The sequence below is a fragment of the Micromonospora sp. NPDC049240 genome (assembly GCF_040647835.1).
Taxonomy (GTDB): Bacteria; Actinomycetota; Actinomycetes; order Mycobacteriales; family Micromonosporaceae; genus Micromonospora.
Map to the genome: position 1 here is coordinate 1 of NZ_JBEZCX010000013.1, position 56,846 is coordinate 56,846.

Sequence of the window (56,846 nt, forward strand, 5' to 3'; positions counted from 1 at the left end):
CACACCACCGGTGAAAGCCAGACCAGCAATACCCAGCACGCTCTTACGCAGCATCGTGTTCATGGCGGGGGCTCCATTCGGGGGTCAACGCACCGGGGGGGGGTGCGGGCACCGTCAGGCGCACAACAAAGTTCTCGGGGGATCCGGCTGCTCGCGCGGCGGGGGGCGCTCGCCTTCCTCGGCCGTGCACCCGTCTACAACGCCGCCACCCCGTCGACGATTCCGCCGCCAGCGTGCCGCCCACCACCGCCGAACCGGACAAACCACCCAGTGAGGCACTGGAACGCTGTGGATGTCTCACGCGCGCCCACACCTCCACCGCGTTCCACTCGCCGTCCCACCACGTTTCACGTCCCGAGCCTGCAAACCTGATGGCGTGGATGGGTCAGGACGGCGACCCGTCCACGCCATCAGGTTTGTAGCGCTGCGAGCGCAAGCAACGCCCGGCATGCCCGACCCGTCGACACCGGACACCCCGCCCATCCCGGCACAGTCGGGGACACCCGAGGGCGAATCCTCGACACCCCGCTCGCAGTGCAGGGGGCGGGGACGGGACGGGGGCCGTCAGGCGGCGGGCCAGTCCTGGGAGGCCAGACGTGGCGAGGCCGCCCCCGGAGGGGCGGCCTCGAGCCAGGAGAGGAAGCCGGTCACCGTGGATCGCGCCATGGCGATCTCGACCGGAGCATGGTCGCTGGTACAGCGCAGGATCACCCAGTCGGCCGGCATGGAGAAGCGCTCCTGCCCCTCGGGCAGGCGGCGGCGCTCCACCGCCAGCCCCTTGCGGGAGAGCACCCGCTTCGGGCGGAGCGCGAAGCTGAACATGCGGTACCAGCGGAGCTGATCGCCGGCGAACCGGCCGAAGCCGGGTGACCAACCACGGCCGTCGAGCATCGTGGTGACCCGGACGCTCAGCCGGATGATTCCCCCGCTACGGGTGAACAGGGCCCGCCGGATGAAGAGGATCAGAAGCGCGACGACGACGACCGCGACGCCGATTCCGATCCCTTCCACGATCTCCATCGGCGGGTCGGCTCAGCGGGCCGGAGTGGCCGGGGTGGCGCTCTCGGCGAGGACGGTCACGCCCTCACCGGTGACCGACAGGAAACCGCCGGCGACGTCGTACGCGACCTGCTGGCCACCGGCCTGCTTGATGCGCACCTGGCTGGGCTCCGCGAGCTGGCCGAGCAGCGGCGCGTGCCCCGGCAGCACACCGAGCTCACCCTCGGTCGTCCGGGCGACGACCATCTCGGCCTCACCGGTCCAGACCTTCTCCTCGACGGCTACGAGCTCGACGTGAAGCTGCTGTGCCACGCTGTCTCCTTGCTGCGGCGGCGGATTGCCGAAAGTCTAGTCGCGCCCCCGAGCGCCACCCAACGCGGGTGGTGAGAGCCGGACCACGGTGCCCCGCACTCGTTCAGGCTACTGGCTCTTCTGCTTGAAGTCGGGGTGCTCCAGCAGGAACGCGTCCAACTGCTCGGCACGCAGGGCGGCGAAGAAGTCGTCGGACGGCGCGAGGAGCTCTTCGCCCCGGTAGGCGCTGCCGCTCCCGATCGGCCCGCCGGGCAGCTTGATCGTCTCGATGGCGTCGGGACGGATGTCCTTGAGCGCGAGGCCGAAGTCGACGACGCTGTTGCCCCGGCCGTTGAAGACAAGCGACTGCCCGGCGGCCCGCAGCACCCGGTCCAGCTTGACCGGGTTGGCCACCACGTCGGCGCTGAACGCCTGGCTCACCATCGCCTTGACGAACTGCTGCTGGTGCCGCTGCCGGCCGTAGTCCGCGTCCGGCACGCCGTTCTTGGGGTAGCGCTGCCGGACGTAGTCAAGCGCCTGCCAGCCCGTGAGGTGGGCGTTGCCCTTCTTGTAGCGGGCCTGCGGGCCGAGGTAGCCGCCCCCGCCGGGCTTGAGCTGGCGCGGCGTGCCGTCCGGCTGGAGGTGCTCGGACTTCACGTCGCGCTCGATGTACATGTCGACGCCGCCCATGGCGTCCACGATCTTCTTGAACCCGCTGAAGTTGATGATCGCGCCGGCGTCGAAGCGCTTGATGCCGGTGACCCCCTGCACGGTCTTGGCGAGCAGTTCGAAGCCCTGCGCGGCGCTCGGGTTCTTCCCCGGCACGTTGCTGCCGTGCGACATGGCCGCGTTGATCCGGTCGGTGCCGCCGGAGTAGTCGGCCTTCGGGAAGGCCGGGATGTCCACCCGCAGGTCGCGCGGGAGCGAGAAGAGATAGCCGCGGTCCATGCCGGCCGGCACGTGCAGGATCATGATCGAGTCGGAGAGCGGGCGGGCCGTCGAGGTGCGGGGGTCGATGCCGACGAGCAGGATGTTGAGCGGGCCCTTGATGTCGCTCTTCTTCTCGGTGGCGCCGGCGGCCTGGTCGCCGAAGAGGTCGCCCTTGCCGACCGCGCCCTCGTAGCGCGCGACGAGCGTGTGGTAGCCCACCAGCACCGAGCCGCTGAGCACCATCATGACGATGCCGAGGATGGTGCTGACCCGGGCCCACCGCGGCACGCCACGCCACATGGACCGCTTGCCCCGGTCCGTGCCGCCCTTACCCACGAGCATCTCCTATCGTCGCGCCCACGAAGAGGAGACGGGCGCAGGGGTCCGTTTCGTTGCAGAGATCAACGACGGTGACGCGAATTCGTGTCACGAACGGTACCGCGCGCTGCGGCGGACCGCTTGCCGGCCAACCGGGCGTCTGGTACGAGACCGGTCGTGAACGGGCGAAGGCCGCCCCGACGAGACGTCGGGACGGCCTTCGTGGTGTGAGCGGGCTCTCAGCCCTCCTCACCCATCAGCTCCTCGGCCTTGGCCTTGAGGTCCTCCAGGCCGCCGCACATGAAGAACGCCTGCTCCGGGAAGTGGTCGAACTCCCCCTCGCTGATCCGGCGGAAGGCGTCGATGGTCTCCGCGATCGGCACCGTCGAGCCCGGCACGCCGGTGAACTGCTCGGCGGCGTAGGTGTTCTGCGAGAGGAACCGCTCGATCCGGCGGGCGCGGCCGACGGTGAGCTTGTCCTCCTCGGAGAGCTCCTCGATGCCCAGGATGGCGATGATGTCCTGCAGGTCCTTGTAGCGCTGCAGGATCCGCTTCACCTCGGTGGCGACGGCGAAGTGGTCCTCGCCGACGAACTCCGGGGCGAGGATCCGGGACGAGGACGCCAGCGGGTCCACGGCCGGGTAGATGCCCTTGTCGGAGATCGACCGCTCCAGGTTGGTGGTCGCGTCGAGGTGGGCGAACGTGGTGGCCGGCGCCGGGTCGGTGTAGTCGTCGGCGGGCACGTAGATCGCCTGCATCGAGGTGATGGCCTGACCCCGGACGGAGGTGATCCGCTCCTGGAGCTCGCCCATCTCGTCGGCCAGCGTCGGCTGGTAACCCACGGCGCTCGGCATACGCCCGAGCAGCGTGGAGACCTCGGAACCGGCCTGGGTGAAGCGGAAGATGTTGTCGATGAAGAGCAGCACCTCCTGCTTCTTCACGTCGCGGAAGTACTCCGCCATGGTGAGCGCGGAGAGCGCGACCCGCAACCGGGTGCCCGGCGGCTCGTCCATCTGGCCGTAGACCAGCGCGGTCTTGTCGATGACGCCGGACTCGGTCATCTCGGCGATGAGGTCGTTGCCCTCGCGGGTGCGCTCACCCACGCCGGCGAAGACCGAGGTACCACCGAAGTTCCGGGCCACCCGGGTGATCATCTCCTGGATGAGCACCGTCTTGCCCACGCCGGCGCCGCCGAACAGGCCGATCTTGCCGCCCTTGACGTACGGGGCGAGCAGGTCGATGACCTTGATGCCGGTCTCCAGCATCTCGGTCTTGGGCTCCAGGTCCGCGAAGGCCGGAGCCTTGCGATGGATGCCCCAGTGGTCGTCGGCCTGGATGGTCTCGCCCTCGGTGAGGTTGAGGCACTCGCCGATCGCGTTGAACACGTGGCCCTTGACCGCGTCGCCCACCGGCACGCTGATCGGCGCGCCGGTGTCCCGGACGTCGGCGCCACGGACCAGGCCGTCGGTCGGCTGCATGGAGATGGCGCGGACCAGGTTGTCACCGAGGTGCTGGGCGACCTCCAGGGTCAGCGTCTTCTCACCGCCGGAGAGCGTCACGTCGACGTGCAGGGCGTTGAACAGACCCGGCATGGCGTCGCGCGGGAACTCGGCGTCGACGACCGGGCCGATGACCCGGACCACGCGACCCGTGGCCGTCTTGGTCTCCACTGCGGATACAGTCATCACACTTCACTTCCCGACGCGGCCAGCGCGTTCGCGCCGCCGACGATCTCACTGATCTCCTGGGTGATCCCGGCCTGACGGGCCGAGTTCATCTCACGCGTGTACTTCTCGATCATGTCTTCGGCGTTGTCGGTGGCGCTCTTCATCGCCCGCCGACGGGCGGCCGACTCACTCGCCGCCGACTCCAGCAACGCCGCGTAGATCCGCGTGTTGATGTACTTCGGCAGCAGCGCGTCGAGCAGCGACTCCGGCTCCGGCTCGAACTCGTACGCCGGAAGCAGGCCCTCGGACCGCGGCCGGTCCTCGACCTGCATCGGGCCGACGATCCGGGTCACCGGGTTCTGCGTCATCAGGGACTTGAACTCGGTGTAGACGATGTGCAGCTCGTCCACGCCGAGGATCCCGTCCGCCCCGGCGTGGCCGTCCGCGTCGTCCGCGCCGGCGGTGAACGCCTTGATCAGCGTGTCACCGACCTCGCGGGCGTCGTCGAACGACGGCTGCTCGGAGAAGCCCGTCCAGCTGCCGGCGATCTCCCGGTTGCGGAACCGGTAGAACGCCACGCCCTTGCGGCCGATGACGTAGAGCACCGGCTCCTTGCCGTCGGCGCGCAGCCGGGCGATCAGCGACTCGGCGGTCCGGATCGCGTTCGAGCTGTACCCGCCGGCCAGACCCCGGTCGGCGGTGACCAGCAGCACGCCCGCCCGCCGCACCCGCTCACGCGGGGTGAGCAGCGGGTGGTCGATCCGCGCGTTGGAGGCCAGCGCCGTCAGCACGCCGGTGATCGCCTCGGCGTACGGCAGCGAGGCCGCCACCTTGGCCTGGGCCTTGGCGATGCGGCTCGTCGCGACGAGCTCCATCGCCTTGGTGATCTTCTTCATCCCCTTGGCGGAACGGATCCGCTGTCGGAGAACGCGTACCTGGGCGGCCATCGGATCAGCTCTCGGCGGGGCGGTCGGTGGTGCCGTCGCGGAAGCGGGTCACCGTCTCGCGGGTCTGCTCACCCTCCAGCGGCTCGGCCGGGGCCTCGTTGACGCGGACCTCGTCCTCCTTGCCCAGGAAGACCTGCTTGAACTCGGCGATGGCCGAGTCCAGCGAGGCGATGATGTCGTCGCCCCACTTGTTGTCCGCGATCGAGGCCAGCACGCCCTCGTGCTTGTGCCGGAGGTACTGGAGGAACTCCGACTCGAAGCGGCGGACCTCGCCGACCGGGACGTCGTCCAGCTTGCCCTCGGTGCCGGCCCAGACGGAGACGACCTGCTCGTTGACCGGGTACGGCGAGTAGTTCGGCTGCTTGAGCAGCTCGACCAGGCGGGAACCACGGGCGAGCTGGTTCTGCGAGGCGCGGTCCAGGTCGGAGGCGAAGGCGGCGAACGCCTCCAGCTCACGGAACTGGGCCAGGTTGAGCCGCAGCGAGCCGGCGACCTTCTTCATCGGCTTCACCTGCGCGGCGCCGCCGACCCGGGAGACCGAGGTGCCGACGTTGATGGCCGGCCGGACACCCTGGTTGAACAGGTCGGTCTCGAGGAAGATCTGACCGTCGGTGATCGAGATGACGTTGGTCGGGATGAACGCCGAGATGTCGTTCGCCTTGGTCTCGATGATCGGCAGGCCGGTCATCGAGCCGCCGCCCAGCTCGTCGGAGAGCTTCGCGCAGCGCTCCAGCAGGCGGGAGTGCAGGTAGAAGACGTCACCCGGGTACGCCTCACGGCCCGGCGGGCGGCGCAGCAGCAGCGACACGGCGCGGTACGCCTCGGCCTGCTTGCTCAGGTCGTCGAAGACGATCAGGACGTGCTTGCCGCCGTACATCCAGTGCTGTCCGATGGACGAGCCGGTGTAGGGCGCGAGGTACTTGAAGCCGGCCGGGTCGGACGCCGGGGAGGCGACGATGGTGGTGTACTCCATCGCGCCCGCGTCCTCCAGCGTCCCCTTGATGGAGGCGATGGTGGAGGCCTTCTGGCCGATCGCGACGTAGATGCAGCGGACCTGCTTCGTCGGGTCGCCGGAGCGCCAGTTGTCCCGCTGGTTCAGGATGGCGTCCAGCGCGACGGTGGTCTTGCCGGTCTTCCGGTCACCGATGATCAGCTGACGCTGGCCACGGCCGACCGGGGTCATCGCGTCGATGGCCTTGATGCCGGTCTGCAGCGGCTCGAAGACGGACTGCCGGGCCATCACGTTCGGGGCCTGGAGCTCCAGCTCGCGGAAGCCCTCGTTGGCGATGTCGCCGATGGCGTCGATCGGCTCGCCGAGCGCGTTGACCACGCGGCCGAGGAACGCGTCACCGACCGGCACGGAGAGCACCCGGCCGGTGCGCTTGACGCGCTGACCCTCTTCGATCCCGCCGAAGTCGCCGAGGACGACGACACCGATCTCGCGCACGTCGAGGTTCAGCGCCACGCCGAGCGTGCCGTCCTCGAACTCCAGGAGCTCGTTGGTCATGGTCGAGGGCAGACCCTCGACGTGGGCGATGCCGTCGCCGGCATCGGCGACGGTGCCGACCTCCTCACGGGAGACGTCGGCCGTGTAGGAGGAGACGTAGCGCTCCAGGGCGCCGCGGATCTCCTCCGTCGAGATGGTCAGCTCGGCCATCCTCTGCTTCCTTAAAGTTCAGGGGCCCGGGATACCAGGTACCGACCGGTCCGATGGCGTCGAAATCAGGGCTGCAAGACGCTGGTCAGCGCTTCGCGAGCGCGTTGCGGGTCTCGTTGAGGCGGCGCAGGACGGTGCCGTCGTACAGGTCGGAGCCGACCCGTACCCGCACCCCGCCGAGCACGTCGGGGTCGACCGTCTGCTTGACGGACACCTCCCGACCGTACATGCCGGAGAGGCGGGCACCGAGGCGTCGCTCCTCCTCCTCGGTCAGCGGGGCCGCCACGGTCACGTACGCGACCTGACGGTCCCGCCGGTCCGCGGCCAGCTCGACCAGCCGGGTGAGCGCGCCGCCGAAGGAGCGGCCCCCGAAGCCCGCGAGCGCGACCTCGACGAGGCGGACGGTGACCGGCCGGGCCTTGCCGTCGAGCAGTTGACCGGCGAGGCCGGATCGCCGCTCGGCCGGGGCCATCGGGTCGGAGAGCGCGTTGGACAGCTCGGCGGAGCCGGAGACGACCTGCCCGAAGCGGAACAGCTCGTCCTCGACCTCGCCCAGCTCGCCGGCCGAGTCGGCGCTCGCCAGGAGCGCCTCCACACCCAGCCGCTCGACGCCGTCGAGCAGTTCCGACGGGGTCGACCAGCGACCGGCGACCAGCGCGGCGAGCAGGTCGATCGCCTCCGCGCCGACCTTGCCGCTGAGGATCCCGGTCAGCAGGGCCGTGCGGTCCGCACCGGAGCGGGCCGGGTCGGAGAGCGCCCGGCGCAGCCGCGGCTCGCGCCGTAGCAGGGCGGCGACGGAGAGGATGTCGTCGGCGGTGGAGGCCACCGCCGACGGCTCCGCGCCGCGGACGTACGCGTCGAGGCGTTCGACCCCGGCGGCGTACGACTCCCGGCTGGCGGCCTGCATCAGCGGGCCCCCGTGCTCTCGAGACCGCTCAGGAACCGGTCGACGGTGCCCTTGCGACGCGCCTCGTCGGCCAGCGACTCACCGACGATCTTGCTGGCCAGGTCCACCGCGATGGTGCCCATCTCGGTGCGCAGCTCGCGCACGATGGTGGCCCGCTCGGCCTGGAGCTGCTCCTTGCCGGCGGCGATGACCCGGTCGGACTCCTCGCGCGCCTTGGCGAGGATGTCCTGACGGATGCCCTCGGCGTCGGCCCGGGCGTCGTCCCGGATCCGGGCGGCGTCGGTACGCGCCTCGGCGAGCTGGGCGCGGTACTGCTCGAGCAGCTGGTTCGCCTCGGCCTGGGCGGCCTCGGCGCGCTTGATGCCGCCCTCGATCGCGTCCACCCGGGCCTGGAACGTCTGCTCCATGCGCGGGAAGACGAACTTCATCAGCACGAAGCAGAGGACACCGAAGGCGACCAGCCCGACCACGATCTCCTGCCAGACAGGGATGATCGGGTTGTGGGTCGTCTCACCACCCTCAGCGGCGAGGAAGAACATGGAAAACCTCCCGGTCAGAGGGGTTGGGTCAGCCGGCCCAGATGAAGCCGAACGCGATGCCCAGCAGCGCCAGGGCCTCGATGACGGCGAAGCCGATCCAGACGTACGGAAGGGTCATCCGGGACGACTCCGGCTGGCGGGCGGTCGACTGGATGTAGGCCGAGAAGACCAGGCCCACGCCGATGCCCGGGCCGATGGCCGCGAGACCGTAGCCGATGGCGGCGGTGCTGCCCTCTACCGCGGCGTAGATGTCCATTGGTTGGTTCCTCCTGGTTATCACGCGTGACTCTCACGCGGGACGACAACGGTTGGTGCGAAAGATCGGATCAGTGCTCGTCGGCGAGCGCGCCCTGCACGTAGCTGGCGGTCAGCACCGTGAAGACGTACGCCTGCAGACAGATCACCAGGAACTCGAGGAAGGTCAGCGCGATCGTCATCACCCAGGACAGCACCGAGACCGGCGCGAGCCAGACGTTGGCGCTGAGCATGGCGAAGCCGCCGAGCGTGAAGACCAGCAGGAGCATGTGGCCGGCGAACATGTTCGCGAAGAGACGGACGGCGAGCGAGAACGGCCGGACGAGGAAGGTCGAGAAGAACTCGATCGGGATCAGCAGCGGCAGGATGTACCACGGCGCCGGCGGGATCAGAGAGTTCTTGAAGTACTTCACGAAGCCGTGGTGCCGGATGCCGACGAAGTTGAACATCAGGTAGCTGATCACGGCGAGGATGGCCGGGAACGCGATGTGCGAGTTCGGCGAGATCTGGAAGAACGGCACGATCGCGAAGAAGTTCGTCAGCAGGATGAAGCAGAAGAGCGTGGTGAAGTACGGCGCGAACCGCACCCCCGCGTGCCCGATCATGTCCACCGCGATGTTGTTGCGGACGAAGCCGTAGATCGACTCGGCGAACCACTGCTTCTTGGTGGGGACGAGCTGCGGCTTCCGGTAGCTGACCAGGAAGAAGATGATCAAGATGCCGACGGCGACCCACACCATCGCCGTGATCTTGGTGAACCAGTACGAGTTCTCCGCACCCCAGGGCAGGATGCTGGGCAGGTAGAAGTCCCCCACGCTCGGTGGGAATTCCGCCTGGCCCTGAGCCAGGACGTTCGCCTGTCCGAACACCGCGTCCCTTCCTAAGTAGGCGTGCCCAGCCGGCGGACGACCAGGATGATGCCCCCGGCCATGCCGAGCACGACCCCGATGCCGGTGGCGACGCCGCCGGTATCGAGCCAACGGTCGACCAGCCAGCCGACGAAACCCCAGACGAGCATGCCCCCGATGAGGTATGAGAGCGCGGTCCAACCCTGACCGGCACCGGACGGAACGTCGCCCGAGCCGCCAGCGTTGGGGGGTTTCTGGTCACCGGCCATGACGGGGCGAACGATATCAGCAAGGCAGAAGAGGTTGTGCCTCACCCCCCGCACAACCTGGTTGTGTGGGACACGGGCGGGCGAAGTCGTCTGGAGGCACCGTACTCCTCCCGCGCCACTGAGAGAATGACCGATCGCGGACGCTGTGGCGCGTCGTCCGAAGGATGGGACGGCGTCAGCGCGCGACCCGTCGCGCGTGGACGGTGGCGAGCCACCAGATGTGCACGCCGGTCCAGATCACCACGCCCGCCGCGAGGCCCAGGCAGAACGGGATCAGCCCCGGCCAGCCGGTGGAGGCGACCAGCACCAGCACGCCGCCGAGCGCGGTCATCTTGGCCACGTAGAGGCCCAGCCCGAACGGCAGCACGAGCTGCGGGTCGCGGGCGTCGGCCCAGGCCAGCACCACGGTGGTGAGCGTGTAGCTGGCCGCCGTGACGGCCACCCCGCCGGCCGCACCGAGCGCGCCGTCCGCGCCGCGCCACGCCCCGCCGGCCACCGCCGCCACCGCCGCCAGCACGGCCACCGCGGCCAGCAGGACGGGCAGGTGGCGCAGTCGCCACCCACGGTCCGCGACCGCCTCCGCCGCGCGCGTCCCCGACTCAGCCACGGGGGTACGCCGGCAACACCGTGGTCATCTGCCGCTCCCTCGCGTTCTCCACAGCGAAGGAGTCTACGGAGCCGCACACTGGAACCCGTGAGATGCCTCGTCACCGGTGCCACCGGCTACATCGGCGGGCGCCTCGCGCCCCGCCTCCTGACCGACGGGCACACCGTGCGCTGCCTGGCCCGCAAGGCCGGGCGGCTGCGCGACGTGCCCTGGGCCGCCGAAGCGGAGATCGTCGAGGGCGACCTGCGCCGACCGGAGACGCTGCCGGCCGCGTTCGAGGGCGTGGACGTCGCGTACTACCTGGTCCACTCGCTCGGTCAGCGTGATTTCGAGGCGGCCGACCGGGAGGCGGCGACGAACTTCGCCGAGGCGGCGCGTGCGGCTGGCGTACGCCGGATCGTCTATCTCGGCGGGCCGGAGCCGGCGGAACGGGCGGAGGTGCCCTCGGCGCACCTGCGCTCCCGGGCGGAGGTGGCCCGCATCCTGCTCGACAGCGGCGTGCCGACCGCGGTGCTGCGGGCCGCGGTGATCATCGGCTCCGGTTCGGCCTCGTTCGAGATGCTGCGCTACCTGACCGAGCGGCTGCCGGCGATGGTCACCCCCCGCTGGGTACGCAACCGGATCCAGCCGATCGCGGTCCGGGACGTGCTGCGCTACCTGGCCGGCTGCGCGCACCTGCCGCCCGAGGTGAACCGTGGCTTCGACATCGCCGGCCCGGACGTGCTGACGTTCGCGCAGATGATGCAGCGCTACGCCCGGGTGGCCGGGCTGCGACCGCGGCTCATCGTGCCGGTGCGTCCGCTCACCCCGGGGCTCTCCTCCCACTGGGTCGGCCTGGTCACCCCGGTCCCGAACGCGATCGCCCGGCCGCTGGTGGAGAGCCTGATCCACGAGGCGGTGGCGCACGAGCACGACATCGCCAGGTACGTGCCCGACCCGCCCGACGGGCTGACCGGCTTCGACCAGGCGGTCGGTCTGGCGCTGGCCAAGGTGCGCGACGCGCAGGTGGAGACGCGCTGGTCGACCGCGAGCGGGCCGGACGCGCCGGCCGAGCCGCTGCCGTCGGACCCGGACTGGTCCGGCGGCACGGCCTACACCGACCTGCGGGAACAGGCGGTGAGCGCCCCACCGGCGGCGCTGTGGCGGGTCATCGAGGGCATCGGCGGCGAGCACGGCTGGTATTCCTTCCCGCTGGCCTGGTCCGTGCGCGGCTGGCTGGACCGGCTGGTCGGCGGCGTGGGGCTGCGCCGGGGCCGGCGCGACCCGCACCGGCTCCAGGTCGGCGAGGCGCTGGACTTCTGGCGGGTGGAGGAGATCGTCCCGGGTGAACTGCTGCGGCTGCGCGCCGAGATGCGGCTGCCCGGCCGGGCCTGGCTGGAGATGCGCGCCGAGCCGGCCGAGGGCGACCACAGCCGGTACGTCCAGCGTGCCGTCTTCCTCCCGCACGGCCTGCCCGGGCACCTCTACTGGGCCTCGGTCGCCCCGTTCCACGCCGTCGTCTTCGGCGGCATGGCCCGCAACATCGCCCGCAACGCCGAACACCCCACCGGTTAGGCGGGGCCCCTTGTTATCGCCAGGCGTTAACAAGGGGCCCCGCCTTACACGTCAGTTGCCGGTGCGGGGGGTGGTGTGCTGGAAGGCGACTGACTCGCCCGGGGGGACGAAGTCGCGGACGGGCTGGTCACGTAGGGCCCAGGCGAGGACGCGGCCGACGGCGGCGATCTGCCGCTTCTGCACGCCGCCGCCGACCGCGTCGCGCGGGTCGTCCGGGTTCGCGGCGATGGTGGCCACCGCGAGCTGCGGGGTGAACGCGACCACGGTCTCCGTGGCGTTCCGCTCCGAACTGCCGGTCTTGCCGGCCAGCGGGCGGCGCAGACCGGGAGCCAGTTCCTCGGCCGTGCCGCCGGCACACCTGCGGTACATCGACTGGTCGCCCACCGGGCAGCGGCTGGCGTCGGCCGCCGCGCGGGCCACCTCGGTGTCCAACACCTGCCGGCAGTCGGCGTCCCCGGCGGCCACCCGCCGGCCGGTCGCGTCCGTGATGGAGACGACCGGGGTGGGCCGGCACCAGGTCCCCTCGGCGGCCACCGTGGCGTACGCGTTGGCCAGGTCGAGCGGCGTGGTGGCGGAGACGCCGAGGGTGAACGGCCCCCAGTTCGCCGCCCCGTCCCGGGCCATCTTCGCGTCCTGCGGCGCGCGGAACACGATGCCCAGCCGCTGGGCCATCTCGACCACCCGGTCCGCGCCGACCCGCTCGGTCAACCAGGCGAAGTAGGTGTTCACCGAGCGACCGAACGCGTCCCACATGTCGCGGTCGCCGTCCATCCAGTACGTGTTGGCGTTCGCCGGGCACCACCGGCCGCCGCAACTGGCCGGGCCACCGGAGATCGGGTACTTCGTGACGTACACCCGGGGGGCGTCGAACTCGGTGTCCAGCGGCAGCCCGGACTCCAGCGCGGCCAGCAGCGCGAACAGCTTGAACGTGGAGCCGGCCTGGTAGCCGGTGATGTCGCCGCCCCCGGCCACGAGCTGGTTGACCGTGTTCGGGTAGTTCTGCTGCCCGGCCGGGTTGTCGCCCACGCCGTAGCCGCGGTTGACCGCCATGGCCAGCACCCGTCCGGTGCCGGGCTGCACCACCGCGGTCGGCGCGGCCCGCGCGATCGTCTCCGGGTAGATCGTCCGTACCTGCTCGCTCGCCTTGGCCTGCACGTCCGGGTCGAGCGAGGAGACGATCGACCAGCCGCCCCGGCGCAGCGTGCGCTGCCGTTCGTCGACGGTCTTGCCGAACGCCGGCTGGGCGTTCCACCACTGGGTGAACCAGTCGCAGAAGAAACCCCAGTCGTTGTGGCCGGCGGGCACCGCGGCGCAGTCGTTCGGGGTGGCGCTGGGCTTGAGGGCCAGTTCGGCGTCCTTGGCCGCGGTCGTCTCCGCCTCGCTCGCCCGACCGGTCTCCACCATCCGGTCCAGCACGTACGCCCGGCGGTCCAGCGCCGCCCCGGCGTCGCCGTTGATCGGGTCGTCGTGGTCCGGCGCCCGCACCAGCCCGGCGAGCAGCGCGGCCTGGGCGAGCGTGAGCCGGTCCGGCGTGGTGGAGAAGTAGCGCTTGCTGGCGGCGGCGATGCCGTACGCCCCGGCGCCGAAGTACGCGATGTTCAGGTAGCGCCCGAGGATCTCGTCCTTGCCGACCTGGCGTTCCAGCGTCAGCGCGTACCGCATCTCGCGGATCTTGCGGCCGGCGGTGATCTCGGTGGCCGCGGTCCGCTGCGCCTCGGTCAGCCGGGGGTCACCGGCCAGCGCGTTGCGCACGTACTGCATGGTCAGCGTGGATGCGCCCTGCCGGGTGCCCTCCGTGCGGTTGGCCGTCAACGCCCGCAGCACGCCTCGCACGTCGACGCCGTGGTGCTCGTAGAAGCGCACGTCCTCGGCGGCCACGATGGCGTCCCGCATCACCGGCGCCACGTCGCCGACCGGCACGTCCACCCGGTCCTCGACGTAGAACGAGGTGATCAGCGTGCGGCCGTCGTTGGCGTACAGGTTGGCGCGTTGCGCCGGTTGCGGCGCCCGGAGCGCCTCCGGCAGCTCGGTGTACGGCATCAGGTTCTTCACGCCCAGCCCGAAGACCAGCGCGGCCGGCAGCGCGGCGGCGGCCAGGGCCAGCCCGGCGAGCACGCCGGCGAGCAGCACGGTGAACAGCTTGTCGAGATGGGCGCGGTTCATCAGCTCTCCCCGCAGGAGCCGGCCGTACGGACCCGTCAAGAATGACCGGATTTGCCGTTTTTGCCGGCACCTTCAATGAAATGCGCAGGAAGTTCGCGAGAAAGGATGAACCTCAGGGCAGCAACGCGGCGGCCAGCGGCTGGACCGTCTCCTCGATCTCGTCGGCCACCCGGCTGAAACACTGGTCGCCCCGGCCCCACGGGTCGTCGAGGTCGTCGGTGGGCAACGCCGGGTCGCCCTGTCGGGCCGCGTCGGCGGCGGCCACCAGCGCCATCCCCCGGGCGTGCACCGCCTCCGGCGTCGGCCCGGCGGGCGGCAGGGCGGACCGGTCCAGCCCACCCAGCAGCCGGCCGAACTCGCCCAGCACGAACGTGCGCCCGGCGGCGTCCGGCCGCAGCGCCACCACGTACTCCTGCTGGTCGGCGGTGGCGGTGAGCACCAGGTCGGCGGCGTCGATCAGATCCGAGCGCAACCGCCGCGCGGCGAACCCGGCCACGTCACCACCGCGCGCGGTCACCTGCCGCGCGGCCGGCGGGTTCATCTCCTCGCCGGCGTGCCAGCCGCCGGTGCCGGCGCTGTGGCTGTGCACCAGCGCGTCCGAGCCGGCCGGGTCGACGTCGAGCCGGGCCAGCCGCTCCCGCACGGCGAGCAGCAGCAGCCGCTCGGCCATCGGCGACCGGCAGATGTTGCCCATGCAGACGTGCAGGACGGTGAAGGGCGGCACTCAGACCCCCCGCTCGTCGAGGAGCTCCGGCGCCACCTCGCGCAGCTTCGCCACCGACACCGCGCCCTGGCGCAGCACCCGCGGCACCTCGCCGGTCAGGTCGACGATGGTGCTCGGCACCGGGTCCACCGCCGGCCCGGCCTCCAGGTACGCCCGGACGCCGTAACCGAGCTGGTCGCGGGCCTCCTCGGCGGTCAGCGCGGCGGGCTGGCCGACCTTGTTGGCCGAGGCGACCGCCATCGGACCGGTCTCCCGCAGCACCTCCAGGGCGACCGGGTGCAGCGGCATCCGCACCGCCACCGTGCCGCTGGTGTCGCCGAGGTCCCAGGCCAGGCTCGGCGAGTGCTCCACCACGATCGTCAACGCGCCCGGCCAGAACGCCTCGACCAGGTCGCGGGCCACCTGGGGCAGCGAGAAGACCAGGCCGTCGAGGGTGTGCCGGGAGCCGATCAGCACCGGCGGCGCCTGCCGGGTGCCACCCTTGGTGTCCGCCAGGGCCTTCACCGCGTACGGCGTGAACGCGTCCGCCCCGATGCCGTAGACCGTGTCGGTCGGCAGGACGACGAGTTCCCCGTTCTTGACGGCCTCGATGGCAGCGGCGATGCCGCGGTCCCGGTCGGCGGGCGACCGACAGTCGTAGAGCATCACGAGGAGTCAGTCTGCCACGCCGCGCCGGGGTCGGCGTGTCGGCCGTCCGCCCGCCGGGACGCGGTCGCCCAGCGGGGCCGCCCGGCCAGGTCCCGGTGCTCCGCCACGTGCTCGTACCGGCCGTCGCCGGCGAGCAGGGCCGGCACCGCCGTGGCGTGCGTGTCGTCGTGCTCGACGCCGATCACCCCGCCCGGACGCAGCAGCGTCGCGGCGCGGGCCACCACCGGCCGGATCACGTCCAGCCCGTCCGCGCCGCCGAACACCGCCTCGTCCGGGTCGTGGCCGGCCACCTCCGGCGGCACGGTCACCGCGCGCGGCACGTACGGCGGGTTGCACAGCAGCACGTCGACGCGGCCGGCCAGGTCCGCCAGCAGGTCCGGATCGGTGACGTCGGCGACCACCACCTCGACCGGCCGGTCCCCCGCGTCGGCCCGCCCGGCCGCGTTGCGCCGCAGCCAGGCCAGCGCGGCCGGGGAGCGTTCCACCGCCACCACCCGGGCCGCCGGCACCTCCTGGGCGACCGCGAGCGCGATCGCGCCGGAGCCGCTGCACAGGTCGACCACGAGCGGCGCGGCGAGCCGCCGGGCCACCTCGACCCCCCAGCCGGCGAGCAGTTCGGTCTCCGGGCGGGGCACGAACACCCCCGGCCCGACCGCCAGCTCCAGATGCCGGAAACCGGCCGCGCCGGTGAGGTGCTGCAACGGCTCCCGGGCCACCCGCCGGTCGAGCAGCGCGGCCAGGCGGTCACGTTGGACCGCGGTGAACCCGTCGGCCAGCGCCAGCCGGCCACGCGGCACCCCCAGCACGTACGCGGCCAACTGCTCGGCCTCCGCCCGCGGCGCCGCCACCCCGGCGGCGGCCAGTGTCCGGGCCGCCCGGGCGATCATCGGCGAGACCCGTTCGCGTTCTGTCCCTTCGGACGGGTGTTGCGGGAGTGTGCTCACGCAATAATCATGAAGCGTCGCGGGTCGCCACACGAGCGGGTGCGTCCGGGCGCACACGTCAGGGAGGTCGCGAGTGGGCTGGCTCGACCAGGTCGAGGACCAGGTTGACGCCCTCCGACGTGCCCGGGCGTTGCAGGAGGCGAGCCGTTCCGCCGAGGCGTGCGTGCTGCTCGATCGCGTGATCCGCACCACCGACGATCCGTACGCCCGCGCCGACGCGCTTGTGCAACGCCTGTCCGCGCTGATCAATCTCGGTCGGACCGCCGAGTTCACCAGGGCCGTCGAGGACGCCTCCGCCGCCGTGCGTGACCTGGCCGAGCCCTACCTGCACGGGCACCTCAACGCGCTGGCCGCGCTCGCCGCCCACCACCAGGGCGCGCTCGACCGGTGCGTGATGCACCTGGTCCGGGCCGCCCGCGCGCTCGGCGCCGACGACACGCCGGACCGGGACACCGCCTGGGGCTGGCACGACCTGGCGATGGCGTACTCGTACCTCAGCTTCCACGGCCACGCGCTCGGCGCGATCGAACGCGCCCGCGAGGTCGGACTGAGCGCGGGCATTCCGGAGGAGACGTTTGCCGCGCCGGGGATCCGACTGCGCAACGCGGTGGCCCTGGACCACAACGGCGACAGCGACGGCTGCCTGCGGGTGCTGCGCGACGTGGCCGGTGACCTGGCCCGGTTCCTGCGCGGTGGGCAGGCCGCCAACCTGCGGCCCAGCAGCCTCACCGCCTACGGCTACGCCGCCGCCCGTCGCGCCGCGCTCGGCGACCGGGTGGAGTCGGCCGGGGACGCCGACCCGAACCGCCTGCTCGGCCACGGCGGGGACAGCGCCCGCGCCCGCGACCTGCGCCAGCTCGGTCAGGTCTGCCTGGCGGTCGCCGCCGGCCGGCCGATCGAGGCGGTCACCCGGCTGGACACGGTCCGGGCCTCCGACGAGACGCTCGGCGCGGCCGAACCGCCCCGGCTGCGCAGCATCGCGCTGGCCCGGGCCGGCGACCACGCCGGCGCGCACCGCGCAGACCGGCACGCGTTCCGGCTGGCTGCCCGGCGCAGCGACCGCCTGCGCGACGTCTACATCGACGGCATCGCCGCCCGGATCGACCACGAGGAGATGCGCCGCGAGGCCGCCCGGTACGAGGGCGAGGCGCTCACCGACCCGCTCACCGGCCTGCCCAACCGACGCCGGCTGGAGCGTTACCTCGGCGCGGTGGTGTCCCGGGGCGAGCGGGTGGTGATCGGCGTCTGCGACCTCGACGGGTTCAAGGCGGTCAACACGCGGCACGGCCACCACTCCGGCGACCTGGTGCTGCAACGGGTGGCCGGCGTGATCAACCGGGTGATGCGGCGGGGCGACTTCGTGGCCCGCTACGGCGGCGACGAGTTCGTCGTGGTGCTCCCCGACACCGTCATGCCGGAGGCGGTCGAGGTGGCCCGGCGGATCGAGGCAGCCGTACGCACCGAGGACTGGGACACCCTGGTCCCGGGCACCCCGGTCGGGGTCACCATCGGGTTCGCGGAGGTCGACGGCAGCACCACGATCAGCGTCCGGGAGGCGTTGGGCGCCGCGTTCGAGCTGGCCGACCGGGAGATGCTGCGCGCGAAGGACCGCCTCCGCGCCAGCTGAGGTGTGTAAGGAAGGGCCCCCTGTTAACGCCTCCGGTATAGGCGGGCGCCCCGGTTGATGCGCCGGCGGTCGGTCAGCGGCGGGACAGTTCGGTCTCGCCGGCCAGCCGGGCCGCGCGGTCCGCCTCGGTCAGCGCGTCGAGCACCCCGTCCAGTTCGCCGGCCAACGCCAGATCGAGGTTGTACGCGGTGTAGCCGATCCGGTGGTCGGTGATCCGGTTCTGCGGGAAGTTGTAGGTGCGGATCCGCTCCGACCGGTCCACGGTGCGGACCTGCGCCTTGCGGGCGTCCGAGGCGGCGGCGTCGGCCTGCTCCTGGGCCGCGGCGAGCAGCCGGGCGCGCAGGATCCGCATCGCCTGCTCGCGGTTCTGGAGCTGCGACTTCTCGTTCTGGCAGGACACCACGATGCCGGTCGGGACGTGGGTGATCCGGACCGCCGAGTCGGTGGTGTTGACCGACTGGCCGCCGGGCCCGGACGAGCGGAACACGTCGATCCGCAGCTCGTTCGCGTCGATGGTGACGTCCACGTCCTCCGCCTCGGGCAGCACCAGTACGCCGGCCGCGCTGGTGTGGATCCGGCCCTGCGACTCGGTCACCGGGACGCGCTGCACCCGGTGCACGCCCCCCTCCCACTTGAGCCGGGACCAGACGCCGTTGCCGCCCTCGGGCACGCCCTTGGTCTTGATCGCCAGCGAGACGTCCTTCACACCGCCGAGGTCGGAGTCCTGGGCGTCGATCACCTCGGTGGTCCAGCCCCGGCGCTCGGCGTACCTGGTGTACATCCGCAGCAGGTCACCGGCGAACAACGCCGACTCCTCACCGCCCTCGCCGGCCTTGATCTCGACGATCACGTCCTTCGCGTCGTGCGGGTCACGCGGGATGAGCAGTTCGGCGAGCCGTTCCTCGAGCGCCGGCAGGGTGGCCGCGATGGTGTCCGCCTCGGCGGCGAACGCCGGGTCCTCGGCGGCCAGTTCGCGCGCGGCGACCAGGTCGGCACGGGCCTGCTCCAGCTCGCCGGCCGCCTTGTGCAGCGGCACCAGCTCGGCGTAGCGCCGGCCGACCCGCCGGGCGGCGCCCTGGTCGGCGTGGATGGCCGGGTCGGCCAGCCGCTTCTCCAGTTCGGCGTACTCGTCGAGGAGGGCGGCCAGGCGCTCACTGCTCATGCTGCGGATGCTCCTTCGGACGACAGGACGACTCGACGACGGGACGACACGACACTGGCGGAAAACGGACGAACGCCCGTGTCCGGCACGGAGCCGGACACGGGCGTCGTCGACGGAGCTACTTGGCCTTCTTGGCCTGAACCTTGGCGTACTTCTGCTGGAACTTCGCGACCCGACCGGCGGTGTCCAGCACGCGCTGCTTACCGGTGTAGAACGGGTGGCAGGCGCTGCAGGTCTCGACGCTGATGGCGCCGCCCTTGGCGGTGCTGCGGGTCGTGAACGTGTTACCGCAGGAGCAGCGGACCTCGGTGGTCGCGTACTCCGGGTGGATGTTGGGCTTCATGTCGCCTCGGTCCTTTCGTGGGTGGTCGCCGGGTCGCCGTCGGTGTGCCCCGTCGTGGTGACGGGCTCGGGCGTGAACCGGAACCGGTGGCCGATTGACCAGTGTGCCATGGGCGTCGGCCGGCCGGCACAGCAGGTCCGCCCGCCACAACGCCCGACCACCTCCCCGCATTCCCGCCCACCGCCGGGGCATGCGCGCGCCCCGCCGGCCGGGCTCCTCCCCCAGGACGAGGAGCCCGGCCGGGGGACCTACGCGGCGGGGCGCGCCTGCGCCGCCGCGGTGGTGGTCACCGCCGCCTCGGCGCGGACGCCGTTGACGGTGACCGTGAGCAGGATCCGTGCGCCGGCACGCAGCGCGGTGAGCTGACCGGTCGACGGGTCGAACCGGGCCACGTGCCACGGGCGTACCCCGGTCGCGCCGCCGACGTGCAGGTTGGGCGAGCCCGCCCAGTCGGCGCTCACCGGCGGCCCCACCGGCACCTGCCGGCCGCCGGGCTGGGTGAGCGTGGCGACGACGGCCGCGGGGGCGCCGAGGCGCACCTGCGCCGGCGCGTCCAGCGCGAGCCGATCGACGTGGGCGTGCGTCTCCGCGGCCACCCACTCCGGCCCCTCGGCGAGCGGGTCGCGGCGGGCCCGCTCCGCCTCCCGTGCGGTGACCGGGTCCACCCCGAACTCGGTCCAGCCGGTGAAACCGCCCAGCCCGGCCGGGGTGGACGGGTCCTTGCCCGCGTTCCCGTTGATCACGTACGGGACGCCGTCCACCCGGTCGGCGTGGAACGTGCCGACGTGCCCGTTGACCATCAACGCGCCCTTGCCGGTGCGGTGCTGGAAGTCGGCCAGCCACTGCTCGACGAGCGCGGCCTCCTTCCGGTCCCCGAGCTGGCTGGCCTTGACCGGGCTCGGGTCGCGCGGCGGGTGGTGGAACAGCACCGCCACCGAGCCGACGGCGCGGTCGGCAGCCGCCTCGTCAAGCGTCCGGCGCAGCAGCTCCACCTGGTCGAAGCCGCCCCCGCGCAGCGAGCCGCTGGCCGTGCTCAGGGTGAGGAACCGGGTGCCCCGGTGGTCGAAGACACGCTTGGTGTCCCCGAACACGCTGCGGAAGTTGTCGATCGGGGCGCCCATGATCTCGTGGTTGCCCGGCACGTAGTGGTAGGGCACCTCGCCGCCCAGTTCCTCGTCCAGGATCCGCTTGGCCAGCGCGAAGTCCGCCGGGTACGCGGTGTCCACGAAGTCGCCGTCGATGATCAGGAAGTCCGGCCGGGCGGCGCGGACCTCGCGCAGCGTACGGCGGGCCTGGGCGACCAGCTCGCTGTCCGGGTCGGCGGCGACGAACTGGGCGTCGGAGAGCACCGCGAAGCGCCAGGGCGCGCCGTCGACGGTGCCGTCGCGCAGCACCACCCGGTCGGTGCGGTTCGGCTCCGCGGGCGCCTGCACGTCCGGCGGCACCCGGGCCACCAGGTCGTCGATGACCACCTCGCTGCGGTACTGCTTCGCCGGGTCGGTCTCGGCCACGTAGAACCGGCGCACCCGCACCGGGTACTGCACGCCGGGCGGCACCGCGAACTCGACGTACTTCCAGCCGGTCCAGTCCAGGTACGGGCCGCGCAGCACGAACTGGGTGTCCTGCGCGTCGTGCAGGTGCAGGCTCGGCCACTCGCCGGTGCCGTTCGCCTTGATCCACATGCCGAACGCCTGCGGCTGGCCGGGCACGTCGATCCAGGCCGGCGGGTCGGCGTACGCGGCCCGGGTGCCGGTGGACTGGCTGAAGTCGTACGACATCTTCAGGCCGGTGCCGGTGTGCCCGTCCGCCGGGGCGACCGCGCCGGCGGCCCGGGCCTGGCTGAACCGCCAGGACGCGGCGTCGTCGAAGCCGGCCACCGGCACGTCGGTCAGCCCGACCGTCACCGGCAGCACCGTGCGGTGCCCACCGACGAGGGCGGTGACAAGCGCCGAGCCGGACCCGCCGAGCGCCGTCACGGACAGGTTGCCGTCGGCGGTGGGGGTGACGGAGAGCAGGTCGTGGTCGTACTCCAGCTTCAGGTCGGCCGGCTCGATAGGCGCGGTGTTGCCCTCGGCGTCGTAGCCGACCACGCCGAACAGGCCGGTGTCGCCGACCCCGTCGAGGCCGACCCGGTCGACGGTGGCGTCGATCCGCGCCACTGGGCCGAGCACGGTCAGGTCGAGCGTGCCCCGGGCCCGTCCGCGCGCGGCGGTGACGGTGCTCCGGCCGGGGCTGCCGGCCCGGAAGATCCCGTCGCCGTCCACCCGGCCGTGGGTGGCGCGCCAGCGCGGCTCGCCGGCCGCCGGCCCGTACGTCTCGTCGTGGCCGGCGGCGGTGAGCCGGCGGGTGAGGCCCGGGAAGACCCGGTCCGGCCGGCCGCCTCGGACCGGGGCGACGCCCGGCGCGGCGGTCGGGTCGCTCGCGGTCTCCAGCCAGTACCCGGTGAGCCGGCCGCTGCCCTTCGGCGCGTAGACGGCCAGCCCGTTCGGCACCGGCCGCTCGCTGCCGTCGGAGGGGCTGTTCTCCACCTGGACCGCCGCCGCGCCGGGCTCCCGGGCCAGCAGCGTGGAGGAGCCGCCGCCGTCGAGGTTGAGCGCGTTCGCGGCACCCAGCTCGACCATCATCCGGCCCATCTCGGTCTGGGTGACACCACGGCTGTCCACCTGCCGGCCGTCCACCGTCAGCATGATCATCCGACGTCCGTCGGCGGAGAAGCCGACCGACGTACGCGGGGCCAGCGACTGGTCGGCGATGCTCTGCACCACGCCGTCCCGGACCAGCACGCTCCCGCCGCCCACCGCGGCGCGCAGGTCGCCGCCGTCGGAGGCGCGCGGACGCCAGGACAGGTCCACCGCGTCGCCGGGACGCAACGCGGCGAGCGCGTCCGCCCCGGCCTCCCGGCCGAGCAGCACCGTGCTGCCGGCCGGGATCGGCCCCTCCCCCGCCGTGGTGGCGACCGTGGCCACCCGCCCGCCGGTCACCGTCACCTCGACCACCCGCGCCGCGCCGTCCACCGCGCGCTGCCGGGGGTACGCGCCCCAGAGCGGCGTGAACACGCCCACGCCGTCGCGCTGCACCATGTTGTTGAACTGGGTCAGCGGCACCGGGCCGGCGGGCAGCGCGGCGGTGCCCTCGAAGCCGACCTCGACCACCCGGCCGATGCCGCCGGCGCTGATCCCGACCGCGTTGGGGTGCCCGGCGATCGGCGACTGCACCAGCTCACCGGAGCGGATGCCGACGCCCTGGGCGGCACCGGAGTTGTTGATGTCGAAGAAGTCGCCGTTGACGGCCGCCACGGCACGGGACCGGTCCACCGCCGCGCGCAGCGGCTCGTCCCGGGTGACCGCGCCGGAGTTGACGTAGTCCACGGTCAGCCCGCCGGACAGGTCGGCGGTGAGCGCGTCGGCCCGCAGCCAGCCGGCGGCGTCGTACCTGTCGAAGGAGGTCAGGTCGAGACCGGGCGCGACCGGCCGGGTCGTCTTCGCGGTCTCCAGGCCACCGGCGGGTTCCACCGCGGCCAGCGTGACCGCCGACTCGGGTCGGGAGGAGGCCGCCGGCGCGTCCTCGGCCGCCGTGCCCGTGGGGGTCGCCGTGCCCGGGGTCGCCGTGGCCCACGGCGTGGCCTTGGTCGAAGGGGTGGCCGCCGCGGCCGGCGGCATCGGCGCGGCGAGGGTGAGCAGCGGCGTCAGCAGCAGGACGCCGGCGGAACGGATGGATCGACTGCGCAGTCGCATGGACGACAGTCAACCCGACTATGAACAGAAGTTTCAATACCTCGCGGCTGAACCGTAGAAAAACTTCAGCAGGCCGGTGGGTCGCCCGCCCGACCCGGTACGCGAACGAGGGGCACGGCCGGTGGCCGTGCCCCTCGTCGTCGGTCCGTCAGGTCACTCGCCCGGAGTGGACTTCGCGATCTGCATCAGGAACTCGATGTTGGTGCGGGACTGCTTGAGCCGGTCCAGCAGCAGGTCGAGCGCGGCCTGCGAGTCCAGCGAGTGCAGCACCTTGCGGAGCTTGTGGATGATCGCCAACTCCTCCGGCGCGAGCAGGACCTCCTCCTTGCGCGTACCGGTGGGGTTGATGTCGATCGCCGGGAAGACGCGCTTGTCGGCGATCTTCCGGTCCAGCTTCAGCTCGGCGTTGCCGGTGCCCTTGAACTCCTCGAAGATGACCGTGTCCGCCATGGAACCGGTCTCCACCAGCGCCGTGGCGATGATGGTCAGCGAGCCGCCGTTCTCGATGTTGCGGGCCGCGCCGAGGAAGCGCTTCGGCGGGTAGAGCGCGGTGGAGTCGATACCACCCGACATGATCCGGCCGCTGGCCGGCGCCGCCAGGTTGTACGACCGACCCAGCCGGGTCACCGAGTCGAGCAGCACAACCACGTCGTGCCCCAGCTCGACCAGGCGCTTCGCCCGCTCGATCGCCAGCTCGGCCACCGTGGTGTGGTCCTGCGGCGGACGGTCGAACGTGGCCGCGATGACCTCGCCCTTGATCGACCGCTGCATGTCGGTGACCTCTTCGGGCCGCTCGTCCACCAGCACCACCATCAGGTGGCACTCCGGGTTGTTGCGGGTGATCGCGTTCGCGATCGCCTGCAGCACCATCGTCTTGCCCGCCTTGGGCGGCGACTGGATGAGCGCCCGCTGACCCTTGCCGATCGGCATGACCAGGTCGATGACCCGGGTGGTCAGGATGTGCGGCTCGGTCTCCAGCCGCAGCCGCTCCTGCGGGTAGAGCGGGGTGAGCTTGTAGAACTCCGGCCGGCGCTTCGCCTCGTCCGGCTCCATGCCGTTGATGGTGTCCAGCCGGACCAGCGGGTTGTACTTGTCGCGCCGCTGCTCGCCGTCCCGGGCCGCCCGCACCGCGCCGGTGATGGCGTCACCGCGGCGCAGGCCGTACTTCTTGATCTGGGACATCGAGACGTACACGTCGTTCGGGCCGGCCAGGTAGCCGGTGGTCCGGACGAAGGCGTAGTTGTCGAGCACGTCGATGATGCCGGCCACCGGGACGAGCACGTCGTCCTCGCCGACCTGCGGCTCGCGGACGGCACCGCCGTCGCCGTTCTCGCCCCGCTCGCCGCGGCCACGCCGACGGTCCCGGAACCGGCTGCGCCGGCCCCGCCGGCCGCCGCCCTCGTCGTCGTCGTCGTTGTCGCGGTTGTCCCGCTCGGCGCGCTGCCCCCGGTCGTTGCGGTCGCCCCGGTCGTTGCGGTCGCTCCGATCGTTGCGATCGCCCCGATCGTTGCGATCGCCCCGGTCGTTGCGGTCGCCCCGGTCGTTGCGGTCACCCCGCTCGGCACGCTCACCCCGGTCGGCACGCTCGTTGCGGTCGCCCCGGTCGTTGCGGTCGCCCCGCTCGGCACGCTCGCCCCGATCGTTGCGGTCACCCCGCTCGGCCCGGTCGGTGCGCTCACCCCGGTCGCGGCCCCGGCCTTCGGCACGCTCGTCGCGCTCGGCACGCTCGCCGCCGCCATCGGCCCGCTCGGCCCGCTCGCCGCCGCGCTCGGCCCGCTCGGCCCGCTCGCCGCCGCGCTCGGCCCGCTCAGCGCCGCGCTCGGCCCGCTCGGTCCGCTCGCCGATCTCGGCGGGCGCCTCCGCGGCGGGTGCCTCGGCCGGACGCGCCTCGGTGGCCGCGGTGGCGGCCCGGGTACGGCGGCCACGGGTGCGGCCCTCGGTCGCCTCGGCGGCCGGCGCCTGCTCGGCGGGACGACGCCCGGCCTCGGCCCGCTCCTCACGGACCTCGGCGTGCACCTCCTCGCGTGCGGGAGCCGCCGCGGCCGCAACCTCGGCCCGCGGTCGAGGGGTACCGGCGGCGGCGCCGCCCTGCCGCTCGGTGATCGCACTGATCAGCTCGCCCTTGCGCATGCGAGCCGTACCAGAGATGCCGAGCGACGCGGCCAGGCTCTGGAGCTCCGGCAGCAGCATCGCCGACAGGCCGGTACCGCTACGCCGACGGCGCGTGGGGGCGGCGGTGGCATCGCCAGCGACGTTGGAAACATCCGACGTCACGTCGGTGGTGTCGCTCAATGGATTCCTTCCCTCGATAGGCCGGGGCTGCCCGGGGTCGTGGAACCAGGTGGCCGGGCGGCCTCGGTGCACCCGCCTCGCATGGACGCGTCGCGGGAGTCTGTAACACAGCAGCAGGGCGGTCTCCCGACTCACCAACCTCGGTGAGCAGGTCTCGCCGTCTGCGGCGACCTGCGGAAACTGCGGTGCGGCGTGGGCCTTGGGCAGGGGTGACGGGCTGACCGCCGAGAGCTTCGGGGGTGCGCCGAACCGCAGGAAGATCGCATGCTTCGCGGCTGTGCTCGGTCTAGAGGGTAATCAACTCTTCCGACCTGCGGCAACAGGGTCCCGCTCGGCGTGTCAAAGTGTACCCCGGAAAACCCGGGCTCCGCTGACATCTGTCGGCAACTCCCACCGGCGCCATTCTGTTCCCGGCTCGAAGCCCGCCGGCACGTCGGAGAGCGCCAGCACGGTCGGGCCCGCCCCACTGATCACGGCAGCCACACCCGCCGCACGCAGCGCGGCGACCAGCCGGGCGCTGGCCGGCATCCCCGGGGCCCGCTGCTCCTGGTGCAGGCGGTCGACGGTGGCCGGCAGCAGCAGAGCCGGGTCGGTGGTCAGCGCGTGCACCAGCAGCGCGGCCCGGCCCGCGTTGGCCGCGGCGTCGGCGTGCGGCACGGTGGCCGGCAGGGCGGCCCGGGCCGCCGCGGTCAGGCCCCGCTCGGCCGGCACGAAGACGGTGGGCCGGACGGCGGACGCCACCGGCAGCGAGACCGCCCGGGCGCCGGACGACTCCGTCCAGGCGATCGTGAAGCCGCCGAGCAGGCACGGGGCCACGTTGTCCGGATGCCCCTCCAGCTCCGCCGCCAGGCGCAGCGTGGCCGCGTCGTCCAGCCGCTGCCCGCCGTCGACCACCAGCGCGCGGGCCGCCAGCACCCCGGCCACGATGGCCGCCGAGGACGAACCGAGACCACGGGCCTGCGGGATCCGGTTGACGCACTCCAGCGCCAGGCCGGCGGGCTGCGCGCCCAGCACGTCGAACGCGGCCCGCATGGCGGTCACCACCAGGTGCCGGTCGTCCGCCGGCAGCTCACCGGCGCCCTCGCCGGTGACCACCACCCGGACGCCGCCGCCGGTCACCTCGGCCGTCACGTCGTCGTGCCGGCCGAGGGCCAGCCCGAGCGCGTCGAACCCGGGGCCGAGATTGGCGCTGGTCGCGGGCACCCGGACCCGGACCGGACCGGAGGCGAAAGTCGTCGGCACCGGCTCATGCTAGGGCCTGGCACCGACACCGCGGCGGACCGCCCGCAGCGTGGGACCGCCGGACGGACCGCCCGTCCCGCCGCACCCGCTCGCCGCCGTGGAACGACAGGATCACGCGGGCCAGCAGCACCTCGGTCAACCGGCCGGCGGCTGCGCCGGGTCGGTGAGCGACAGCCGCCGGGTGGCGAACCGCCAGCCGATCGCGTAGACCACGGTGACCAGGCCGCAGCCGGCCAGCACGGTGCGCTCGTCCACCCGGTCCACCACCAGCGCCACCACCAGCTGGCTGAGCGCGATGGCCAGCGTGGCGAGCATCATGTCGGTGGCGAAGACCCGGCCGCGCAGCCGGTCCGGCACCTCGCCCTGGAGCGCGTAGTTGGACAGCACCCAGTTGCTTCCGCCCCCGAGGTGGGCCAGGAAGACCAGCACCAGCACCAGCGGGAACCAGGACACCGCCGAGGCCCCCAGGTAGGCCAGGCCGTACGTCGACATGGACAGCGCCAGGCCGGTGAGCAGCCAGGCCCGGTTGCTGAGCACCCGGCGCATCAGGATCGGGCCGACCAGCGCGCCGGCCCCCCGGGCGGCGAACAGCAGACCGGCGCCGACCGCCCCGACCCCGTACACGCCGGCCAGCAGCGGGAAGACGGTCAGCACGCCGTTGCCCAGGCCGACCGCCGACTTCACCGTCACCAGCGCGAGCACGCGCGGCCGGCGGGCGATGTAGCCGAGCGCCTCGCGGATCGCCGCCGAGGGGCGCGGCACGCCCGCCGCCGGGTCCCGGGGCGCCTGGAGGGGCCGCCGGATGAGCGCGGCCAGCGCCGCCGCCCCGGCCAGGCCCGCCGCGGCCACCCAGAAGCAGGCGTACGGGCCGGCGGCGGCGCTCAGGATGCCGCCGAGCGAGGCGCCGACCACCGCCATCGTGCCCCAGGCCGAGCCGGCGACCGCGTTGGCCGCCGCGAGGTCCACCGGATCGACCACGTTGGGCAGCGCGGCCTGGGCGGCCGGCGAGTAGAACGCCTTCGCCACGGCCACGACCGCGATGGCCAGCAGCGCCAGCCAGGCGGTCCCGGCGCCCCGCACACCGAGCAGCAGCAGGATGCCGGCGAACGCGGCCACATTGGCCGCCATCATCACCTTGCGGCGGTCGAACCGGTCGGCGACGGTGCCCGCGTACGGGAGCAGCAGGGCGGTGGTGCCGGTGTCCACGGCCAGCACCAGCGCGCCCCAGATCCCGCTGCCGGTCAGCTCCGGCAGCAGTACGAGCAGCGGCACCATGACGAACCAGTCGCCGCCGAAGACCACCAGCTCGGCGAGGAACAGGTTGCGGAAGTCGCGGTTGCGGACGAGGACCGAGAGGGTGGGTGACACGCCGGCACCCTATCGGGCGGCTCCCGGGGCGGCGGTGCGACGCAGCAGGTCGGAAACGGTGACGAACGCGTAGCCCCGGGCCCGCAGCCCGGCGATCATGTCGGGCAGGCCGCGGAGCGCGACCAACCGCCGCTCGTCGCCGACGTCGTGGCCGAGCAGGATGGTGCCGGGCCGCACGTCGGCCACGATGCGCCGGGCGTGCCCGGCCGGGTCGTGCGGGAACTCGCTCTCCACCATCTGGAGTGTCCAGAGCACCAGCCGGTAGTCCAGTTGGGCCGCCGCGTACAGCACCGCCCCGCCCAGGTGCCCCCAGGGCGGGCGGAGCAGCCGGGGCGCCGTGCCGGTGGCCGCGGTGATCGCGTCGTGGCTGCGGCGCAGGTCGTCGTGGACCGCCGCGGCGTCCATCCGGGCCAGGTCGTGATGCGCCCAACTGTGGTTGCCCACCTCGTGGCCGCCCATCCGGCCGCGCACCAGCGCGGCGTGCCGGCGGGCCCGCTCCCCGACCAGGAAGAACGTGGCCGGCACCCGGTGCTCGGCCAGGGTGTCCAGCACCATCGGCGTCCACTGTGGCCGTGGCCCGTCGTCGAACGTCAGCGCCACCAGCGGCTCACCGGTGCGGACACCCCACACCACCTGCACGCCGCCCCCGCCGACGTCCTGGCGGCGGTTGCCGAGCGTCGCGCTGGCCGGGCCGCCCGCCAGCGGCAGCCGGCGGTCGGCCACCCACGTGCTCTCCAGGGTCGCGGCGGAACCCATCGCGGCACCGCCGAGCAGCAGCGCCGACCGGCGCAGCAGCGCTCGGCGACCCCACCGGCCCCTGCCGTCCGCCATCGCGCCCCCGCACCCAAAGTAGGCACCAGCTCACCGAGCGTACCGCCTAGCGAGGCACTACCGGGGGGAGGTGTTAGGCGGGGGCCCCGCTTATGCAGAAAGCGTTAAGCGGGGCCCCCTCCTTTCACTCGGTGGGGGGAAGGGGGGAACGGCGGCTCTTCGGCAGCCGGAGCACCTCGAACTGGTCGGTGCCGTCGACCAGCGCCCCGGACGGGCGGGCCGGCGGCTCGGGCGGACCGTCCCCGCCGCCCACGGTCACCGGCGTCGGGGCCTCGGCCCGCTCGACCGGCTCGGCCGGGCCGGTCGGCTCCGGCACGCCCCGGCGGCGGTCCCGGCGGTCCCGGAACGAGCCCTTGGTGCGCTCGACCATGGTGTAGAGCGTCGGCACCAGGACCAGCGTCAGCAGCGTCGAGCTGAGCAGACCACCGATCACCACGATCGCCAGCGGCTTCGAGATGAACCCGCCCTCACCGGTCAGCCCGAACGCCATCGGCAGCAGCGCGAACACGGTGGCGACCGCGGTCATCAGAATCGGTCGCAGCCGGCGCCGGCCGCCCTCGACCACCGCCTCGGTGACGCCCATGCCCTGTGCCCGGTACTGGTTGATCAGGTCGAGCAGCACGATCGCGTTGGTCACCACGATGCCGACCAGCATGAGCACGCCGATCAGCGCCGGCACGCCCAGCGGCGTCCCGGTGGCCAGCAGCAGCGCGATCGCGCCGGTCGCCGCGAACGGCACCGAGATCAGCAGGATCAGCGCCTGGGTCAGGCTGCGGAACGTGGCCACCATGATCAGGAAGACGATCGCGATGGCGGCCAGCACCGCCAGGCCGAGGTCCGCGAACGCGTCCGCCTGGTCGGCGCTCACCCCGCCGATGACGTACGTGGCACCCGGCACGTCCAGCGCGTCCAGCTTCTTCTGGAGCTCAGCCGTGGTGGCGCCGAGGTTCGAGCCGGTGGCCGTGCCGGTCACCGAGACGCTGCGCTCGCCGTCGATCCGGGTCACCTGCTGCGGCCCGTCGACCTGGTTGACGTCGGCGATCGCGTCCAACGTCACCGGCCCCACCCGCAGCGCCCGCAGCTCCGCCACGCTCAGCGGCGGCTTCGCCCCGCTGCTCAGCACCACGTCCTGCGCCGTGCCGTCCAGCGTGACCTGGCCCAGCGGCACCCCCCGGTACGTCTGCGCGACGAGCTGCCCGACGGCCGCCTCGGTGAGACCCGCGCGGGCCGCGGCGACCCGGTCCACGGTCACCTCGACCCGGGGCACCCGGGTGGCCAGGCCGCTGGTGACGTCCTCGACGCCGGAGGTGCCGGCCATCGCGGCCCGGACCTCCTCCGCCGCTCGGGTCAGCGTCTCCTGGTCGGCGGCCTGCACCACCACCTCGACCTGGTTGGCCGAGGCGTCCTGCCCGCCGCCGAAGGTCAGCTCGCCGACCTCCGGGCCGAGCGCGTCGAACTCCTTGCGCAGCGTCTCCCGCACCGCCTTGGCGTCGGTGTCGCCGGCCAGCGCCAGCGACCAGGAGGCGCTGTCACTGCCGCCGCCCCCGGCCCACGGGTTGTCCCCGCCGCCGGCGCTGACCTGGTAGGTCTCCACGCCCGGCGTACGCTTCAGCACCTCCTCGACGCGGGCGGCAGCCCGGTCGGTGCCGGTGAGCCCGGTGCCGGCCGGCATCTCCTGCCGGATGGCCAGGGTGTCCTGGCCGGAGTCGTCCAGGAAGTTGGTCTCCAGCTTCTGCGCCAGGCCGAACGTGCCCAGCAGCACCAGCAGGCCGAGCGCCACGGTGGCCCACCGGCTCTTCCGCGACCGGGTGGCGAAGCCGATCACCGGCAGGTACGCCCGCTGGAGCGGGCTGCGCAGCTCCTTCTCCTCGGCGGCGCGGCGGGCGGCCTCGTCGTCCGCGCCGCGGCGCGGCCGGAGGAACCAGTACGCCAGCACCGGGATCACGGTCAGCGACACCAGCAGCGAGGCGAGCAGGGCCACCGTCACGGTGATCGCGAACGGCGCGAAGAGCTGCCCGACGAAGCCACCGACCAGGGCGATCGGCGCGAAGACGGCGACCGTGGTCAGCGTGGAGGCGGTGACCGCGCCGGCCACCTCGCGGACCGCGGCCAGGATCGCGTCGCGTTTCTCCTCGCCGTACTCCAGGTGCCGTTTGATGTTCTCCAGCACCACGATGGAGTCGTCCACCACCCGGCCGACCGCGATGGTCAACGCGCCAAGCGTGAGCAGGTTCAGCGAGTAGTCGCCGGCCCAGAGCACGATCAGCGCGACCAGCACCGACAGCGGGATGGAGACCGCGGTGACCACGGTGGACCGCACCGAGAGCAGGAACACCAGGATCACCACCACGGCCATCAGCAGGCCGAGCAGGCCCTCGGTGGTGAGACTCTCGATGGACCGCTCGACGAACGGGGCCTGGTCGAAGACGACGGTCAGCTCCGCGCCGGAGGCGGTCCGCAACTCGGCCAGCCGGTCGCGGATGTCGTGCGAGATGCCGACCGCGTTGCCGTCCGGGCTGGCGGTCACCGCGATGCCCAGGCTCGGCTTGCCGTTGGTGCGGGTGAACGACGTCGCCGGGGCGAGCTGCTGCTCCACCCTCGCCACGTCACCGAGGCGCACCGGCGCGGCCGGCGCGGTGGTGAGCACGATGCCCCGCAGGTCGTCCACCGTGCGGATCGGCGTGCCGACCTGCACCGGCAGCGACCGGTCGCCGTCGGCCAGCGCGCCGGCGGGCACCGCCACGCCGTTCGACTTGAGCGCCGACGCGATGGCGGTCGGGGCCACCCGGGCGGCGGCCAGCTTCGCCGGGTCGGGCGTGATCGTCACCACCTGGTCGCGGGCGCCGGTGACGTCCACCGAACGGACGCCGTCCAGCCCTTCCAGCTCCGGCACCACGGTGGCGCGCAGCTTCTCGGCCAGCGCCCGCTCGTCGCCGTCGCCGGTCGCGGCGACCACCACCGCGGGCAGGTCGTCGGTGCTGCCGGCGATCACCTGCGGGTCGACGCCCTCCGGGAGCTGGGCCCGGTTGATCGCGGTCTCCATCTTGTTGACCACGTCGTCCAGGTCGGTGCCGAACTCGTACTGCACCTGGACGGTGGCCGCGCCCTCGCGCGAGGTGGAGGTGACCTTCTCCAGCCCCGGGATGCCCTGGAGGCTGTTCTCGATCGGCTCGGCGACCTGGGACTCGACGATCTCGGGGGCGGCGCCCGGGTACGGCGCCACGATGAACGCCGCCGGGAATTCCAGCGAGGGCAGCAGCTGCTGCTTCAGCGACGGCACGGCGAACGCGCCGAACGCCGCGGTCACCAACGCGATCAGGGCGATCAGGCCCCGGTTGGCAAGACTGAATCTGGCGAGCAACGACATGGGCGTTGGTCACTCCTGGGAAGGGGTCTGCGGGGTGCCCTGAGTCTGCCGCACCCGGTCCCGCTCCCCGCCTGCGGGGCGGGTGGGTTCAGGCCAGGTCGAGGGAGCGGGCGGCGGCGAGGGCGTCGTTGGCGATGGTCACCGGCGCCGGGGCGGTCGAGATGGCCCACTCCGGGTCCTTCAGGCCGTGGCCGGTGACCGTGCACACCACCCGCGACCCGGCCGGCACCTGGCCGGCGGCGGCCTGCTGAAGCAGGCCGGCCACGCTGGCCGCGCTGCCCAGCTCGACGAAGACGCCCACCTCGCGGGCCAACAGGCGGTACGCGGAGAGGATCTCCCGGTCGGTGACCGAGGAGATCAGCCCACCGGAGGCGTCCCGCGCGTCGACCGCCTTCGTCCAGCTCGCCGGGTTGCCGATCCGGATGGCGGTGGCGATGGTCGACGGCTCGGGCACCACCTGGCCGGTGACGATCGGGGCCGCGCCGGCCGCCTGGAAGCCGAACATCCGGGGGGCCTTCGTGGCGTTGCCGTCGTGCAGGTCCTCGGAGTAGCCCATCCAGTAGGCGGTGATGTTGCCGGCGTTGCCGACCGGCAGGCAGTGGATGTCCGGCGCGTCGCCGAGCGCCTCGACGATCTCGAAGGCGGCCGTCTTCTGGCCGTGCAGCCGGTACACGTTCACGGAGTTGACAAGCGCGACCGGGTAGTCCTGGGCGAGCTTGCCGGCCAGCGCCAGGCAGTCGTCGAAGTTGCCCTGCACCTGGAGCAGCTTCGCGCCGTGCACCAGCGCCTGGGCCAGCTTGCCCAGCGCGATCTTGCCCTGCGGCACCAGCACCGCGCAGGTGATCCCGGCGCGGGCCGCGTACGCGGCGGCCGACGCGCTGGTGTTGCCGGTGGAGGCGCAGATGATCGCCTTGTCGCCGCCCTCGACCGCCTTGGAGACGGCGAGCGTCATGCCCCGGTCCTTGAACGAGCCGGTCGGGTTCGCGCCCTCGACCTTGAGCCACACGTCCGCGCCGACCCGGGCGGAGAGCACCGGCGCCGGCAGCAGCGGCGTGTTCCCCTCGTGCAGCGTGACGACCGGCGTGGCGTCGGTGATCGGCAGCCGGTTCCGGTACGCCTCGATCAGCCCTCGCCACATGTCGCGCTCCTCGCCTCTCCCGCCCCGGTCCGGGGCCCGCCTCAAGCGTGGACCAGCCTGCCCGACCGGTCACCGGCACACTCCGACCTAACCATCAGGCGGGACGCCGGGGTTACGCGCCGCCCTCGACCCGCAGCACGCTGGTGACCGACCGGACGGTGTCCAGCCCGCGCAGCTCGCGCACGGTGGCCGCGAGCGCGGCGTCCGGTGCGACGTGGGTGACGATGACCAGCTCGGCGTCGCCGCCGGCGGGGCCCTGCCGGACGGTGGCGATGGAGACCTCGTGCCGGGCGAACACCCCGGCCACCGACGCCAGCACACCCGGCCGGTCGGCCACGTCGAGGCTGATGTGGTAGCGGGTGAGCGCCTCTCCCATCGGCCGCACCGGCAGGTCCGCGTACGCCGACTCGCTGGCCGCGTGCACGCCGGCGAGGCGGTTGCGGGCCACCGCCACCACGTCGCCGAGCACCGCGCTGGCGGTCGGCGCCCCGCCCGCGCCCCGGCCGTAGAACATGAGCTGCCCGGCGGCGTCCGCCTCGACGAAGACCGCGTTGAACGCGTCGCCGACGCCGGCGAGCGGATGGCTCAGCGGGATCATCGCCGGGTGCACCCGGACGTTGACGGTCTCGCGGCCGGCCGTGTCGGCGCCCCGGGCCGCGATGCAGAGCAGCTTGATCGTGCAGCCCATGGCCTTGGCGCTGGCCACGTCCGCGGCGGTCACCTCGGTGATGCCCTCGCGGTGCACGTCGGCGGCGGTGACCCGGGTGTGGAACGCCAGCGAGGCGAGGATGGCGGCCTTGGCGGCGGCGTCGAAGCCCTCCACGTCGGCCGTCGGGTCGGCCTCCGCGTACCCCAGCTCGGTGGCCTCCTCCAGCGCCTCGGCGAACCCGGCGCCGGTGGCGTCCATGGCGGAGAGGATGAAGTTGGTGGTGCCGTTCACGATGCCGGTGACCCGGGTGATCCGGTCGCCGTGCAGCGACTCGCGCAGCGGGCGCAGCAGCGGGATGGCCCCGGCGACGCTGGCCTCGTAGTAGAGGTCGGCGCCGCCCTCGGCCGCCGCGTCGTGCAGCGTGGCGCCGTCCTCGGCGAGCAGCGCCTTGTTGGCGGTGACCACGCTCTTGCCGGCGCGCAGCGCCTCGACCAGCCAGCCCCGGGCCGGCTCGATGCCGCCGACGACCTCGATCACCACGTCCACGTCGTCGCGCTTGATCAACCCGAGCGCGTCGGTGGTGAACAACGCCGGGTCGACCGGCAGGTCGCCGCGGTCACGGCCGAGCCGGCGGACGGCGATGCCGGCGATCTCCAGCGGGGCGCCGATCCGGGCGGCGAGGTCGGCCGACTGCGCGTGCAGCAGCCGTACGACGTCGCTGCCGACCGTGCCGCAGCCGAGAAGTGCCAAGCGAACCGGTGAGGTCATCCCACGTCCAATGCGAGCAGGTCGTCTTCGGTCTCCCGCCGAACGATCACCCGGGCGTGACCGTCACGCACGGCGACGACCGGGGGCCTCGGCACATGGTTGTAGTTGCTGGCCATGCTCCGGCAGTAGGCCCCCGTGCCGGGCACCGCGAGAAGATCTCCGGGCTGCACGTCGGCGGGCAGGAATTCATCCTTCACCACGATGTCCCCGGACTCACAGTGCTTTCCCACCACGCGGGCGAGCATCGGCACCGTGGAAGACGCGCGGTTCGCCAGTGTCGCCGAGTACGACGCGTCGTAGAGCGCGGTGCGGATGTTGTCGCTCATCCCCCCGTCCACGCTGACGTACGTCCGCAGGCCGTCCACGTCCTTCACCGTGCCCACCTCGTAGAGCGTGAACACGGCCGGGCCGACGATGGCGCGACCCGGCTCGACCGAGAGGTGCGGCACGGCGAGGTTCTCCGCCGCGCACTCGCCGTCGACGATCTTGCGGAGCCGCTTGGCCAGCTCGTGCGGGGACGCCGGGTCGTCCTGCGTGGTGTACGCGATGCCGAAGCCGCCGCCCAGGTCCAGCTCGGGCAGCTCCACGCCGCGGGCGTCGCGGATCTGCGCCTGGAGGGCGAGCACCCGGCGGGCGGAGACCTCGAAGCCGCTGGCGTCGAAGATCTGCGAGCCGATGTGCGAGTGCAGCCCACGCAGCTCCAGCACGTCCTCGTCGAGGATCCGGAACGCGGCCGTCGCGGCGGCGCCGCCGGCGAGGGAGAAGCCGAACTTCTGGTCCTCGTGCGCGGTGGCGATGAACTCGTGGGTGTGCGCCTCCACGCCGACGGTGACCCGGACCAGCACCTTCGGGCGGACCCCGCGCTCGCGGGCCAGCTCGGAGAGCCGGTCGATCTCGGTGAACGAGTCGACGATGATCCGGCCCACGCCGGCGTCCACCGCCCGGGTCAGCTCGGCCACCGACTTGTTGTTGCCGTGGAAGCCGATCCGTTCCGGCGGCATCCCGGCCGAGAGCGCGGTGGCCAGCTCACCGCCGGTGCAGACGTCGAGGAACAGGCCCTCCTCGGCGATCATGCGGACCACCGCGCGGCAGAGGAACGCCTTGCCGGCGTAGTAGACGTCCGCGTCTGGAAAGGCGGCCCGGAACTCGCGGCAGCGTCCGCGCAGGTCGTCCTCGTCCAGCACGTACGCCGCGGTGCCGAACTCGGCGGCCAGGTCGCGGACGTCCAGGCCGGCGACGGTCAGCGCGCCGGCCGGGCCGCGCGCCACGTGGCGCGGCCAGAGCTGCGGCACCAGGGCGTTGACGTCGACCGGGGTGCGCAGCCAGGCGGGCCCCCGGTTGCCGATGTCGCCGTGCAGGGCGCCGGCCTCATGCGCGCGCACCGGGGATCACATCCTTTCCGGCGCGGAGACGCCGAGCAGGCGCAGGCCGTTGGCGATGACCACCCGGGTGGCGTCGTTGAGCCAGAGCCGGGCCCGGTGGGTGTCGGTGATCTCCTCGTCGCCCTGCGGCGCGATCCGGCAGTTGTCGTAGAACCGGTGGTACGCCTGCGCGACGCTCTCCTCCAGGTAGCGGGCGATCCGGTGCGGCTCGCGCAGCTCGGCGGCGGTGGCCACCACGGCGGGGAACTCGGCGAGCGCCTTGAGCAGCTCGTTCTCCTTCTCGTGGCCGAGCAGCTCGGGGCGGAACGCCGTGGCGTCGGACCGGGTCAGCCCGATCTCGGCGGCGTTGCGGGCCACCCCGGCCGTGCGGGCGGCCACGTACTGGACGTAGTAGACCGGGTTGTCGTTCTTGGCCCGGGTCCACAGCTCCACGTCGATGTCGATCGGCGAGTCGGCCGAGTAGCGGGCCAGCGCGTACCGGGAGGCGTCCACGCCGATCGCGTCGACCAGGTCCTCCAGGGTGACCACGGTGCCGGCCCGCTTGCTCATCCGCACCGGGGCGCCGTCGCGGACCAGGTTGACGAGCTGGCCGATGAGGATCTCCAGGTTGCGCGCCGGGTCGTCGCCGAAGCAGGCGGCCATCGCCTTCATCCGGCCGATGTAGCCGTGGTGGTCGGCGCCCAGCATGATCACGACCCGCTCGAAGCCGCGCTCCCGCTTGTCCAGGTAGTAGGCGCAGTCGGCGGCGAAGTAGGTCCACTCACCGTTGGACTTGCGCAGCACCCGGTCCTTGTCGTCGCCGAAGTCGGTGGTGCGCAGCCAGGTCGCGCCCTCGGACTCGAAGACGTGCCCCTGCTCGCGCAGCCGGGTCAGCGCCGCCTCCAGCTCGCCCCGGTCGTGCAGGTCCTTCTCGTTGAAGTAGGTGTCGAACTCCACCCCGAAGTCGCGCAGCGAGGACTTGATCTCGGCGAACATGAGCTGGACGCCCTCGACCCGGAACACCTCCTGGGCGGCGTCGTCGGTCAGCTCCCGCACCTCGGGCCGGCGCCGGACCACCTCGGCGGCGATCTCCGCGATGTACGCCCCGCCGTAGCCGTCCTCCGGCGCCGGCTCGCCCTTGGCGGCGGCCAGCAGCGACCGGGCGAACCGGTCGATCTGCGAGCCGGCGTCGTTGAAGTAGTACTCCGTGCCCACGTCGGCGCCGGTGGCGCGCAGCAGGCGGCTGAGCGCGTCGCCGACCGCCGCCCAGCGGACCCCGCCGATGTGCACCGGGCCGGTCGGGTTCGCCGAGACGAACTCCAGGTTGATCCGCTGCCCGGCCAGGGTGTCGCTGCTTCCGTACGCCGGCCCGGCCTCGACGATGACCTTGGCGAGCTGGCCGGCGGCGGCCGCGTCGAGCCGGATGTTCAGGAAGCCGGGGCCGGCGATCTCCACCGACTTGACCCCCGGCGCGTTGCCGAGCTGCTCGGCCAGCGCGGCGGCCAGCTCCCGCGGCGGCACGCCGACCTTCTTGCTGAGCTGCAACGCCAGCGTCGAGGCGTAGTCACCGTGATCGGGGTTACGGGGTCGCTCGACGGTGGTCTGCGCGGGCAACGCGGCAGGGTCCAGCCCCCGCTCGTCGAAGACGGCGTGGGCTGCGGCGAGGACGACCTCGGCGAGTTCTGCGGGAGTCACCGAACCATGTTATCGGGGGTAGACTCGGGCACCGCGGCGGCGACCCAGCATGTGAACAGGCCCCCGCGCTCCCCTGACCGACCGACCTGACGAGGCACGATGAGCATCAGCACCCCGGGCGGCCCGGAACGCCGTCCCACCGTGGTCAGCACCGGCAAGAAGCCGGCCGCCGGCCGGCCCGCGGCTGCCGAGAAGCCCGCCGGCAAGGCCGGCGCGACCAAGCCCGGCGGCGGCAAGGGCCCACGGGCGGGCGCCGGGGGCAAGGGCCGCAAGCCGGTCACCCCGGTCAAGGTGAGCCAGGGTCGCTCGTGGGGCCCGATCGCCCTCTTCGTCGCGGTCGGCGTGCTGGCCGTCGGCATCATCGGCATCGGCGCCTGGGCGGTCTACCAGGGCGCCCAGCCCTGGCAGAAGCGGGCCGACGCGATCGACGGCATGGTCGACTTCCGCAAGAAGGACAAGAACCTGGTCAAGGGCGGAAACCACCAGCCCGGCGCGATCAAGTACGACGTCTCCCCGCCGGTCGCCGGCCCGCACAACCAGGCGTGGCAGAACTGCATGGGCGACGTCTACGACGCCCCGATCGCCAACGAGCACGCGGTGCACAGCCTGGAGCACGGCACGGTCTGGATCACCTACCGCCCGGACCTGCCGGCCGACCAGGTGGCGAAGCTCAAGAGCAAGGTGCAGGGCAAGGAGAAGCTGATGCTCAGCCCGTACGAGGGGCTGGACAAGCCGATCTCGCTCCAGGCCTGGGGCTTCCAGCTCAAGGTCGACAACGCCGACGACGGCCGGATCGACGAGTTCATCAAGACGCTGCGGGTGAACGCCTCGATCGAGGGCCCGAACGCCCTCTGCGACCAGGGCGTGACCGCCACCGGCACCACCCCGCGTGACAACCTCCAGCAGAACATGCCCGAGCAGCCCACCCAGTGAGGACGCCGCGATGACCGCCCCGGTGACCACCGACAGCGAGCTCGACGAGGCCCCGGCCGCCGACGAGGGCGGCCGGCCGGCGGCGCGCCGTTACGGCCTGCTGGCCCTGGCCGCCGCCGTCGTGGTCGGGCTGCTCCTCGGGTACGCCGGCGGCCTGCTCACCCCGACGCTCACCCGCCCGGGCCAGAACTCGGCCGAGGCCGGTTTCGCCCGGGACATGACCGCCCACCACAACCAGGCGGTGGCCATGGGTCTGCTGGCGTTCCGCCAGGGGCAGGACGCAGAGGTCCGCCAGGTCGGGGTGGACATCGCCACCGGGCAGCAGGGCGAGATCGGCACCATGCAGACCTGGCTGCGCTCCTGGAAGCTGGACCCGACCGGCGACCAGGCCCCGATGGCGTGGATGCCGGACGGTGCCGGGCTGGTCAGGAACGGCCTGATGCCGGGCATGGCCACGCCCGAGGAGATGGCGAAGCTGCGGGCGGCGAGTGGTCGCGAGTTCGACGTGATGTTCCTGAAGATGATGATCCAGCACCACATCGGCGGGGTCCACATGATCGACGGCATCCTCGCCGAGGGGCACGACGACGACGTGCTGGCGGTCGCCCAGGTCATGAAGAACACCCAGCAGAACGACCTGGCCAACCTCACCGCGGCGCTCAAGCGCCTGGGTGGCACGCCCTGACGGTCCCGCCCTCCGCTCACCGGAGCCCGCGTCGCGCCCGTGACGCGGGCTCCGACATGTCCGGGCCCAGCAACTTTGCCCGTTATGTCGGTTCGTAGACTTTTTCTACCCACATATCGTGACCAGTTGTGATTCGGGGTCGTTGCGCAGGACGTGGGGGTTGCACTCAGAGACGCAGGGCGGTCGGTGACCAGCTGGTGCCGACGCCACACCATCGGCGGTGACGGAGCGGTGGCAGCCGTCCGTCGCGGACTGCGGCAGGGCGAGCCGGGAACGCTCAGCCGCGAACAAGAACTCGAACTGATCGACGTGCTGCGGGGCGTCCACCCGGACGAGTTCGGCCTCGACGAGGAGCTGTGGACGCGGCAGAGCCTGACCACGCTCATCGAACGCCGGTTCGCGCTGGCCATGGACGCCGGCACCGTCGGGGCGTACCTCCGGGCCTGGGGCCTGGGCCCCCGCGAGCCGCGCGAGCGGGCCTGCGGGCTCTGCGTGGGCGCGGTCGAGCGGTGGGTACGCAGCGAGTACCCGGCGATCACCCGGGCGGCCCAGGAGCACGCGGCGGAGATCTACTGGCTCGGCCGGGTCCGGCTGCGCGGCACCATGCCAGCCGCCGACGTGGTCTCGGCGGTCTCCTCGCGGGGGCGGGTGCGGTTCATGGTCACCACGCCGTCGGTGGACCCGCCGCTGCCCCGGGACTTCGTCCTGCGGCTCAGCGGCGCCGACCAACGCCCCGTGCACCTGATCGTGGACGGCTCCTGGCCGCGCAACGAGTGGCCCCGACGACTGCCCCGCCGCATCGCGCTGCACCCGCTGCCGAGCTGCGGTCGCACCGTCGCCGCCGCCTGACCGGCGAAGATCGACTCGCGGGCGATACCGATTCGGTGATCCGGGAAGGGGTTTGCTACTCTTCTCGGGTCGCTGAGCCCCCGTAGCTCAGGGGATAGAGCACCGCCCTCCGGAGGCGGGGGCGCAGGTTCGAATCCTGCCGGGGGCACCAGACATCTCGAAGCCCGGGCCGCCGCGCCCGGGCTTTCGCGTTGCCGGTCAGCCGGCCTCCCGGCGGGCCCGGGCCCGCCGCTTGCCCTCGTGCATCGCCTGGACCCGGGCCACCGGAATGGTCCGCCCCTCGGCGACCAGCTCCGCCGGCAGCGACTGCGGCGCGGGCAGCGCCTCGGCCCACGGGTCGCGGTCGCCGAGCAGCGCGGGCACGGTCTTCACGGTGAAGTCGGCGGGCGTCGCCGACTCCAGGTCGGCCCAGCCGATCGGGTACGACACCGGCGCGCCGGGCCGGATCCGCGGGCTGTACGCGGCCACCACCGTCGCCCCGTGCGCGCGGGTCGAGTCCACGAAGACCCGGCCCCCGCGGTCGGCCACGATGAACGCGGTGGTGGCCAGCGCCGGGTCGAGCCGTTCGGTGTGGGCCGCGAGCGCCCGGGTCGCGGCGGCGGCCTCCTCGGCCGTGGTCTCCGGCGTCACCGGCACGATCACGTGCAGGCCCTTCGCGCCGCTGGTCTTGACCGCACCGGCCAGCCCGGCGTCGCGGAGCGCCTGCCGCACCAGCAGCGCGACGCGTACCGCCGCGCCGAACGTCTCCCCCTCCGGCGGGTCCAGGTCGAGCACCAGGTGGGTCGGGTGCTCGACCTGTCCGGCGTGGGCCAGCGTGGGGTGGTACTCCACCGCCCGCTGGTTGGCGAACCAGAGCAGCGTCCGCCGGTCGTCGCAGAGCGCGTACGAGATGCGCCGGTGCGACGCCTCCGCCCAGACCTCGGTGCGGCGCACCCACTCCGGCGTGTACTTCGGCAGGTTCTTCTGCATGAACGGCTCCTGGCCGGGCCGGACCCGCAGCACCGACAGCGGCCGGTCGCGCAGCTCCGGCAGGATCCGCCCGTGCAGCGCGTCCAGATAGTCGACCAGGTCACGCTTGGTCGCGCCGGCGGAGTCGAACAGCGGCTGGTCCAGGTTGGTCAGCGAGATCCCGTCCCGGGTCTCGTCAGCGGCGCCCATCCGACCACCTTCCCGGCCCGGCGGCGGCTCGGCAACCCCGACACGGCGCCGGCGTGACGGCCCGCTCGGGGGCGGGTGTCCGAACTCCCGCTGGCGAAACGTCGAACGCCTGGGTGATGCGCCACCACGCTACGAACTTGATGGCGTGAACGGGTCATCGGCGGCTGATGCATTCATGCCATCAAGTTCGTAGGCGGGAACAACCCAGGTCTTCACCGGCCCGGCACGCGGTAGCCGTACGCACTCCGGGCGGTCGGCTGCCACTTGTGACGCATGATGGTCACCGAGGCTCCCGTCGGGGCCGAGCGGAAGGAGCCGCGGTGACAACCCAGGACGACCGGTGCGCGTCCGACCCGGCCGGCCGGACCGCGGACGGGACGCAGGCGCGGGCCTGCACGGTGCGGGAGGCGCTGGACCGGGTCGGCGGCAAGTGGAGCATCGGCATCCTGATCGCCGCCTCGACCGGCCCGGTGCGCTTCACCGAGCTGGAACGGCGGGTGGAGGGCATCAGCCGGCGGATGCTCACGCTGACGTTGCGCAACCTGGAGCGCGACGGGCTGCTGGTCCGGCACGTGCATCCGACGGTGCCGCCGAGGGTGGAGTACACCGCCACCCCGATGGCCCGGGAGCTGTACGAGTCGCTTGTCGCGCTCACCCGCTGGGCGGAGCGGCACCGCGAGTCGATCAGCGCGGCCCGGACCGCGTACGACCGGGAGCATCCTGTGGCGAAGCCCACCCGATCCGTCTGACCGATCGGTCAGGTGCTGACCGATCGGTCAGGCATGCTGGAGGGCATGGCACGCGCTACCCCGGCCACCCACGACGAGCTGCTCACCGCCGCGGCCCGTCGGTTCGCCGTCACCGGCTACAAGGGCACCTCGCTCCAGGACATCGCCCGTGAGGTGGGCTGTTCCAAGGCCACCGTGCTCTACCACTTCGCCAGCAAGGACGCTCTGCTCTGCGAGCTGATGGCCCCGGCCATCGCGATGCTGGAGGCACTCGACGCCCGGCTCGCCGACCTCACCGGCGCGCCGGCGCAGCGGGCCGCCGCCGAGGGCTTCGTCGACCTGGCGGTCCGCTTCCGCCGGGAGATCGCGCTGCTCCGGGGCGAGTTCCCGGACCTGCTCCAGCAGCCGGCGTTCGCGCACATCCAGCAGATCTCCGAACGGCTGATCGCCGCGTTCGCCGGCTTCTCCGACCGGCCGGTGGCCCGCGTCGCCGCGCTTGTCGTGCTGGCCGGCATCGCCGAGACCTGCGGCGAGTTCCTGGACATCCCCGACGAGGAGCTGCGACCCGCGCTGCTCGCCGTGGCGCACCGCGCGCTCGAACCCACCACCTGATCCCACCAGTTCGCACCCGAGGACGAAGGAAGGTCCATGGCGACCCTGCTGTACCGGCTCGGCCGGGCATCCCTACGCCGACGGCGACTCGTCGCCGTCGTCTGGCTCGTCGTACTCGTCGGCCTCGGCCTGGCCGCCGCCACGCTGCGGGGCCCGACGGCGAGCAACTTCACCATGCCCGGCACCGAGTCGCAGCAGGCCATCGACCTGCTCGCCGACCGGTTCCCGGCGGCCAGCGGCGCCACCGGCACCATCGCCGTCAAGGCGCCGCAGGACGGCGCGCTCACCTCGCCGGCCGGCCAGGCGGTGGTCAAGCAGGTCACCCAGGAGGCGGCCACGCTGCCCGGCGTGGTCGGCGCGATCGACCCCTACCAGGCGCAGGCGCTCACGCCGGACGGCCGGTACGCGCTGATCCAGGTGCAGTTCGCCGGTCGCGCGGACGACGTGACCACCGAGCAGCGCGACGCGTACGAGAAGGTCGGCCAGCAGGCCGAGGCGCAGGGCTGGCAGATCGCCCCCGGCGGCGAGGTGCTCAACGGCGAGCCGGAGGTCGGCTCGACCGAGGCGCTCGGTGTGCTGGTCGCGGCGATCGTCCTGGTCATCACGTTCGGCTCGCTGGTGGCGGCCGGGATGACCATGCTGAACGCGCTGATCGGCGTCGGCGTCGGCATGGCCGGCCTGTTCGCGCTCAGCGGCGCGGTGGAGCTGACCAGCACCGCCCCGATCCTGGCGCTGATGCTCGGCCTGGCGGTCGGCATCGACTACTCGCTGTTCATCACCTCCCGGCACCGGCAGAACCTGCTCGACGGGCTCTCCCCCGAAGAGGCGGTCGGCCGCGCGGTCGGCACCGCCGGCTCCGCCGTGGTGTTCGCCGGCGCGACGGTGGTGGTGGCGCTGGCCGGCCTGGCCGTGGTGGGCATCCCGTTCCTCACCGTGATGGGTCTGGCCGCCGCCGGCACCGTCACCGTGGCCGTGCTGGTGGCGATCACGTTGGCCCCGGCGCTGCTCGGCTTCGCCGGCCGCCGGGTGCTGCCGCGCAAGCTCCGCAACCGCGAGGCGGTCGCGGACCCGGGCACCGGCTCGGAGGACCGCTCCGGCTTCGGGTTCCGCTGGGCGAACTGGGTGACCCGGTTCCGCATCCCGGTGATCCTGGTCGGCCTGCTCGGCCTCGGCCTGCTGGCGATCCCGTCGCAGGACATGCGTCTGGCGCTGCCGGACGCCTCCACCGCCGCCGAGGGCACCCCGGCCCGGGTCAGCAACGACCTGATCCGGGAGGGCTTCGGCCCCGGTTTCACCGGCCGGCTCGCGGTCGTGGTCACCGCCGACTCGCCGCAGGCCACCCAGGCCGCCGTGCCGCAGGTCGCGTCGCTGATCCAGAAGACCGACGGGGTGCTGGCGGTGGCTCCGCCGCAGCTCGACCCGTCCGGCCGCACCGCGCTGCTCGGCGTGATCCCGAAGACCGGGCCGACCGACGAGAAGACCGAGGAGTTGGTGCACGACATCCGCCGGCAGGTCGGCGGCATCGGCAACGCCGAGGTGCTGCTCACCGGCGTCACCGCGATCGGCATCGACGTGTCGGAGAAGCTCTCCGACGCGCTCCCGGTCTACCTGCTGCTGGTGGTGGGCCTGTCCGTGCTGCTGCTGATGCTGGTGTTCCGGTCGATCCTGGTGCCGGTGAAGGCGGCGCTCGGGTTCCTGCTCACCGTGGCGGCCACGTTCGGCATCACGGTCGCGGTGTTCCAGCAGGGCCACCTGGCCGGGCTGCTCGGCGTCGACACGCCGGCGCCGCTGGTCAGCTTCCTGCCGATCCTGCTCATCGGCATCCTGTTCGGCCTGGCCATGGACTACGAGGTCTTCCTGGTCTCCCGGATGCGCGAGGACTTCGTGCACGGGGACACCGCGCGCCAGGCCACCATCAACGGAATGGGGCACGGCGCCCGGGTGGTCACCGCTGCGGCGCTCATCATGATGTCGGTGTTCGGCGGCTTCGTCTTCCTGGACGACCCGATCATCAAGTCGATGGGCTTCGCGCTCGCGATCGGTGTCGCCATCGACGCGTTCGTGGTCCGGATGACCATCGTCCCGGCGGTGATGTCGCTGCTCAACAACGCCGCCTGGTGGCTGCCGCGCTGGCTGGACAAGCTGCTGCCCAACGTGGACGTCGAGGGCGAGGGCCTGCGCGCCCACCTAGCCAACCGCGAGCCCGCCCCGGTGAAGTGAAAGGAGGGGCCCCCTGTTAACGCCTCGTGCATAACAGGGGGCCCCTCCTCACACTCCGGCGGGATACGTCTCCATCTCGCCCGGTGTCACCAACGCCGGCAGCGGGTGCAACGCGGTCGTCTCGTCGCACCAGACGAACGCGTCGTACCGCTCCCCCAGCCGGGTCGGCACGTAGTTGCCCCACGACTCGAAGCTCGGGTCGTACACCACACCGACGGCCCGGTGGTCCGCCTCCCCGGTCACCCACTCCGGCTCGTCCGGGCCGCCGAAGACCAGCACCGCCCGGTCCGGCATCAACTCGTGCAACAGGTGCTCCACCGACCCCTCCCGGGCCGGCGGCACCATCATCGTCTCGGCCGGGGAGCCCCAGCGCGGGGCGGCGATCACGCTGCCCCGCCAACTGCCGAAGCCGATCAGCGCCACCGCGTCCCGGCCGTGCCGTTCCCGACCGAGCTGACCGATGTTCACCATGCCGTCCGCCGCCATCTCGGTGGCCCGCGCGTCGCCGACGTGCGTGTTGTGCGCCCAAACGACGCCGCGCGCGTCCGGCCCGTAACGGTCGAGCAGCCGGTCCAGCGTGTCCGCCATGTGGATGTCGCGGACGTTCCACGACTCCGGACCGCCGCCGATCATGGCCCGGTAGTACCGTTCCGCGCCGGCCACCACCTCCGCGTTCTGCCAGGCCGAGAAGCGGTCCGGGCCGTCCGCGGCGGCCTGTTCCCGGGTACGCGCCAACAACCGGACCACCTCCTCCTCGCACCGGGCGGAGACGAACCGGCTGGCCAGGCCGTACTCCTCGGCCTGCTTGCCGTACGGCTCGAAGCAGCGGTACGCCTCCTGGGCCGCCTCCAGCGACGCCGGGTCCTCCTCGCCCAGGTAGTCGAAGATGGCCTGCATCGACTCCCAGAGCGAGTAGACGTCGAGGCCGTGGAAGCCGGCCCGCTCCGCTTCCGGCCGCTCCAGGTTCCAGGCGCGCAGCCACCGGCAGAACCGGGCCACCTCCGCGTTCGCCCACATCCAGGTGGGCCAGCGTTCGAACCGCTCCAACGCGACCATCGGATCGGCCAGTCCGCCCGGTGCACCCACCACCGAACGGTGCACCCGGTCGCAGTCCGGCCAGTCCCCCTCCACCGCGACGAAGTCGAACCCCTGCTCGGCGATGAGCCGCCGGGTCAACTGCTCGCGCAGGCGGTAGTAGTCGTAGCTGCCGTGCGTCGCCTCGCCGATCATCACGATGCGGGCGTCGCGGACGCGCTCCAGCAGCGGGTCGAAGTCGCTCGGTGCGCCGAGCCGCTGAACCAGCATGTCCGCGGCTACCCGGGCCCCGCCGGGGCAAACCGCCGTCGGGACCGGCATGCCGCGCCGCCCAGCGGGTAGCCGCGCGACATGACCGTCAGCGGCGCGCAGTTGCAGGAGTTCGTCTCCGGACTCGACTACCCGGTCTCCCGGGAGGACCTGGTCCGCTGGGGCCAGGAGAACGGCGCCAGCACCGAGACGCTCCAGATGCTCCGGACGTTGCCGGCCGAGGAGTTCGACACCCCCGCCGAGCTGGGCGAGGCGCTGGCCCCGTTCACCGGTTAGGCCACCTCATGCCAAGCGGGGCGCCCGCCTCTACCGGAGGCGTTAACCGGGGGCCCGGCCTTTCACCGCACAGTGAGGGTGATGGTGTGGTGGCCGGTGGCGCCGTCGGGGAACGGCGGGCGGCGTCGCTCGGGCTGCGTCGCGCCGGTGCCGTCGGTGGCGCGTACGCGCAGGGTGTGCGGGCCGGCCGGGGCGGGCCAGGCGTAGCGCCACTGCACCCAGGTGTCGGTGGAGGCGGTGGGCAGCAACTCGGCCGCCCGCCACGGGCCCCCGTCCACCGACACCTCCACCGCCGCGATGCCCCGGTGCTGGGCCCAGGCCACTCCGGCCACGGTCACCGGCCCGGCGGGAAGACGGGCGAACGGCGCGGGCCGGTCGATCCGGGACGCGGTCTTCACCGGCGCCTCCCGCGCCCAGCCCCGCCGCACCCAGTAGGCGTCGAAGGCGTCGAACGTGGTCACCTCCAACTCGGTGACCCACTTGCACGCGCCCGCGTAGCCGTACAGGCCGGGGGTGAGCATCCGGACCGGGAAGCCGTGTTCGAACGGCAACGGCGCCCCGTTCATGCCGAGCGCGAGCATGGCGTCCCGCCCGTCGAGGAGCGTCTCGATCGGCGTGCCGATGGTCATGCCCTCGTCGGAGCGGGCGACGAGTTGGTCGGCGCCGGCCCGGATGCCCGCCGCCCGCAGCAACGGGGCGAGCGGCGCGCCGAGCCACCGGGCGGTCCCCACGTACGGGCCGCCGACCTCGTTGGACACGCAACTCAGCGTGACGTCCCGCTCGATCAGGCTGCGGTCGAGCAACTCGGCGAAGCTCACCTCGACCGGTCGCGCCACCAGGCCGTGCAGCCGCAGCCGCCAGGCGTCCACGTCGAGCCGGGGCACGGTGAGCGCGGTGTCCACCCGGTAGAACTCCCCGGTCGGGGTACGGAAGCCGGGCGCCACGCCCGCGGGCACCGGCCGGGCCGGCGAGGCCGGCGCGGGCAGCCGCACGGACTCCCGGGACCGGGCCGCGTCGGCCACGTTCAGCCGGCGCAGCACGGCCGCGCCGGCCCCGGCGAACACGGTGCCGGCGGCGACAAGCGTCGCGTTCCGCACCACCGTCCGCCGGGTGGTCCCGCCCGCCGATCCTGAGCCGCCCGAGCCGCCCGCACCAGGGCCGCCCCTGCCTGGGGCACACCTCTCAGGACCACCCACCCGGGCGGAACCGGCCGCGCCGCCCCCGGACGCCGCCCGGCCCACCCCCACCGGGTCGGCGGCGGCGTCCGGAGTGTTCGGGGCGGCCGGCAGGCCGGGCAGGGGCAGCCGGCGCAGCAGGCCGGCGGCCACCGCGGCGCCGGCCAGGGCCGGCAGTGCGTCGATCGGGCGGGCGTCGGGTCGGGTCAGCGCGGCGCCGACGCCGGCCAGCCCGAGCACTGCCGGCCCGAGCAGGCCGAGCGCCGGGCGGCGACGGGCGGCGATCCCGGTCAGCGCGGCCAGCAGCGCCAGCGCCAGCCCGATGCCGCCCAGCAGCAACGGCTTGTCGTACGTGCCGAACGTGCGCACCGCCCACTCCTTGACCGGGGTCGGCGCACCGTCCACGACGGTGCCGCCGACCGCGACCAGTGGCGCCGACTGGGGGCGGACGGCGGTGGCGAGCAGTTCCGCGACCGCCACCCCGGCGGCGGCCACGAGCAGGCCCGTCCCGGCGGCCGCCAGGGTACGGCGGATCATCGGTCTCTCCTCTCGCCGAGCGCCGGCCGCGTCAGGACTTCGGCATCAGGACCGAGTCGACGATGTAGACGGTCGCGTTGGCGGTCTGCACGTTGCCGCAGATCACCATGGAGTTGCCGTTCACGGTGAACTCGGTGCCACTGCCGGCGACCGTCACCTCGCCGCCCTGGAGCGTCTTGTGCGCGCCGGCGAGCTGGTCCGGGCCGAGCCGACCCTCGACCACGTGGTAGGTCAGCACGTCCGTCAGCATCTTCTTGTCGGCGAGCACCTTGTCCAGGTCGGCCTTGGGCAGCTTGCCGAACGCGTCGTTGCTGGGCGCGAAGACGGTGAGGCCCTGCGCGCTGTTCAGCGAGTCGACCAGGCCGGCCTGCTTGACGGCGGTGACCAGCGTGCTCAGCACCGGGTTGCCGGACGCGGCGGTGGCCACCGGCACCTTGGCCATGGCGGCGAAGCTGCCCGGGTTCGACGCGTCGGTCGGCACCGCCGCGCAGCCGGGGCCGAACTGGCCGTCGGCCATCGCGGGAGCGCTGCTGGCCGGCGCGGAACTCATCGGGGCGCTGCTGGCCGGCGCGGCGGTGTCGGTGTCGTCCCCGCCGCAGGCGGCGAGTCCGAGGCTGAGCGTGGCGGCAAGGGCGACAGCGGTGAGCTTCATGGGACGCATCAGGTAAATCCCTTCAGATGGTGAACTGTCGGTCTGGAAGGGATTCGGTGCCCACCGGCCCGCGGATGGGTGGATCCGCGAAAAAGATCAGGCGAGCGCGACCGCCACCAGCGGGGTCATGGTCGGCCGCGCCGACCCGCCCGCCGGCTCCTCGGTCACGCCGAGGAGACCCTTGCCCCGCACCCCGGACAGCAGCGTCGAACCGCCGCCCCGGCCGGCCGGCAGCACGCCGGCCGAGGTGGCCGTCGCGCCGTCGATCAGCCAGAGCTGGTAGGCCCGGCCGGCGGCGGGGACGGTCAACCCGTCGAGCAGCGCCACTCCCTCGTTCCGGCTCGGCGACGCCACCACGGTGACCCGGCCGCCCGCCGGAACCGCTCCGGTCCGGACCACCGCGTCCGGCGCGGCCAGCACGGCGCGGATCCGGCCCGCCTCGTCCCGCGCCGCGCCGGCCTCGGTGCGCGCGTCGCGTACCCGCTGCTCCTGGACGGTCCAGGTGGCCGCGCCCGCGCCGCCGGCCAGCAGCACGGCGGCGGCCGCGACGGCCGCCCGACGGCGCCACCCCCCGGCCCGGTCGCGGGCCGCCCGACCGACCGGGCCGGGTCGCTCCTGCGGGGTACGCCGGATCTCCGCCAGCACCGACGTGCGCAACGCGGGCGGCGGCACGGACCAGGTCGGGTCGGCCAGCCGGGCCGCCGTCTCGTGGAACTCGGCCAGTTCCAGCGCGCAACTCTCACAGCCGGCCAGGTGCCGGACGAACGCGGCCCGCTCGACGTCGTCCACCGCGTCGAGCACGTACGCCCCGGCGAGCGCGTGGATGTCGGTCATCGGCTGAACTCCACTCCCAGGCAGTCACGGAGACGGATCAGCCCGTCCCGCATGCGGGTCTTGACGGTGGGCAACGAGGTGCCCAGCAGGCCGGCCACCTCGCGGTAGCTGTGCCCGCCGTAGTAGGCCAGCGTGATCGCCTCGCGCTGCATCTCGGTGAGCACGTCCAGGCAGTGCCGCACCTGCTGCCGCTCCAGCCGGGCCGCCGCCTCCTCGGCCACCTCGTCGTACGGCGTCTCGGCGGAGCCGGCGGCGACGCGGCGGGTGCGTTCGACGCCGGCCTGCTCGGACCGGACCCGGTCCACGGCCCGGCGGTGGGCGATGGTGAAGATCCAGGCGGTGGCCGAGCCCTTGGCCGGGTCGAAGCGGGCGGCGGTGCGCCACACCTCGACCAGCACCTCCTGCGCGACCTCCTCGGCCTGGGCCGGGTCACGGAGCACCCGCCGGGCCAGCCCGTAGACGCGGGGCGACACGATGTCGTAGAGCCGTTCGAACGCCGCCTCGTCGCCGCGCGCCACCGCCCGCAGCAGGCCGTCGGTCTCCGCCCGTGGGTCCGGGGCGGCCGGGGGCACGGCGTGCAGCCTCGACCGCCCCGGCACGTCACCGGCGCTGTCGCCCTCGGTCATCCGGTCCCGCCTTCCGTCCGCTCCGTCTGCCAGCACGGTAGGCATTCGGAGCGGATTCCGGACCGGATGGCCCCGAATTCCCGGGCCGGCCCGGGTCGGTGGCGTGCAGCAGGCGGAACAGCACCAGCCACTGCTCGGGCCAGACCAGCCCGACCGGGGTGTCCGGCGCGATCCGGGCGGCCCGCAGCGCGCCGTCGACCCGGCGGCGCGCGTGGGCGGTGCGCAGCGAGGCCGCGAGCGAGCCGCCGACCCCGCCGAAGCCCAGCTCCACCATCCTCCGGTACGCGGGCAGCACGCCCGGCGCCAGCAGCGGCTCGGTCCGGCGCTCCAGGTGCAGGATGCCGCCGTCCACCGCGGGCACCGGCCGGAACGCGCCCCGGGGCACCCGCCCGGCCAGCCGCCAGTGGTGTTCCGGCCAGGTGAGCACCGTGAGCCGGCTCCACCGGCCGTGGTCGCCGGTGCGTTTGCGGGCGTAGTCGAGCTGGGTGAGCAGCGTGGCCGCGCGCAGCTCGGGCGCCGCGAGGCACCAGCGGACCACCGCCGCGGTCAGCGACCAGGGGATGTTGCCGGCCACCGAGAACGGCTCCCCGGGCGGCGGCGCGGAGAGGAAGTCGGCCGCCCGGACCTCGACGTGCGGCAGCGGCGCGCAGGTCGCGGTCAGCTCCGGCAACACGGCCGGGTCCACCTCGTACGCGATCAGCCGCCCGCACCGCGCGGCGAGCGGGCGGGTGAGCTGGCCGCGTCCGGCGCCCACCTCCAGCAGCAGGTCGTTCGGGCCGGGGCGGGCCGCCCGGACGATCCGTGCGGCGGCGGCCGGATCGGCGAGGAAGTTCTGGGACAGTACGCGACGGGACCGGTCGCGTGCGGTGGTGCGGAGTCGGCGGGGCGCCACGGGTTCGTCCTGTCTGTCGCCGGACGGCGACGGGTACGGACCGCTGCGCAGGTGTTCCAGGCCGCCCCTCGGGCTCGGGGCGTGCGACCGACCCGGCGGGCGGGCACCGCCGGACGGGACGGGTCGGCAGCCGCGACGGGCCGGGTCGGCTCGCCGGGTCGGCTCGCCGGGTCGGCTCGCCGGGTCGGCGTGGAACGGATGGGGCGGGCGGTCCGAGCGGATCGGGGCTCGGACGACCCTGGATCGGTCGGGACGCTCACCGCGCGAACCACCGCGCCACCTGTCGGCGGCGTGGTGGGATCAGCGCGACCGCCAGCGCCAGCTCGGCGAAACGGCGGGATCAGGCCCCACTGGACGCCGTCAGCCCGGTGACGTGGCGGGTCGGCCAGTCGGGCTCGCGGGCGGTGGTCAGGTCAGGCGCGGCGGTCCGCGTCCCGGCCGGTCAGGGCCGGGCGACGGACCCGCGGGCGGGCGACCAGAAGGAGCCCGGACGCGGCCGGCGCGACGGCCACGTCGATCAGGGCATGCGTGAACATGCGCGCGACGCTAGCGGCCGGCCCGCCACCCCCGCGACGGGTTTTCTCACACGTCGACCGTGCGCCCCTGCGCCCGGGCGGTCTCGGCGGCGTCGAGCACCGCCACCACGTCCCGGCCGAACCACACGTCGCAGCGGTGGTCGCGGGTACCGGCGTCCACCTCCGCCAGCAACTGGTCGAGCGCGGCGCCGAACGCCTGGAGCGCGCTGCCGTCACCGGGCGGGATGCTCTCGGTGCCGTTCGCGCCGAACAGGACGAAGTCACGGGTGACCGCCTCGGCCGGCGCGTCGAGGGTGAGGGAGAGCGCGCTCGTCGCGCCGCCGTCGTGGGTGAGCAGCAGGTGCACCAGGCCGCTCGGCCCGTCCATCGCGGCGACCCGGGTGACCCGGCCGAGCACCGGCAGGATCAGTGACAACGCGTGCGGGCCGATGTCCCACAGCGCGCCCCGGTCGCGCCGCCACCGCGAGTCGCCGTACGGGTTCCCGGGCTGGTAGATCGAGGCGAACATGGTCCCCCGGGCGTGCTGCCAGCCGCCGGCCGCGGCGGCCGAGGCGAGGACGCCGGTGACATTGGGGTGGAAGCGCTGGGTGAAGAAGACCACCGAGGCCACCCCGGACGCCTCGGCGGCGGCGACCACCCGGTCGGCGTCGGCGAGGCTCAGCGCCAGCGGCTTGTCCAGCAGCAGGTGCCGCCCGGCGGTGGCGGCCCGGACCGCGATGTCGGCCTGCACGTCGGGCGGGAGCGCCACGGCGACCGCGTCGACGGCGTCGAGCAGCGCGTCGACGTCGGTGAAGGCCGGCACGCCGTGCCGGGTGGCCAGCGCCTCCGCCTTCGCCGGGTTGCGCCCCCACACGCCGGCCAGTCGGGCCCGGGGGTGGGCGTCGATGGCGGCGGCGTGCGTCTCCGCCGCCCAGTGACCGGTGCCGAACAACCCGAAGCGCACCCCTGCCCCCTGCCCTCGTCGTGGGCCACCGGCGTACGCCGGGACCGTGATCCACGCTAGTCGTCCGGCCCGGCCGGCGCGCCCCGACCCGCGCGGCGGCTGGCTACTACACGACTTAGTAGGCTGGGCCGGTGAACGACACTGCGTCGATGACCAGCGCCGCGGCGGCGGGCTCGCCGGTGGACGGGTTCCTCCCCACGATCGCGATCGTGCTGTCGCTGGCGGTCGCGGTCTGGGCCCTGGTGGCCGCCGTACGCCAGCAGCCGCCGGACCGGATCCAGTTCGCCGGCCTGGCCGTGGTGGAGGTGGCGCTGCTGGCGCTGACCGTGGTGGCGCTCGTCGCCCTCGGCGGTGGGGACCGGCCGGGCGAGCCGGGGGCGTTCTTCGGCTACCTGGTGACGCTGGTCTGCCTGCCGCCGCTGGCCTGGGTGCTGGCCCGGATGGAGCCGACCCGCTGGGGCTCGGCGATCGTCTGCGCGATCTGCCTGGTCACGCCGGTCGTGGTGGTGCGGTTGCAGCAGACCTGGGAGGTCGTCGGTGGTTGATTCCCGGGCGCCCGGACGCGCCACCAACCGCGGGCCGGGGCGGCTGCTGATCGCGGTCTACATCCTCTTCGCCATCGCCGCGACGTCGCGGGCCGGGCTCCAGATCGCCACGAAGTTCGACGAGGCGCCGGTGGCGTACCTGCTCTCCGCGCTGGCCGCGCTGATCTACATCGTGGCGGCGGTCGGGCTGGCCCGGGCCGGGCACGCCGGCCGCCGGGTGGCGCTGGCCTGTTGTTCGGTGGAGCTGGTCGGGGTGCTCGCGGTGGGCGTGCTGAGCATCGCCGACCCGGAGCTGTTCCCGGACGAGACGGTCTGGTCCGACTTCGGCAGCGGCTACGGCTACATCCCGCTGGTGCTGCCGGCGCTCGGCCTGCTCTGGCTGTACCGCACCCGCCGCGACCCCGCCTGAACCGCGCGCTTTCCCGGAAAGCGTGGCCATGGGGCGCGAAATGGCCCCTCTTTCCGGGAAGGAGGGGCCATCCGCCCGGGGGCGGCGGTCAGTCCTTGGGGCCGCCGGCGACGTAGATGACCTGGCCGGAGACGAAGGACGCGCCCTCGCTCGCCAGGAACGAGATGGTGTGCGCGACGTCCTCCGGGCGGCCGGTGCGGCGGACCGGGATCTCGGCGGCGGCGTGCTCCTGGAGCGCGGCGAACTCGACCTTCATCCGGGCCGCGGTGGCCGCGGTCATGTCGGTGACGATGAAGCCCGGCGCGACCGCGTTGACGGTCACCCCGAACGGGCCCAGTTCGATGGCGAGCGTCTTGGTGAAGCCCTGCATGCCGGCCTTGGCGGCGGCGTAGTTCGCCTGGCCGCGGTTGCCCAGCGCGGAGGTGCTGGACAGGTTGACGATCCGGCCCCACTTCCGCTCGACCATGTGCTTCTGGGTGGCCTGGCTGAACAGGAACGCGCCGCGCAGGTGCACGCCCAGGACGGTGTCCCAGTCGGCGTCGGTCATCTTGAACAGCAGGTTGTCGCGGAGCACGCCGGCGTTGTTGACCAGCACGGTCGGCGCGCCCAGCTCGGCGGCGACCCGCTCGACGGCGGCCTCCACCTGGGCCCGGTCGGCCACGTCCGCGCCGACGCCGAGCGCCCGACCACCGGCGGCGACGATGCCGTCGACGGTCTCCGCGGTGGCGGACTCCTCGATGTCGACCACGGCGACGGCCATGCCGTCGGCGGCCAGCCGGCGGGCGGTGGCCGCGCCGATGCCGCGTGCGGCTCCGGTCACGATGGCGACGCGGGGCTCCTCCGACATGATTACCTCCCGGTAACTTGGCTCGATCGGAGGAGCCTAACCCGCCGTCACGTCCGGCTACAGCGCCCCACCCCGGCAGAGCCGGATCCAGCGGTAACCGTGGCCGTTCAGCTTCAGCCGGTCGAGCTTGCCCACCTCGTCGTAGTTGCGGTCGCTCAGCACGTCGATCGGCAGGTCCGCCTCCGGCGCCAGGGTGCTCAGGTCGACCTCCACGTCCTCGGTGCCGAGGTTGTGCAGGAAGACCATGGTCCCGGTCCGCCCGTCGGCGCGGTGCGCGAGCACCCCGGCCGGCATCGGCACGTCGATGTGGGTGGTGCTGCCGGAGCCGACCTCCGGGGCCTCCCGCAGCGTCCGGATCATCCGCTCGAACCAGCCGAGCAGCGAACGCGGGTCCTTGCGCTGGGCGGTGACGTTGACCTGCTGGTAGCCGTACTCACCCTTGTCGATCACCGGGCGGACCAGCTTCTCCGGCTCGGCGGTGGAGAAGCCGGCGTTCTCCTTGTAGGACCACTGCATCGGGGTACGGATCGCGTCGCGCCCCTTCAGCGTCAGGTCCTCCCCCATGCCGATCTCCTCGCCGTAGCGCAGCACCGGCGTGCCGCGCAGCGAGAACTGGAGCGCGTACGCCAGCTCGATGTGCCGGCGGTCGTTGCCGAGCATCGGCGCGAGCCGGCGGCGGATGCCCCGGCCGTAGAGCTGCATGTTCTCGTCCGGGCCGAACTTCGCCAACACGTCGTTGCGCTGGTCGGCGGTGAGCCGGGACAGGTCGATCTCGTCGTGGTTGCGCAGGAACGTCGCCCACTGGCCGCCGGTCGGCAGCTTCGGGGTGTCACGCAACGCGTCGATGATCGCCTCCGGGTCCTCCCGGGCGAACGCGAGCATCAGCCGGCCGTTCATCATGAAGTCGAAGAGCATGTGGATCCGGTTGCCCGAGCCGCTGCCGTCGCCGAAGTAGACCGGCAACTGGTCCGGCTCGACGTTCGCCTCGGCCAGCAGCATCGCGTCGCCGCGCCGCCACTGGACGTGCTGGCGCAGGTCGGTGAGGAAGTCGAAGTCCTTGGTCGCGTTCGGGTTGCCCGGCTCGGTCTTCTCGATGATGAACGGCACGGCGTCCATCCGGAACCCGGAGACGCCGAGCTGGAGCCAGAACGAGGTGATCTTCTTGATCTCCGCGCGGACCTTCGGGTTCTCGATGTTCAGGTCCGGCTGGAACTTGTAGAACCGGTGGTAGAACCACGCCTTGGCGGTCCGGTCGTAGGTCCAGGTCTCGTGCTGCTCGCCCGGGAACACCATGCCCTGGTGCCGGTCGTCCGGCTCGTGGTCGGCCCAGACGTACCAGTCGCGGTACGGCGAGTCGGGCGAGGACCGGGCGGACTGGAACCACGGGTGCTGGTCCGAGGTGTGGTTGACCACCAGGTCGATGATCACCCGGATGCCCCGGTTCTGCGCCTGGTGCAGGAGTTCGGCGAAGTCGCCGAGCGTCCCGAGCCGCGGGTCGACGTTGTAGAAGTCGGTCGCGTCGTACCCGTCGTCCTTGTTGGGGGACGGGTGGATCGGGTTGAGCCAGAGGCAGGTCACCCCCAGCCGGGCCAGGTAGTCCAGCCGGCCGATCAGCCCCTGGAAGTCACCCACCCCGTCGCCGTCGGAGTCCGCGTACGTGTCGACGTCGAGGCAGTAGACGACTGCCTCCTGATACCACCTGTCACCCATGCGGGCTCTACTTCTCCGAACGCGCGTTCTGGCAAACCCGGTACGGTGCCGGCATGAGCGAACGCACCGAGCGGAGCGAGGGCCGTGAGGGCATGCCCAGCCAGCACAGCATGAGCGAGGACACCGACTGGTCGGCCGGCACGTGGCTCAATCCGCCGGAGCGGGCCGAGGCGGTCGACGGCGGGCTGCTTGTCGAGCCGCGCGGGGGCAGCGACTTCTGGCGACGCACCAGCTACGGCTTCGTGCACGACGACGGTTCGGCGCTGCTCGCGCCGTTCGCCGGGGACACCGCCGTGGAGGTGTCGTTCCGGCTCGACTACGCCGCGCAGTTCGACCAGGCCGGCGTGCTGGTGCGGGTGGACGAGCGGCGGTGGACGAAGGCCGGGGTCGAGGTGAGCGACGGCGTGCCGCAGGTCGGCGCCGTGGTGACCGACGAGTTCTCCGACTGGTCGGTGGCGCCGGTGCCGGAGTGGTCGGGGCGGGAGGTGACGATCCGGGTGAGCCGGGCCGGCGACGCGTTGACGGTCCGC

50 protein-coding genes, 1 tRNA gene and 1 pseudogene (1 of these 52 running past the window's edge) are annotated in these 56,846 nt (G+C 73.1%); 13 read left to right on the forward strand and 39 right to left on the reverse strand.

Annotated features, from left to right (window positions below):
- Nucleotides 1-564 precede the first annotated feature (564 nt).
- The 12 genes from AB0B02_RS20675 to AB0B02_RS20730 all read right to left on the reverse strand — a co-directional run bounded on the left by AB0B02_RS20675 (nt 565) and on the right by AB0B02_RS20730 (nt 10,234).
- Nucleotides 565-1,020, reverse strand: coding sequence for a DUF2550 domain-containing protein (locus AB0B02_RS20675; RefSeq protein ID WP_281937595.1), 456 nt, complete (start codon nt 1,018-1,020; stop codon nt 565-567).
- A gap of 12 nt (nt 1,021-1,032) precedes the next feature.
- Nucleotides 1,033-1,311 (reverse strand): F0F1 ATP synthase subunit epsilon, encoded by a 279-nt coding sequence (locus tag AB0B02_RS20680; RefSeq protein ID WP_047893558.1) that lies wholly within the window; start codon nt 1,309-1,311, stop codon nt 1,033-1,035.
- Between the two features lie 108 nt (nt 1,312-1,419).
- Nucleotides 1,420-2,562 (reverse strand): LCP family protein, encoded by a 1,143-nt coding sequence (locus AB0B02_RS20685; protein WP_357302560.1) that lies wholly within the window; start codon nt 2,560-2,562, stop codon nt 1,420-1,422.
- Nucleotides 2,563-2,777: 215 nt separating this feature from the next.
- Entirely contained in the window at nt 2,778-4,223 is a 1,446-nt protein-coding gene (gene atpD, locus AB0B02_RS20690) for a F0F1 ATP synthase subunit beta (protein ID WP_107156997.1), read from the reverse strand.
- Nucleotides 4,223-5,152, reverse strand: coding sequence for a F0F1 ATP synthase subunit gamma (locus AB0B02_RS20695; RefSeq protein ID WP_281937601.1), 930 nt, complete (start codon nt 5,150-5,152; stop codon nt 4,223-4,225). The genes atpD and AB0B02_RS20695 overlap by 1 nt, the downstream gene beginning before the upstream one ends.
- 4 nt (nt 5,153-5,156) lie before the next feature.
- Complete coding sequence (gene atpA, locus AB0B02_RS20700) at nt 5,157-6,809, reverse strand: F0F1 ATP synthase subunit alpha (protein WP_281937603.1); 1,653 nt, start codon at nt 6,807-6,809, stop codon at nt 5,157-5,159.
- An 85-nt stretch (nt 6,810-6,894) separates the two neighbouring features.
- The gene (locus AB0B02_RS20705) at nt 6,895-7,716 is read right to left on the reverse strand and encodes a F0F1 ATP synthase subunit delta (protein WP_281937605.1); all 822 of its coding nucleotides are present in this window, start codon (nt 7,714-7,716) and stop codon (nt 6,895-6,897) included.
- Nucleotides 7,716-8,255: a F0F1 ATP synthase subunit B gene (locus tag AB0B02_RS20710; RefSeq protein ID WP_107156993.1), complete on the reverse strand. Its 540-nt coding sequence runs from the start codon at nt 8,253-8,255 to the stop codon at nt 7,716-7,718. The genes AB0B02_RS20705 and AB0B02_RS20710 overlap by 1 nt, the downstream gene beginning before the upstream one ends.
- Nucleotides 8,256-8,283: 28 nt before the next feature.
- The gene (locus tag AB0B02_RS20715) at nt 8,284-8,511 is read right to left on the reverse strand and encodes an ATP synthase F0 subunit C (protein WP_091422600.1); all 228 of its coding nucleotides are present in this window, start codon (nt 8,509-8,511) and stop codon (nt 8,284-8,286) included.
- Between the two features lie 70 nt (nt 8,512-8,581).
- A complete protein-coding gene (gene atpB, locus AB0B02_RS20720; protein ID WP_281937609.1) occupies nt 8,582-9,379 on the reverse strand; it encodes a F0F1 ATP synthase subunit A in 798 nt (265 codons plus the stop codon).
- 11 nt (nt 9,380-9,390) lie between these two features.
- A complete protein-coding gene (locus AB0B02_RS20725) occupies nt 9,391-9,627 on the reverse strand; it encodes an AtpZ/AtpI family protein (RefSeq protein WP_107157102.1) in 237 nt (78 codons plus the stop codon).
- A 175-nt stretch (nt 9,628-9,802) separates the two neighbouring features.
- On the reverse strand, nt 9,803-10,234 hold the full coding sequence (locus AB0B02_RS20730; RefSeq protein ID WP_281937611.1) for a hypothetical protein: 432 nt from the start codon (nt 10,232-10,234) through the stop codon (nt 9,803-9,805).
- 87 nt (nt 10,235-10,321) lie between these two features.
- Here AB0B02_RS20730 and AB0B02_RS20735 point away from each other — a divergent pair, with 87 nt between their 5' ends.
- On the forward strand, nt 10,322-11,788 hold the full coding sequence (locus AB0B02_RS20735) for an SDR family oxidoreductase (RefSeq protein ID WP_357302570.1): 1,467 nt from the start codon (nt 10,322-10,324) through the stop codon (nt 11,786-11,788).
- A 51-nt stretch (nt 11,789-11,839) separates the two neighbouring features.
- On the opposite strand, the gene AB0B02_RS20740 is transcribed toward AB0B02_RS20735, so the two are convergent.
- From AB0B02_RS20740 to prmC, 4 genes are all read right to left on the reverse strand, one after another.
- Nucleotides 11,840-13,951 (reverse strand): transglycosylase domain-containing protein, encoded by a 2,112-nt coding sequence (locus AB0B02_RS20740; protein WP_357302572.1) that lies wholly within the window; start codon nt 13,949-13,951, stop codon nt 11,840-11,842.
- A gap of 112 nt (nt 13,952-14,063) precedes the next feature.
- Nucleotides 14,064-14,675 carry a phosphotyrosine protein phosphatase gene (locus AB0B02_RS20745; protein WP_281937617.1) on the reverse strand — a complete coding sequence of 204 codons (612 nt, stop codon included), beginning with the start codon at nt 14,673-14,675 and terminating at the stop codon, nt 14,064-14,066.
- Nucleotides 14,676-15,320: an L-threonylcarbamoyladenylate synthase gene (locus AB0B02_RS20750; protein ID WP_281937619.1), complete on the reverse strand. Its 645-nt coding sequence runs from the start codon at nt 15,318-15,320 to the stop codon at nt 14,676-14,678.
- Nucleotides 15,320-16,210 (reverse strand): peptide chain release factor N(5)-glutamine methyltransferase, encoded by an 891-nt coding sequence (prmC, locus tag AB0B02_RS20755; protein ID WP_357302576.1) that lies wholly within the window; start codon nt 16,208-16,210, stop codon nt 15,320-15,322. Before prmC ends, AB0B02_RS20750 begins: the two co-directional genes overlap by 1 nt.
- 130 nt (nt 16,211-16,340) lie before the next feature.
- On the opposite strand from prmC, the gene AB0B02_RS20760 reads away from it, so the two are divergent.
- Nucleotides 16,341-17,894, forward strand: a complete 1,554-nt coding sequence (locus AB0B02_RS20760; protein ID WP_281937623.1) for a GGDEF domain-containing protein — start codon at nt 16,341-16,343, stop codon at nt 17,892-17,894.
- Nucleotides 17,895-17,967: 73 nt separating this feature from the next.
- On the opposite strand, the gene prfA is transcribed toward AB0B02_RS20760, so the two are convergent.
- The 12 genes from prfA to argS all read right to left on the reverse strand — a co-directional run bounded on the left by prfA (nt 17,968) and on the right by argS (nt 37,844).
- Complete coding sequence (gene prfA / locus AB0B02_RS20765) at nt 17,968-19,056, reverse strand: peptide chain release factor 1 (RefSeq protein WP_357302579.1); 1,089 nt, start codon at nt 19,054-19,056, stop codon at nt 17,968-17,970.
- A 118-nt stretch (nt 19,057-19,174) separates the two neighbouring features.
- Complete coding sequence (gene rpmE / locus AB0B02_RS20770) at nt 19,175-19,399, reverse strand: 50S ribosomal protein L31 (protein WP_073828674.1); 225 nt, start codon at nt 19,397-19,399, stop codon at nt 19,175-19,177.
- 248 nt (nt 19,400-19,647) lie between these two features.
- Nucleotides 19,648-23,133 (reverse strand): phosphodiester glycosidase family protein, encoded by a 3,486-nt coding sequence (locus AB0B02_RS20775; RefSeq protein WP_357302583.1) that lies wholly within the window; start codon nt 23,131-23,133, stop codon nt 19,648-19,650.
- 153 nt (nt 23,134-23,286) lie between these two features.
- Complete coding sequence (rho, locus tag AB0B02_RS20780; protein ID WP_357302585.1) at nt 23,287-25,425, reverse strand: transcription termination factor Rho; 2,139 nt, start codon at nt 25,423-25,425, stop codon at nt 23,287-23,289.
- A gap of 339 nt (nt 25,426-25,764) precedes the next feature.
- Entirely contained in the window at nt 25,765-26,667 is a 903-nt protein-coding gene (gene thrB / locus AB0B02_RS20785) for a homoserine kinase (RefSeq protein WP_281937632.1), read from the reverse strand.
- A 135-nt stretch (nt 26,668-26,802) separates the two neighbouring features.
- Nucleotides 26,803-28,035, reverse strand: a complete 1,233-nt coding sequence (locus AB0B02_RS20790; protein ID WP_357302587.1) for an MFS transporter — start codon at nt 28,033-28,035, stop codon at nt 26,803-26,805.
- 9 nt (nt 28,036-28,044) lie between these two features.
- Nucleotides 28,045-28,866 (reverse strand): polysaccharide deacetylase family protein, encoded by an 822-nt coding sequence (locus AB0B02_RS20795; protein ID WP_281937635.1) that lies wholly within the window; start codon nt 28,864-28,866, stop codon nt 28,045-28,047.
- Nucleotides 28,867-28,990: 124 nt separating this feature from the next.
- The gene (locus AB0B02_RS20800) at nt 28,991-32,233 is read right to left on the reverse strand and encodes an efflux RND transporter permease subunit (RefSeq protein ID WP_357302590.1); all 3,243 of its coding nucleotides are present in this window, start codon (nt 32,231-32,233) and stop codon (nt 28,991-28,993) included.
- 88 nt (nt 32,234-32,321) lie between these two features.
- Entirely contained in the window at nt 32,322-33,371 is a 1,050-nt protein-coding gene (gene thrC / locus AB0B02_RS20805) for a threonine synthase (protein WP_281937640.1), read from the reverse strand.
- A gap of 112 nt (nt 33,372-33,483) precedes the next feature.
- Entirely contained in the window at nt 33,484-34,788 is a 1,305-nt protein-coding gene (locus AB0B02_RS20810) for a homoserine dehydrogenase (RefSeq protein ID WP_281937642.1), read from the reverse strand.
- Nucleotides 34,785-36,170, reverse strand: coding sequence for a diaminopimelate decarboxylase (gene lysA, locus AB0B02_RS20815; protein WP_357302595.1), 1,386 nt, complete (start codon nt 36,168-36,170; stop codon nt 34,785-34,787). Before lysA ends, AB0B02_RS20810 begins: the two co-directional genes overlap by 4 nt.
- A 6-nt stretch (nt 36,171-36,176) precedes the next feature.
- Nucleotides 36,177-37,844, reverse strand: a complete 1,668-nt coding sequence (gene argS / locus AB0B02_RS20820) for an arginine--tRNA ligase (protein WP_281937646.1) — start codon at nt 37,842-37,844, stop codon at nt 36,177-36,179.
- 99 nt (nt 37,845-37,943) lie between these two features.
- Here argS and AB0B02_RS20825 point away from each other — a divergent pair, with 99 nt between their 5' ends.
- From AB0B02_RS20825 to AB0B02_RS20840, 4 genes are all read left to right on the forward strand, one after another.
- The gene (locus AB0B02_RS20825) at nt 37,944-38,777 is read left to right on the forward strand and encodes a DUF3105 domain-containing protein (protein WP_281937647.1); all 834 of its coding nucleotides are present in this window, start codon (nt 37,944-37,946) and stop codon (nt 38,775-38,777) included.
- 10 nt (nt 38,778-38,787) lie between these two features.
- A complete protein-coding gene (locus AB0B02_RS20830) occupies nt 38,788-39,462 on the forward strand; it encodes a DUF305 domain-containing protein (RefSeq protein WP_281937649.1) in 675 nt (224 codons plus the stop codon).
- 153 nt (nt 39,463-39,615) lie between these two features.
- Entirely contained in the window at nt 39,616-40,311 is a 696-nt protein-coding gene (locus AB0B02_RS20835) for a winged helix-turn-helix domain-containing protein (protein ID WP_281937651.1), read from the forward strand.
- A 76-nt stretch (nt 40,312-40,387) separates the two neighbouring features.
- Nucleotides 40,388-40,462, forward strand: a tRNA-Arg gene (locus AB0B02_RS20840).
- A gap of 47 nt (nt 40,463-40,509) precedes the next feature.
- On the opposite strand, the gene ligD is transcribed toward AB0B02_RS20840, so the two are convergent.
- Nucleotides 40,510-41,469 carry a non-homologous end-joining DNA ligase gene (ligD, locus tag AB0B02_RS20845; protein ID WP_281937653.1) on the reverse strand — a complete coding sequence of 320 codons (960 nt, stop codon included), beginning with the start codon at nt 41,467-41,469 and terminating at the stop codon, nt 40,510-40,512.
- Between the two features lie 398 nt (nt 41,470-41,867).
- Here ligD and AB0B02_RS20850 point away from each other — a divergent pair, with 398 nt between their 5' ends.
- From AB0B02_RS20850 to AB0B02_RS20860, 3 genes are read left to right on the forward strand one after another with little or no spacing between them, the layout of a single operon-like run.
- Nucleotides 41,868-42,218 (forward strand): helix-turn-helix domain-containing protein, encoded by a 351-nt coding sequence (locus AB0B02_RS20850; protein WP_281938575.1) that lies wholly within the window; start codon nt 41,868-41,870, stop codon nt 42,216-42,218.
- Between the two features lie 45 nt (nt 42,219-42,263).
- Complete coding sequence (locus AB0B02_RS20855; protein ID WP_107157101.1) at nt 42,264-42,809, forward strand: TetR/AcrR family transcriptional regulator; 546 nt, start codon at nt 42,264-42,266, stop codon at nt 42,807-42,809.
- A gap of 36 nt (nt 42,810-42,845) precedes the next feature.
- Nucleotides 42,846-45,029: an MMPL family transporter gene (locus tag AB0B02_RS20860; protein ID WP_357302602.1), complete on the forward strand. Its 2,184-nt coding sequence runs from the start codon at nt 42,846-42,848 to the stop codon at nt 45,027-45,029.
- Nucleotides 45,030-45,077: 48 nt separating this feature from the next.
- Here the strand turns inward: AB0B02_RS20860 and AB0B02_RS20865 are convergent, their stop codons facing one another.
- The gene (locus tag AB0B02_RS20865) at nt 45,078-46,334 is read right to left on the reverse strand and encodes an erythromycin esterase family protein (RefSeq protein ID WP_281937657.1); all 1,257 of its coding nucleotides are present in this window, start codon (nt 46,332-46,334) and stop codon (nt 45,078-45,080) included.
- An 81-nt stretch (nt 46,335-46,415) separates the two neighbouring features.
- Between AB0B02_RS20865 and AB0B02_RS20870 the strand changes: the two genes are divergently transcribed.
- Entirely contained in the window at nt 46,416-46,610 is a 195-nt protein-coding gene (locus AB0B02_RS20870; RefSeq protein ID WP_281937659.1) for a DUF2795 domain-containing protein, read from the forward strand.
- Nucleotides 46,611-46,672: 62 nt separating this feature from the next.
- On the opposite strand, the gene AB0B02_RS20875 is transcribed toward AB0B02_RS20870, so the two are convergent.
- The 7 genes and pseudogenes from AB0B02_RS20875 to AB0B02_RS20905 form a co-directional block, all read right to left on the reverse strand.
- Nucleotides 46,673-48,322: a molybdopterin-dependent oxidoreductase gene (locus AB0B02_RS20875; protein ID WP_357302607.1), complete on the reverse strand. Its 1,650-nt coding sequence runs from the start codon at nt 48,320-48,322 to the stop codon at nt 46,673-46,675.
- A gap of 31 nt (nt 48,323-48,353) precedes the next feature.
- Nucleotides 48,354-48,983 (reverse strand): fasciclin domain-containing protein, encoded by a 630-nt coding sequence (locus tag AB0B02_RS20880; protein WP_357302610.1) that lies wholly within the window; start codon nt 48,981-48,983, stop codon nt 48,354-48,356.
- An 87-nt stretch (nt 48,984-49,070) separates the two neighbouring features.
- Nucleotides 49,071-49,808, reverse strand: coding sequence for an anti-sigma factor (locus tag AB0B02_RS20885; protein WP_357302613.1), 738 nt, complete (start codon nt 49,806-49,808; stop codon nt 49,071-49,073).
- On the reverse strand, nt 49,805-50,434 hold the full coding sequence (gene sigK / locus AB0B02_RS20890; protein WP_357302616.1) for an ECF RNA polymerase sigma factor SigK: 630 nt from the start codon (nt 50,432-50,434) through the stop codon (nt 49,805-49,807). Before sigK ends, AB0B02_RS20885 begins: the two co-directional genes overlap by 4 nt.
- 106 nt (nt 50,435-50,540) lie before the next feature.
- Nucleotides 50,541-51,326 (reverse strand): annotated as a pseudogene (gene erm, locus AB0B02_RS20895) (ErmE/ErmH/ErmO/ErmR family 23S rRNA (adenine(2058)-N(6))-methyltransferase); the annotation flags it as partial.
- Nucleotides 51,327-51,739: 413 nt separating this feature from the next.
- Nucleotides 51,740-51,862, reverse strand: coding sequence for a hypothetical protein (locus AB0B02_RS20900; protein ID WP_281937667.1), 123 nt, complete (start codon nt 51,860-51,862; stop codon nt 51,740-51,742).
- Nucleotides 51,863-51,908: 46 nt separating this feature from the next.
- The gene (locus AB0B02_RS20905; RefSeq protein WP_281937669.1) at nt 51,909-52,805 is read right to left on the reverse strand and encodes a Gfo/Idh/MocA family oxidoreductase; all 897 of its coding nucleotides are present in this window, start codon (nt 52,803-52,805) and stop codon (nt 51,909-51,911) included.
- Between the two features lie 149 nt (nt 52,806-52,954).
- Between AB0B02_RS20905 and AB0B02_RS20910 the strand changes: the two genes are divergently transcribed.
- Together AB0B02_RS20910 and AB0B02_RS20915 are read left to right on the forward strand one after the other, a co-directional pair.
- On the forward strand, nt 52,955-53,350 hold the full coding sequence (locus AB0B02_RS20910) for a hypothetical protein (protein ID WP_199199984.1): 396 nt from the start codon (nt 52,955-52,957) through the stop codon (nt 53,348-53,350).
- Complete coding sequence (locus AB0B02_RS20915; protein WP_357302620.1) at nt 53,343-53,759, forward strand: hypothetical protein; 417 nt, start codon at nt 53,343-53,345, stop codon at nt 53,757-53,759. Before AB0B02_RS20910 ends, AB0B02_RS20915 begins: the two co-directional genes overlap by 8 nt.
- Before the next feature lie 88 nt (nt 53,760-53,847).
- On the opposite strand, the gene fabG is transcribed toward AB0B02_RS20915, so the two are convergent.
- Nucleotides 53,848-54,606 (reverse strand): 3-oxoacyl-ACP reductase FabG, encoded by a 759-nt coding sequence (gene fabG / locus AB0B02_RS20920; protein ID WP_107162571.1) that lies wholly within the window; start codon nt 54,604-54,606, stop codon nt 53,848-53,850.
- 57 nt (nt 54,607-54,663) lie between these two features.
- Nucleotides 54,664-56,316, reverse strand: coding sequence for an alpha-amylase family protein (locus AB0B02_RS20925; RefSeq protein ID WP_357302624.1), 1,653 nt, complete (start codon nt 56,314-56,316; stop codon nt 54,664-54,666).
- A 53-nt stretch (nt 56,317-56,369) separates the two neighbouring features.
- On the opposite strand from AB0B02_RS20925, the gene AB0B02_RS20930 reads away from it, so the two are divergent.
- A protein-coding gene (locus AB0B02_RS20930) for a DUF1349 domain-containing protein (protein WP_281937677.1) crosses the window boundary here: on the forward strand, nt 56,370-56,846 show its 5' portion. The gene runs 171 nt beyond the window's last position; 477 of the gene's 648 nt are visible here — the first part of the coding sequence; its start codon is at nt 56,370-56,372; its stop codon lies off the right edge, out of view.

Bases quoted from the DNA above. Each gene is read 5' to 3' on its own strand.
- AB0B02_RS20675 (WP_281937595.1), bottom strand. From the start codon at position 1,020: ATGGAGATCGTGGAAGGGATCGGAATCGGCGTCGCGGTCGTCGTCGTC.
- AB0B02_RS20685 (WP_357302560.1), bottom strand. From the start codon at position 2,562: ATGCTCGTGGGTAAGGGCGGCACGGACCGGGGCAAGCGGTCCATGTGG.
- atpD (WP_107156997.1), bottom strand. From the start codon at position 4,223: ATGACTGTATCCGCAGTGGAGACCAAGACGGCCACGGGTCGCGTGGTC.
- AB0B02_RS20695 (WP_281937601.1), bottom strand. From the start codon at position 5,152: ATGGCCGCCCAGGTACGCGTTCTCCGACAGCGGATCCGTTCCGCCAAG.
- atpA (WP_281937603.1), bottom strand. From the start codon at position 6,809: ATGGCCGAGCTGACCATCTCGACGGAGGAGATCCGCGGCGCCCTGGAG.
- AB0B02_RS20705 (WP_281937605.1), bottom strand. From the start codon at position 7,716: ATGCAGGCCGCCAGCCGGGAGTCGTACGCCGCCGGGGTCGAACGCCTC.
- AB0B02_RS20710 (WP_107156993.1), bottom strand. From the start codon at position 8,255: ATGTTCTTCCTCGCCGCTGAGGGTGGTGAGACGACCCACAACCCGATC.
- AB0B02_RS20715 (WP_091422600.1), bottom strand. From the start codon at position 8,511: ATGGACATCTACGCCGCGGTAGAGGGCAGCACCGCCGCCATCGGCTAC.
- AB0B02_RS20725 (WP_107157102.1), bottom strand. From the start codon at position 9,627: ATGGCCGGTGACCAGAAACCCCCCAACGCTGGCGGCTCGGGCGACGTT.
- AB0B02_RS20740 (WP_357302572.1), bottom strand. From the start codon at position 13,951: ATGAACCGCGCCCATCTCGACAAGCTGTTCACCGTGCTGCTCGCCGGC.
- AB0B02_RS20750 (WP_281937619.1), bottom strand. From the start codon at position 15,320: ATGCTCTACGACTGTCGGTCGCCCGCCGACCGGGACCGCGGCATCGCC.
- prmC (WP_357302576.1), bottom strand. From the start codon at position 16,210: ATGATCGCCCGGGCGGCCCGGACACTGGCCGCCGCCGGGGTGGCGGCG.
- prfA (WP_357302579.1), bottom strand. From the start codon at position 19,056: ATGAGCAGTGAGCGCCTGGCCGCCCTCCTCGACGAGTACGCCGAACTG.
- rpmE (WP_073828674.1), bottom strand. From the start codon at position 19,399: ATGAAGCCCAACATCCACCCGGAGTACGCGACCACCGAGGTCCGCTGC.
- AB0B02_RS20775 (WP_357302583.1), bottom strand. From the start codon at position 23,133: ATGCGACTGCGCAGTCGATCCATCCGTTCCGCCGGCGTCCTGCTGCTG.
- AB0B02_RS20795 (WP_281937635.1), bottom strand. From the start codon at position 28,866: ATGGCGGACGGCAGGGGCCGGTGGGGTCGCCGAGCGCTGCTGCGCCGG.
- AB0B02_RS20800 (WP_357302590.1), bottom strand. From the start codon at position 32,233: ATGTCGTTGCTCGCCAGATTCAGTCTTGCCAACCGGGGCCTGATCGCC.
- thrC (WP_281937640.1), bottom strand. From the start codon at position 33,371: ATGTGGCGAGGGCTGATCGAGGCGTACCGGAACCGGCTGCCGATCACC.
- AB0B02_RS20810 (WP_281937642.1), bottom strand. From the start codon at position 34,788: ATGACCTCACCGGTTCGCTTGGCACTTCTCGGCTGCGGCACGGTCGGC.
- AB0B02_RS20825 (WP_281937647.1), top strand. From the start codon at position 37,944: ATGAGCATCAGCACCCCGGGCGGCCCGGAACGCCGTCCCACCGTGGTC.
- AB0B02_RS20830 (WP_281937649.1), top strand. From the start codon at position 38,788: ATGACCGCCCCGGTGACCACCGACAGCGAGCTCGACGAGGCCCCGGCC.
- ligD (WP_281937653.1), bottom strand. From the start codon at position 41,469: ATGGGCGCCGCTGACGAGACCCGGGACGGGATCTCGCTGACCAACCTG.
- AB0B02_RS20855 (WP_107157101.1), top strand. From the start codon at position 42,264: ATGGCACGCGCTACCCCGGCCACCCACGACGAGCTGCTCACCGCCGCG.
- AB0B02_RS20860 (WP_357302602.1), top strand. From the start codon at position 42,846: ATGGCGACCCTGCTGTACCGGCTCGGCCGGGCATCCCTACGCCGACGG.
- AB0B02_RS20865 (WP_281937657.1), bottom strand. From the start codon at position 46,334: ATGCTGGTTCAGCGGCTCGGCGCACCGAGCGACTTCGACCCGCTGCTG.
- AB0B02_RS20870 (WP_281937659.1), top strand. From the start codon at position 46,416: ATGACCGTCAGCGGCGCGCAGTTGCAGGAGTTCGTCTCCGGACTCGAC.
- AB0B02_RS20875 (WP_357302607.1), bottom strand. From the start codon at position 48,322: ATGATCCGCCGTACCCTGGCGGCCGCCGGGACGGGCCTGCTCGTGGCC.
- AB0B02_RS20880 (WP_357302610.1), bottom strand. From the start codon at position 48,983: ATGCGTCCCATGAAGCTCACCGCTGTCGCCCTTGCCGCCACGCTCAGC.
- AB0B02_RS20885 (WP_357302613.1), bottom strand. From the start codon at position 49,808: ATGACCGACATCCACGCGCTCGCCGGGGCGTACGTGCTCGACGCGGTG.
- sigK (WP_357302616.1), bottom strand. From the start codon at position 50,434: ATGACCGAGGGCGACAGCGCCGGTGACGTGCCGGGGCGGTCGAGGCTG.
- AB0B02_RS20900 (WP_281937667.1), bottom strand. From the start codon at position 51,862: ATGTTCACGCATGCCCTGATCGACGTGGCCGTCGCGCCGGCCGCGTCC.
- AB0B02_RS20910 (WP_199199984.1), top strand. From the start codon at position 52,955: ATGACCAGCGCCGCGGCGGCGGGCTCGCCGGTGGACGGGTTCCTCCCC.
- fabG (WP_107162571.1), bottom strand. From the start codon at position 54,606: ATGTCGGAGGAGCCCCGCGTCGCCATCGTGACCGGAGCCGCACGCGGC.
- AB0B02_RS20925 (WP_357302624.1), bottom strand. From the start codon at position 56,316: ATGGGTGACAGGTGGTATCAGGAGGCAGTCGTCTACTGCCTCGACGTC.